Origin of the sequence: Paenibacillus periandrae (assembly GCF_022458865.1) — a bacterium.
Lineage (GTDB): Bacteria > Bacillota > Bacilli > Paenibacillales > NBRC-103111 > Paenibacillus_S > Paenibacillus_S periandrae.
Genome location: NZ_JAJNMU010000030.1, coordinates 57672 through 110047, shown reverse-complemented (window position 1 = coordinate 110047; position 52376 = coordinate 57672). Strand labels below are relative to the sequence as shown.

The following is a 52376-nucleotide window of genomic DNA, read 5'->3' as shown; positions in this document are numbered from 1 at the left end:
ACCGTATAGGTTTCCCCGTTTTGCGGGCGGGTCACCCAACATCGCCGCCACCTCTGGTTCACTGCATTCCGGGCTGGACTTTGCCTGCAGGCCCTTCGAATTCCCTCTCGCAAGGGACACCCTGCCATTCCTACCCCTCTGGAGTCGGACCTCTACTTCGGCTACGGCACTTTAAAGGGTAAAGTTACCGAGTGGATTTGAACCACTTAGATTGTGCGACTGTGAGGCGCACCGCAAAAAAGACTGCTATTATAAGCAGCCTTTGTACTTAACTGGGATTATCCTGTTCGTTATTTCCTTGCAATTATCATGAAGCGATTCGAATTCGTCCTTATTCCTTGCGCGGTTTGATTGTCAGCTATAAATTTCCGAAGGATGTTGAAATCATCATCACTTGCCCCAAAATCGGGAATAATCGGAGTGTATTTTAAAAGAAATACCAAATCTTCATACGATTCGTAATATTCCGCTGCATCGTATTCATAGAACTGAATTTCCGTAAAGCCAGCCCTTGCTAACTCTGAAAGGTATTTGTCTTTTAAAATCCCTTCATCAGCTCCAAATTGCTGTCCTCTGCCAAACGCTTGTTTTATGTTAAATTTATCGTTATTACATACTTGCTGGGTGAGAAACCAACCCTCTTGTACTAAAACTTTAGCTACCTCCTCTGAACAGAAAGGCGAATGCTGACAAGTTACCATATTAAAAAAGTTAGCAGGGAACTCCAGATTTGCTGCATCCATCTGCAGGAAGCGTACATTGGATTTCCTGGACTTGTACAAATTAGCAGCAGCCGTTTGCACCATACCATTCGAATTGTCGATGCCTACTAGCAGCAGAGCAGATTCGGAGATGGATAACAATCTTTCACCTCCACCAGTCCCGATATCCAGCAGTAAATCAGACTTCTTACATCTTCGGGCAACTTCACTGTAAAAATCCCACTGCTTTCCCTCGGATACCACCCTCAGCTGACTAAAATCCCAACCGTTTAATTTTCCAACCTTATCATAAAAGTTCTTATATTCCAAAGGGTTCATACGTTGTTTCCACCTTTTTAAATGAGATTGAGATAATAAAAGCCAAAGACCGACACCATTCAAAGTTGACGTTTTCATTAGACCAAGAGGGCAAACAATCCCCTTGGCAGCTGGTACGCGTTTTACTCCAGCCCGAAAACTAATTACTTCGAACGATACGGAAGGACATCCATTTCACCTCATATAGAAAGATATCCCAATTATAACGATGAACTTATCGACATTCAAGGGAATCAAATAACTTAAGCAGGGTTGTCCCATCCCAACAGCAAAAAACGCCTTCAATGAACATGAAGGCGGGTGGTTCGAGAATTTAGTAAAGGAACGCGCCGGTAATGATTACCAACAAAATAAACAATACAAGAATCGCACCTGTAGAAGTGCCAAAGCCATAGCCGGCACAACTTCCACCAACTCCGAGTGCACCCATTTCTATCCCTCCTTCCGACTTCCATACTGTAGGTTATGCTAGGCAAACGTCATGTGACTGGACGCTTTAAAAATGTTCAGAAAAACACATCTTATTCAGTCAAGGCTTGTGATTTTTTACGCTTTTCTTTTAATAAAAAGGTTAACGGAATAGCAACTACACAAATGATAGTAGCCGTCATAAAAACATCCTGTACCCCCAAGGTCATCCCCTGCTCTCTCACGAGCTGGGCACCTGCAGACGCTCCTTCACTCAGCTCTTTCTGGTGAGTCAACGATCTGGCCGCGAGCAAGGAACTGAAAACCCCAATGGACAATGCCCCTGTAGCTTGACGCACCCAGTTCGTCACGGACGAAGCGTGTCCTGAATTCTCCTTGCGAATAGCAGACATCCCTGCATTCATAACTGGCATAAATGCCAACGCAATCCCCACATAACGAAGCGTCATCCAGGCAGACACATACACATGAGTAGCCTGGAGCGAGATATGACTTAACTCCCAGGTCGATACGATCAGCAATACAATACCACTTAGAATCAGCCAGAAAGGACCTATCTTAGTATACAGCTTTCCGACAATAGGGGAAAAGAAAGCCATAACCATGGAACCAGGCAGCAGCACCAAAGCCGTGTTCAAAGCTGTCGATTGCTGAATATCCTGCAGAAACACTGGAATTAAAAAGGTGCCTGAATATAACGAAGCCGTAATAATGCAATTAATAATTAAGCTGTACGTAAAGCGGTTGGTATGGAACACGCGCAGGTTGAGCAACGGTTCTTTCAAGGAAAGCTCGCGGCGAATGAAATATACCAAAGTCGCTGCACCAACGATCAGAAACGATAAGGTTTTCCAGGAGGTCCAGCCCCAGCCATTCCCTTCGCTAAAAGCAAGAATAATGAAAGAGCTGCTAACAAGGACGGTAATAAAACCCGGTAAATCGAATGTATTTGACTTGCTTGCTCGTTGAAAAGGAAGGCACTTGAAAGCAACCGTAATCGCGATAAGTCCTATTGGTAAATTCAGTAGAAATAAAGATCTCCAGCCAAAGTATTCAGTTAACCAGCCTCCCAGAGTCGGTCCGAAAGCCGGTGCCAGCATGGAGGATAAGCTCCATAGGCTCATCGCAAATGCCTGTCGGTCTTTTGCAATAAATTGGTAGACCATCGTCATAGTTGTGGGAATTATTAATCCGCTGAATACCCCCTGCACTATGCGAAACAACACCAACGATTCGATATTCCAAGCGATCGTACATAAAACTGAGAATAATGTGAACCCGGTTAAGGCAAATATATATAAACGCTTATAGCTCCACCGATCGCCAAAATAGCCGACAACTGGAGCGACGACCCCTGTAGCCAGCAAAAATCCGGTAATCATCCATTGAACCATGCCGAGCTCAGCGTGAAAATCTTTCATAAATATCGGAAAGGCAACATTGATTGTTGTCGAGCTAAGCATGGACATGAAATTTCCGAAAAAAATAGCTAAAATAATGAACCAAAACGATGCATTGCCAGCTGTCTTGTTGGCCACAATATCCTCCACCTTCTAACCACCATGTTTACATGATACAGAATCGATACAACCCTGTATTCTTCAACATAGTGTTAATATAATCGGCTTTATTTGTAAGTAGTTGTATGATACAATCATCTTATGTACTTGTATTATACAACTACATATCCAAATGTCAATGCCATGTAAAGGAATGATGTATTGATGCTAGAAAAGGATCTCGAATTGATCGATTATGAATTGGTTGTGCTTATCCGCCGCACCTCGCTGGACAAGGAGCTAGGAGGGCTCGATCGATCGACCTATACGCTGCTTACACAGTTGTCCATGAATGGACCCGTAGGTGTTAAGGCGTTAGCTGACGAATTTCGTTTGGACATATCCACGATAAGCAGACAAACGACTCTTTTGGAAGCCAAAGGATATGTGCAGCGGATGCCCGATCCAACGGACGGAAGATCCAGTTACTTTCAAGTTACGGAATCAGGTATGCTGAAAGTTATGGAGGCCAAAAAAGCCCGGCTAGCCCGGCATGCTCAACTATTCAAAAACTGGACTGATGAGGAGCGCCAAAAGTTCGGGGAGCTGCTGGCAAGATTAAATCGGACGTTTGTTGAGTGAGTAATAACGTTGCACCTAACGCCATATCCTATGAATCAGATTTAGAACATGATCATTTACTTACAGAAGCGGTCAGCGGCGAAGACGGGACGGCAGAACTATACCTTGAAAACCCAAGAAAATTGGCTTGTGTCTTAGGTGAAACTTTGAAAATGCTGCTTTCCCTTCCTGCCGAGGGCTGCCCTTGCCCTGCCTCGCGGCAAGCTCCTCTTCAATCATCAGTCACCTCTGGAAAATCGCATTAAACAATCATATTATAATTTAATTGAAGCTCGTCACCCGGATAACCTCTGATCCCCCAATTCAATTTAGGAGTCTCAAAAATTGTGATTTCTAAATCCTGTGCATATACACTTTCAGCATCGTTTATTTTAAAGGGGGAAGGTGTAGAATAAATATAGTTGACAGTTCTTTTTTATGGCAGTATATTATTGTTTACTAATCCTATCGAATAGGTAGGTTATAAAGGGGTGAACGATGTGAAAAACAATTTACTTGATGCTATTCTAACCAATTGGATCAGCCTGCTGGTCTCTGTCATACTGATCGGTCTGCTTTACCTGCTAGCCAGAAAGCGGGTTAATTTCGGATACAGGGTACTGTTAGCACTTGGACTTGGGTTGATTGCTGGAATATTTTTTCATGCATTCAAAATCGATGCTACAAGTGTGGGAACCATCGGGACGATCTATGTCAATTTAGTCAAAATGCTCGTTATTCCCTTAGTATTCGTTCTAGTTATTACAAGTATCACGTCGATTTCCAGTCTTGGACAGCTTCGCAAAATCGGTATTAAAACGATCTCCTTATTTTTAATTACTACCGGTATTGCCGCGGTGATCGGTTTGCTGGTTGCTCTGGCCCTCGATCCAGGTGCAGGCATATCACAATCCATACCGTCCAGCTTTAAGCCACGGGATATTCCGACATTTTCTCAGGTTATTCTGGACCTGATTCCAACCAATCCGATCAGTGATATGGCTGGTGGTAAAGTTGTACCTGTACTCGTGTTTGCTTTTTTTGTAGCCATAGCGATTGTCCAAGTTGGAACAAAAAAGCCGGATGTCGTGAAGCCTGTCAAGCAGGTGATCGAATCGCTAGCTCAAGTTATGCATCAGGTAACCAAGTACATCATTCGCCTGACACCCTATGGCGTATATGCGCTTATAGCGACTATGGCTGCCAAATACGGTCTGGAGACGTTAGCGCCATTAGCTAAAGTGATTGCTGCAACCTATGTGGCGCTGATTATTCATTTTATTCTAACGTTCGGCGGTTTGGTTACTTTTGTCGCCAAGGTGAATCCAATTAAATTTTTCCGCAAGGCTTATCCAACGATTGCGATTGCATTCACAACACGCAGCAGCTATGTGACGCTGCCGGTCAATCTGGAGGTCATTACGAAACGGTTGCGTGTATCCCCTCGAATCGCAAGCTTCGTGGCACCGCTTGGGGCTACGATGAATATGAACGGCTGCGGCGGCGTATGGCCAGCTGTAGTTGCAGTCTTCGTTGCACGGGTGTACGATATTCCAATGGGTATTCCCGAATATGTGCTGTTGGTGTTAGTCAGCATGATTTCCTCAATCGGGGTAGCAGGAGTACCCGGTCCAGCGTCGATTTCGACAACAGTAGTGTTAACAGCGTTAGGACTGCCTATCGAAGGCTTAGGACTTGTGCTCGCCATAGACGCTGTGGTCGATATGGGCCGGACTGCGGTGAATGCAACAGGAACGACTGTTAGCGCTCTGTTAGTGGCTGATTCTGAAGGCGAATTCGACAGAGAGTCATTCAATAGGGATGAAGAGGATCAATTGGAACTTAATCATGCTTGATTGGATGATATCATGAAGGGAGGGGCTGTAATAAGCCGCCTCCTTTTTTTGGGTGTCCCCCTACAACAAGCTTTCTAACTTAACTCTTTAGTGCCGTCCAGCTTAATGGCCGTAAAGCTTGGAACCCCATTCCTCACAGCTACCCATATGATATGATGAAATTCGTCCAACCCATGTTTATGCTTGTTGGCTCCAGTTCTCCCCATTTGAATATGTTGATTTCCAGCTATCTTCTCAACCTCCAGCTTATGAAAATGTCCGGCGAGCATTGTATATGGTCTTGAATTCAAGGCTTGGACCGTTCGCTCGAATACGGTACCATCCGTTTTCCAGATCGGTCGATGTGTCATGACAAAGGTCCAATCTACATCTTGATGCTCATTAAGTACTTTTTCGATAAATGCAAACTGTTCCTCCCCAATGCACGGCTTTGGGTGATGTGCGCTTGGCTCTTGTGCCTGCTGCTTGGAAATGTTAGACAGCAGTGCCTGAATCACCTCTTCAGCTTTTTCCGGTTCACGCTTGCTAAGTATTTCTGTCTCCCTAAATGCAAGCTCAAGTTCAGGGGAAAGTGAATGCTGCGGTTCTTCCGTATTTAAAGCCAAAAATAAAACATTCCCATAACGAAAGGCATAATAATCCATTCCCTTCCGTTCCTGCCAAACCTGCTTCATAACCACACTACTATAATCATGATTGCCAGCAATCGGTAAGAACGGCAATCCTGTACTTTTAATATGGGTCTCAAGCTCGTCCCATTCACGATGAGCGCCCTCTGCGTGCTGCCAGTATCCTTCAATCAAATCGCCAACTGCAACGATAAAATCTGGGTTCATATTTTTGACCAACCCTAATGCCTCTTCAAACACTCCTTCAATTGCAAAACCGGTACGATCCCCCATAATAACAAACTGGAAATCATTGGATGAAGTCTGTGGTAATTCTCCTACCCACGGTCGCTTGTCTGTTTGAAAAAGCTGATCATCATAAAACATTTTCATTTATAAAATCTCCTCTTTAGGTTATTTTTGGGCGTCTAGTAATTGCTGTACCTGTTTCGCTGCCGACTTCACTGCATCCTCTGGTGTGATAGAAACATCCATCAGAGCCTTTTTGATTTCATCCTGAATTTTTATCGATATTTCCTTGTATCCTTTCATTGTTGGCCTTGAACGTGCAAAATCAAGCTGATCATATGCAACGCGATATTGTGGTGTTTTAGTCCATAACTGCTTAATTCGCTCACTTTCCTTTGCTTCCTTTGTCACGGGGATATACCCAGTAACTTCGCTCAATTGAGCCACATTTTCTTTTTGCGCAAGCCACTTAATAAAATCCACGGCTGCTTTCTTTTCCTGTGTTGATGACTTTGCTAGAACCGTCAGATTGGAGCCAGTTGTGCTCGCTGCATACTGCTGACCTGCCGGTAGAAAACCTACACCAAGCTCGAATTTATCCTTTGCACCCTCAAGCATAGTAGGCAATGTAGCCGATGTTGTAAAAATGATTGCGGCTTTCTGTGAGATGAAGTCGTTAATCGCGGATAAATGCGCATTTGATTCCTGACCGGACGGTATTTTCATGGAGCCGTTCTTGATCATGTCTTGATATAATCTGACTGTAGCGTAGCCCGCTTCGTTGTCGAAAGCGACTTGCTTTTCATCTGGCGAGAACATTTCACCTTTTTGCTGAAATACACCATCCTCGAAAAAGATCACGTCAATTGGCATCTCAAAACCGACAACCGATTTGTTTTTATCAGTCGTTTTTAAAGCAAATGATTTCAGCTCCTCCCAATTTTTCGGGCCTGCATCTGGAAGCCCTGCGTCACGCAGCATATTCTTGTTGTAGTACATGACAAAAGTACTTCGATAAAAAGGTATTCCGAGCAATTGATCCTTGATTAAGGCATTATTCAACATACCTGGATGAAAAGCAGCAATCTCTTCTTTTGAAAAATACGTTTTTAAATCGTCCAATGCACGGGATAAACCGAATTCCGACGTTTGCGTCGTAGCAAGCATCGCTATGGCTGGCTGATTACCCGCAAGAATGGCGGCTTGCAGCTTGGTGGCAAGTGCACTGCCATCGCCTAAGTTCACTCCAGTTACTTTGACGTCGGATTGTTCGGAATTATATTTGCTGATCATATCCTCTGTTGCTTTGCTTAGCTGAGCGGCTTGTGCATACCAATATTCAATTTTGGTCACGGAAGCAGCTGTATTTTCGGATTTGGTACCTCCCGAGCCTGCTTTATCCCCTGCTGTGTTATCTGTCTTGTTGTTTCCTGCACACCCGGCAATCGATAGTACTGTCACTAAGATAGTTAAATTTAATAAAAGCTTCTTCATAAAGTTCTCTCCTCGTATAGTTCAGTTATCTATTTGATGCCGCTGTAGGTAAAAGCGGACTTGATGTGTTTGCTCGCAAACAAATAAATCATAAATATCGGCGCCACAAGAATAACGTTACCAGCCATCAGTAATTGCCAATGCGTACCCTCGGTATTGGTCAATTTGATCATTCCAACCGTCAAGGTATGAAGCTGCTCGCTGCTCGTCATGATTAGCACCCAAAATAAATCGTTCCAGTGTGTGATAAATAGCAGCAAAGTGACGGTAACTATGATTTGCTTGATCATGGGAAGCAGCATACTCAACACAAGCCTTCCTTCTGACAGCTGCTCCAACTTTGCCGCATCGATAATGTCATCCGGTAATTGCTTAAAGGATTCGGTCAACAGAAAAATGGCAAATGGCGAAACCATATAGGGGATCGTCAATGCTGCATATGTGTTAATCCAGCCTAACTCACTGAGCAGCAGGTAGATCGGAATGATCACAACCTGCATCGGAAGCATCATACCCGCAAGTATCATGGCGTACACGATTTTAGATCCCTTAAACCGTCTTCGTGCGAACGCATAAGCAGCTGGTATTGCGACAATCAATTGGAGAGCGGTGGTTAGTATGGCAACGAGAAAGCTGTTAAACACATAACGGGGAAAAGGTCCCGTTTTCCATACGTCCAAATAGTTCTCAAACTTCAATTGCTTCGGGAAAAACGATGGTGGAAAAACCAGCGTCTCCGGCAGCGTCTTAAAAGAGGTAACAATCATCCAATAAAACGGGAACAAATAGATCAGTCCGACCGCCAGCAACAAGAGTAACCCTGCCGCTTCTGGGAGGTTTACACCAAATACGCGTTTGCTCATTTTTTGAACCGCCTTTAGTTTAATGATAATGAACACGGGAGCGTAGTATCAGGAAGTTCACAATCGTCACAATGGACACAATCACAAACAGGATCACAGCTCCAGTCGAAGCCTCACCAAATTTATAAAATTCGAATCCCGTTTGATAAATCCAATAAACAAGCACATTCGAGGAGTTGGCAGGTCCTCCGCTTGTCAAAACTTTGACGGAATCGAATACTTGTAGAGAACTGATGATATTCACAGTCAGCATAAAAAAGAGCGTTGGCGATAACAGCGGAATAATAATTCGGGTAACTATTCGGACTGGATTTGCATTATCCAAACGTGCGGCTTCTAGCACAGGTATCGGAATAGCGTGCATGCCCGCAATAATGAGCAAAATATTAAATCCGAGACTTTTCCATATGGCCACCAAAATCAATGACATCAACGAAGTGGCCGGACTATCGATCCATAGTAACGTGGGCAAGTGAAGCGATTGGAGTATCATGTTTAGTAACCCATAATCCTTATCCATCATCCACATCCATAATAAAGATATAGAAACTAATGGGATGATATGGGGCGTGAACACCGCAGTCTGAACAAATTGATGCAGCTTTCCCGGACGATTCAACAGAACAGCCAGTACAAGCGATAAAGTACAGGAAATAGAAACCGTAAAAAAAGAATAAAAGAACGAATTTCGTAAAACCTGCAAAAAATCTTGTGATTGTGCCAAACTCAAATAGTTCTGTACGTCAACAAACTTCCACGTATTGCTTAGCAGATCAACTTTGTAAAGACTTAGATAAAATAAGTAAATAACAGGATAAACCGTAAACACGAGACACCCGATCAATGCAGGCAAGATGTAAAGAAAGGGTCTGTAATCGATACGATGGCTCCGAGTCAAATGTATTCTCTCCTTTGCTGTAAGGGTTATAAGTCAAGTCGATTAAATGTCGGTGAGGAGCATATCTTGAAGCTGTACCCTATTCGAACCTGTTAAACCGACCGCTTCTTCCAAATAACGGTCAAAGTCCCCGTAACGCTTATGGATTTCATCGAACGCAGCCTGAAGGTACTCTTGTCTTGCTTGCATCACAGCCCACAGAACATCCCAATCCGCTTCTTGCGCAAGCTTCGGTTTAATGAATGCAAGAGTTTGTAGATCGACTTCTTCTCTGAACGTATTGGTGAGTAGATAGTCCTCCATAATGGTTTGCTCCGGGACACCTAAAGCCAATAGAACTATCGCCGACCCGAAGCCTGTGCGATCCTTTCCGGCGGCGCAATGCTGTACCATTGGCAGGTTGCCGGGTGTTAATAGAAGTTCGAACAAAATGGCAAATGACTTCGTAAAATCGGAAACATACCGCTGATTGGCTAAAGTCAGCATTTCGCCCGTTGGGCCCAGCAAATGAAGCTTGTCCATGGCGATCATGTCCATATAGTTCATTCGTGAACGATGCCTTGGAGATTTCACTTCAATAGGAATTCCAATTTGCTGAGCATCCCCGATTGATGGATTGGGTTTCAATTCCGCCTCGTATTCAGCTCGGTAATCGCAAATCATCTTCAATCCGCAATACTGCAGGTATAGTCGGTCGGCCTCGGTCAAACCAATCAGTTCTTCTGATCGATAGAGCATTCCCCATTTAATATAACGCCCATCAACTGTTTCATATCCGCCCATATCCCGAAAGTTTATGGAGCCTTGAAGCGGTAGTCTCCTTTCAGCTGTAATTCGTGCTCCACCGTGTTCAGACTTCAGTTTAAAATAAGATCGTCGTCCCGGATTCGGGTCGTCGAATGATAATGATGAGACACCTATAGCTGTTTCATCCAATTCTTCATTCACATCAATTGGCGACACCCCTGTAAAAACCTTCACTTTTCCCAATGCCATTTCCTTGTCCCATTGAATGTGCATTCGGTTTCCAATACGATTTACTTCTACGTTTGATATTTGAATCTCCATTACTTTTGTTGAACCCCTCTCTTATGTATCCATTAATGTATACATATAAGTGTACAATTCATTTGTTAAATGAATATCATCGTTTAATGAAGAATTTATTAATGAAATTGCCGCTCCGAGCAATCGGCTCAGATTCGTTTTTTATTGCAACATCGAGTCAAACCGTGTAGAATTCTAGTGAGATAAAGCTGAAGGGAACATTTTGACAATGCCCAAATTATCCTTAGAATCTATTGCCTATACCAATATTCGCCAAAAGATTATCTCCTGCGAATACTTGCCTGGAACAGTATTATCCGAAAACGAGCTTGCCATTGAATTTAATATGAGTCGCACTCCAATACGGTCCGCGCTCTCTCGCTTGGAATCAGAGGGATTTATCGTATCCTTCAACAAACGGGGCATCCTGGTGAAGGATATCTCTCATAAAGAACTCGTACACATCTATGAATCGATTTTGGCTCTGCAATTGTACGTGCTGGATCAAGCTGTATTGCGTCAATACACGTTCGATGAAAAGAAGTTGAAATCATATCTAGACATACAAATAGAAGCCAGCCGAAATAATGATTATAAGGTATACATTGAAAATTCTGTTTTGTTCAGACGAACTGTCATTTCTGCAGCAAACAACGATACGATGCTGAATATGATCGATTCCTACAAAGACAAGGTCATAATGAAATCATTGCTTCATTGGAAACAAACACCCCATCTGCAGCACTACTCTGCAAATCGAATCAATCAATCGGTATACGAATCAATACTTAAAGGGAATTTCGGAGAAGCCAAACAATCGCTGATCGAAGCGTTTGAAAAGATCCTATATCGGACTGCGATGGATGTTCCGGGGTTTGATAGCTAAAGCAAGTGCACCCCTTAGCATACACATTGGATTAAACTCAAAGTTTATCCGATGCGTGCTAAGGGGTGCATTTTTTGTTAGAGGTAGATTAGCCTATCTGTCATAACGCAGCTACCATTCGAGGATAACTCCCAGACTGGGCTCACTCTTGCCAACAATCAACTGCCATGCCTCGTCAGCACGATTCACGGGAAATCGATGCGTCACGAGTGCACCCGTCTGCAGCCATTGGTCACGAATCCCGTCGCGCGCTGCATCCATACGCTCCTTGGTCCAACCAGCAGGTGCATGCAATGTAATCTCTTTGTCACGAAGCTTCTGGATATCAATCTTTCCTGACAATCCATAAAAGCCTGCGGACACGAAATGAGCGTTTCGTCTAAATGGTTGAAAGCATTGCTCGACGGTAGTCAAATCACCTACGGTATCCACGAGGACAGAGATTCCGTCAGAACCAGCAAAATCACTTACAGCTTCCGTGAAAGAACATAATCTCGTATTAATACCGACAGCCTTGTCCGGCAAATACCGCAAACGCTCATCATGACGTCCCAGTACCATTACCCGCGCCCCGCGATTCAGCAATGTTTGCACTGTCCATTGGCCTACCAGGCCATCCCCGATAACAACGACACAGTCGCCATTCCTCACAGATGCTCGCATTCCACAGTTATACCCGACCTGGGTCAGAACAAGACCGCAATAATCGATGGAGTTCGCCCCTTCAGGAAGCTTCCACACCTGATCTGCAGCAGTTACAGCAGGGTTGATATGGCCACCGTAAGGGTTAAACATGCCCGTCACTCTGCTGATGGTAGCAAATACACGGTCACCAACCTGCAACCCCGACACCTCGGAACCGATCTGCCGGATTACACCTACCTTCTGATAACCAGCAACAATCGGAAATGGCCAGGCTGCATTGGAATGGTATGGCGTATCCCCGGCAATGCGCTCTCCGCGCAGAAAGGACGATTCGGTCCCATTACTGATCCAGGAAACCTCCACATCAATAACAACCTCATTATGATGCGGTTCCGGAATTTCCACCTCCTGAACAGACACCTTCAATCGATCCGTAAAAACGACTGCTTTTCCTATCATTCGACTGCTCCTTTCTGGCTGTCATCCCCTAGTCCATCGGAGATAAAGTCAGTACCCGGATAAAAATGCACTTTAATCGCGGTTTGCGATTTCAACAATTCAACCGCTTCCTGATACTGTGTAAATGGAACATGATGCGTTTGAATGCATTCCATGTTCAGGCCTTTACTGGACACAGCATCGATCAACAATTCCCGATCACGTTCATTGAAGCGACGGTATTGATAGGATTCAAGCTTCATGCCTTTGAACCACAAATGATCCTCGTACTGCACCGTACCTTTCAAAACGCCGAAAACAACGACATGGCGATCGACGATACGAAGCAGATTTTGCACAGACGGAGCCGCGCCCACACAGTCGTATCCAAGATCAAAGCGTCGGCTGCCAATCTCGTCTGGGTGCATAGCTTCTCCGATTCCAAGCTCGTTCACATAACGAATGCGTTCTATGCTTAGATCAACTCCAATGACTTCAGATGCGCCCCAGATTCGCGCCATTTGCAGAGCAAGAATACCTGCTGGCCCGAGTCCGGAGACAACAATCGATTTGCCGCGTAAATCACCGAGTTGCAAGAGTCCGATCATCACACATTTCAGCAGTTCGAACGATACCGCCTGCTTGAACGAGATCGAATCCGGCAGCTTGATCAGCTCATGCTCACGGTAACATAAATATTCGGCATAAGCACCATTTCCTGCTATATGCTCAAGCGACGCGACGCGATCACCCACTTGATAGCCAATCACACCGCTGCCTACCGCTTTTACAATGCCTGCCGCCTCATGCCCTGGCCATCCCGGAAGAAGAGGATATTCGAGAGCTTTGGAAGCATCGAACATATCCGTTCCTCCCATCATGTTTAAATCCCAACGTGGACACGTAGCTACGATTTTAATTTGCACCAGTATTTCATGATCCTTGACTTGAGGCACATCCACATTAATGATTGTATACTGACCGGGGCCAATAATTTGCAGCATTTTCATTTTCGTACTCATTGGTACAATCTCCCTCTCTCATCGCTTGGATATGAGTTTAGTTTATAGGGAAATACTGGCATTGTCTTTGCATAATGTATTTGACTACCTGTCTATTGTCATAAATTATTTCCGTTATGCGATAGGTCTTCCCTGCGAGTATTTGCACAAAATCGACTTTTTTGCTAAAACTCAGAGCAATGATTAAGGTACCTGCCTTTCAGCTAAACAGCTTCTCCGCATCTTCGAGTGCCACAGAAACTTGAATTCATTAAATCCCCAGCTAATCCTGCGACTGCTCATTGATAGCTCTGAGGGGAAATCAGATTTTTTATTAAAAAGGATGAACTAAAGTTTCAATATATATGGACGGTTTGCCTGTTAACAATGGAACAGATTCTGTCGGCCCTTTCCTCAAGATGTTGTCAAAGACTTAGTTGTTTAACCGAATTTAGAAAGCCAAAAACATCCCGAACCGACTGCAGCGCTTTGGCGCCAGCCGTTGGTCAGGGATGTTGTTGCTATTATTTGAATTTGTGTACTGAGCGAGCAAGCTGCTTAATCTCTAACCGAGAAGTGGATTAATCTCTCTCAATCAGCAATCGGATGCATCCGAACGTGTGACGCTATTCTCCACCTGAACCAACTTCGACCTCGCAAGTCGGTTGGATTCGATATAATTGCCCATTCGGGCCACAACCATGGAGATGAATACGGTAAAAACAATGAGTCCATAGAACCCGGCGCCGATTCCAATACCAACACCGCCTACAAATAAGATCATAGCTGCTGAAGTTAATCCCTTCACTTGAAAGCCGTCCTTTAGAATAACACCAGCCCCCAGAAATCCAAGGCCAGCTACAATTTGAGCCGCCAAACGCATGGGATCCATCATGGTCCGGTTCGTTTCCGAGCTATACTGCTCCACACTGTATATCGAAATAATCGTTAATAATGCGCTGGATACACAAACATACATGAATGTTTTAATACCAGCCGGTTTATTTTTGGTTTCACGATCCAATCCAATAATAAAGCCTACAAAAGCACTCATCAAGATGCGTACATACATTTCAAAATGAGTTACCGAAAATACGTTATGCCACATTTCGATCAATTCCAGTCCCATCCTTCAATCCGTAACCGCATCCCTATGAATAGCGTCTTCAGGAGGAAGCAGCCGGTCTACATAATAAATACTTGCCAATCGGTTAGGCGTAAAATTGGAGGCGAAACCAAAACTTAATTGAGCGTTCTCCGGTTGTGTGGAATTTGTAAGATGAATGCCGAGTCCTTCCGGTTCTCTGAATGAGAGCGTATCTCCTGCTGTTATGAGCTGCTTGTCAATCACATCTCCCGTGTTTAAATCTACAGCTGTGATGTACGTATTCCCGATAGGCGCAACCGAACCGGCTGAACCGTAAGAGCTGCCTTCAAGAAGGTACAAATACCCGCCGTAGGAAGCAAATCCTTGGAAGGTGCCAACCGGCGGTTGAAGAACGTCAGCCAAGGGAGTGTAGTGGTTCTTTTTAATTTCTTCCAGCTCATACACGCCAAAATGGAATACACCATTAAGACGATAACGCAGGGTCAACAAACTATTAGCCGGATCAATATTGACCGTCGTCCGATCTGCGCCATCCACAGGGCGATATTTTTCAATATCCGGCGATTCTGTGCTTAGAATCTTACCGTTCTCGAATGCGAATCTGCCAATTTGCGTTCCCCAGCCGCTGCTGCCCTCTTTTACAGAATCCGTTTCTGTCCATAAATAGACTGCTTCGCCCACTGTTTCCACACCGATCTGAACTCCATGACCGAACCCTTTCAGGTACATATAGCCAAGCTTATTACCCTGCATGTCTAGCTGCGTTAATGCCAAATCCCCGTTTGCATCTCTGTTTGCTCCGTTAACCACAGCGTTCTCTCCCGGCAGCTGCTGACCGCCTGCCATTAATTGAACCACATAAATATGCTGATTTACATTATCGAAGGCGAACGATTGCATGACCGTGCCATCCTGCAGCGCTTTTTCATGAATCCATTCAGAAGCCGGGTCCGAAAGCACAAACATCTTTGAATTTACAACGTCGTGCTCTGCTCGGGTAGTCGCAGAAAACAATGGAAGCAGGCTTAATACTGCCGCTCCAATGATAATTTTCAAAAGATATTTTCTGTTAAATGCCCGACGAATTACCTGTTTCATGGTTCCAGTAAAAGATTTCATAGGTCACCTCTCTATTCTCTTATCAGGCCCCGAATCCGCATTGCAGGCCGCGGGTTGTTGCAGGTCATCAAAAATGCACCGCAACCTAATGCATAATAAACCTGTTGATCAATATCAGGGCAGTAGCACCACGGTTTAATACCCATATTTAAAAAGTCCTTGACGATCATTGGTGTCAGTAGCTTCATACTGATACCTGCCGCCCACATCTTGGAGTAGGTGCCGTCCGGTCCATTAACAAAATTAGACATCAACTCTGCAGGAAATCCCTGGGTTTTTAATTGGTACGTATCGTGGATATAAGCAATAATCTCCGCATCGAAGCTCGTGAAGACGCAGCGTGGAAGGTAGTCATACACCTCCAGCATCGCTACCGCTTTATCCGCAACCTCTATTGCATGTGGGCTCGGCTTAATCTCTACATTTAAGAGCACATCCGGATACGCAGCAAGCAGCCTGCATAGCTCTTCAAAGGTCGGAATCTTCAGTCCCTCGAATACAGGTCCAAACCAGGCTCCCGCATCCAACTGCTTAAGCTCAGCATATGTGTAGTCGCTTACTTGACCGAAACCATTCGTGGTGCGTTCCAAGGTTTCATCGTGTATGACCATAACAACACCGTCCTTGGATAGCCGGAGGTCAAACTCCAGCATATCCACTTCAGACTCAAGTGCTTTTTGAAAGGCAAGCAGTGTATTTTCAGGATAATCGGATTTTAATCCTCTATGTGCCGCTACAATGATGTCAGTATTGTTTTCAAGACGTTCAATCATGAGCAATTTCCCATCCTTCCACCTACTTTTTAATAATCCGTTCTGTTTCTTTCTTAAAGGTATCCAGAGTCGCTTCTATATTCTTGTTGTCATACATAATGGCCTGAATGGCTTTGTTGAATTCTTGATTAACCTGCGTCCAAGCTACATTCTTATTCGTATCGATCGCATATTGAAGCTGATCATAGGCTACTTTGCGATTCGGTTGTTTGGCCCAAAGATCCTTCATCTGTTGGGATTCCACCATTTTTTTAGTGAAAGGCAGATAACCTGAATCCAAAATGAATTGTAAGCCGCCTTGAGGATCGGTCATGGTCCAACGAATAAATTCCCATGCCGCCTCTTTATTTTTGGAATCCGACATTAATGCTACGTTGGCTCCTCCAGTAGGGTTCGCATACACTTGATCCATCGGCAGGAATGCCGTTACATAATCAAACTTCACTGAATCGGTTAAACTGCCGATGACACCGGTGGATTGGAACATCATACCGATCTTACCGCTGGTGAACATCTGATTGACAATGTTGCCTGAATCCTGTGCAGGTGGATAATACAGAGCGCCGGTGCCTTGCATATCCTTCAAAAATTTAAAAGTTTTTACACCTTCCCCATTATTAAATCCGACTGAAGTATTGGCATCATTAAAAAACTTGCCCTTGGCTTGGCTGATCATGGCAATTGGATACCAGGTGTCGTAAGGCATGCTGTACCCATAGCGCTTGAATTCTCCATTTTCTTTGATGACCAGAGCGTTGGCGACTTTATTCAATTCGTCCCACGTTTTTGGTACAGCGAGCCCTTTTTCATCCAGCATCGTCTTGTTTACATGTAAAATCGGGGTAGAACGGTTCAGTGGCAAGGATACTAGTTTCTTGTCAAAAGTCGAATGTCCCATAAGGCCGGCTGTAAAGTCATCACTGCTTAATCCCGACTTTTTAAGATAAGGATTCATGTCTTCCAGCACATCAGAATCAGCAAACATCTGCACATAAGCGCGTTCCAGCATCGCTACATCCGGTCCGCTTTTGGCGGCAACCGCCTGCTGAAGCTTGGTAACGGTTTCATCATAGGACCCCTGAAAGGTTCCAACCACTTCGATTTTGTCATGGGACGCGTTAAACCGTTTGATCATAGCATCGGTGTATTCACCGTTTTTGCCGCCTAAGGAATGCCAGAAGTGCACGGTGGTTTTACCACTCGTACCCGTCGGCGCCGGTGCAGTCGTTGAGGCCTGGGGATTGGTTTTCGGTTCCATGGTTTGCTGCGGTGGACCACCACTGCAAGCTGCAAGCAGAGTTGACAGCATCATTATCGACAATAATCCGGTGGAAAGCGTTTTCTTCATAGTGGATAACCTCCATAGGGTTCATAGTTTTCATATAAAACGTGATTCGGGCATCATTTGATCCCGGAATAAACAAAAGCTTTGACAATTTGTCTGGAAGTAAACAGATATACGATAAGAATAGGAACAACCAATACGACATTACCTGCCATGATAATGTGCCAGTTGCTGATTCCTTCGGTCTCCCTCAGCATGGCGATTCCCATGGTCAAAGGTCGAACCTGCGCCGAATCTGTCATGACTAATGGCCAGAAATAATCATTCCAATGACTGACAAAGCTGAATAAAGCAATCGTTGCTAAAGCTGGCATGGACATGGGAATCATAATTTTCCATATAATTTTCAATTCGCTGGCGTTATCCAATCGTCCTGATTCTATGATTTCCTGCGGAATTTGCATAAAATATTGGCGTAGCAGAAATATCCCAAATGCGTTTGCCATGAAAGGAATAATTTGCGGTAAAAGCGAGTTAATCACTCCCCAATCCGCCAGCATCAGGTATACAGGAATGAACGTGACCTGCCCGGGAATCATAAATGCCAGCAGAACCAGGGCAAATAACAATTCCTTCCCCACAAACTTGTACTTGGCAAAGGCATACGCGGCCGGTATCATCACAACTAATTGCAGAATAATGACGGACAATGTGACAACAAGAGAGTTTCTGGCGTAGGTCAAAAACGGTCCTGACTGCATCGCTTGCACAAAATTATTCCATTGCGGCCATGCCGGAATCCACGTTGGCGGAAACGTCAAGGTTTCCTGAAAGGTTTGCAGAGAGGTTGAAATCATCCATAGAAACGGGAATACAAACACCATCAAAATGGCAGCCTTACATATAAATCCTATTGTTCCCTTGACGAATTTTATATCATATGTCACCGATTACACACCTCCTTTGTCTGGATCATCTCGGCAGCTTATTGATAATGCACCTTTTTGGACAGCAGTCGGAAGTAGATAAACGTCAATATGGCAATGATCGCCATCAATACCACGCCTGTAGCCGAAGCGTAACCGATACTGTTCGTTCTAAATTCGTAAATATAGTAAACGAGTGTTGTAGTGGCATTATTAGGACCGCCTGCGGTCATAATTTTGACGGTATCAAACACCTTAAAGGAGCCGATCGTCATAATGATTAAAATGAAAAACAGCTGCGGAGAAATTAGCGGTAATGTGATCTTGTAGAAAATTTTGAACCTGCTTGCGTTATCAAGTGCAGCGGCCTCATAAATGCTGGGCGGTACGCTTTGAAGCGCAGCAACGATGATTAACGTATAGTAGCCGATATTTTGCCAGACCGACACAATAATCACAGAAAGCATAGCGGTACTTGAGCTCTGCAGCCAGGAAGAAGGCGGCAGGCCGATAGCCTTGAGCAGGAAGTTCAATATGCCGTGACTAGGCTCCATAAGCCACATCCACACCAGAGCGACAGACACGATGGAAATGATATGGGGAGTGAAGATACCTGCTTGCACAACCGCATTGAAGCGGGTCTTTTTGTTCAGCCAAATAGCAATCAGCATCGATAAAATCATCGTAAGCGCTACGACCCCTATGGTGTAGATAACCGTATTGGTTAGAGCGCTGTAGAAATCCTCGCGAGTGAATATTTGCGTGTAATTGTCAAATCCGATAAATTTGCTTTTATCCTTGTTCATCAGGTTGTATTTATAAAAGCTGAGTTTGATCAAATAGAACACCGGATATATGACGAACAAAATAATACCTGCCATAGCGGGCAAAACCATCACGTAAGGTCGAGTTGCTTCCCATATCCGTTTTTTATCCATAGCGCTGCCCTCTCAGCATGTTCATATAGTTGCCAAAACGAACATCATCCTCATCAATACGATTCTCATCTGCCCCAAAGAAAAAGAGCTTAGCCGCATCTACGCCAACATAAACCTCTTGATCAAAAGAAAACAAATCTTCCACACATTTGATCATAAAAGCATTCTCGCCGGTTTTAACCTGATAGATCGTTTCAGAGCCCAGCATTTCTCTTGTGGCTACCACGCCCCGCATGGAAAAATGTGAGTCTCCGGGTTCGGTGGTCAGCACTGCGCTCTCCGGACGAAAGCCAAACTTCACCCCGTCTACACCCAAGTCACCTACATTCATGGGTGGAACTCCGATAAATTGTGCTGCAAAAAGGTTACTCGGCCGACGGTAGATAACCTCAGGAGGTGCCTCCTGCTGGATTCGTCCGCGATTCATTAATACAATGGTGTCCGCCATCGACATCGCCTCTACTTGATCATGAGTGACATACACAAAAGTCGTACCGAGCTTTTTATGCATTTCAATGAGTTCAATACGCATCTGCACCCTCAATTTGGCATCGAGATTGGACAGCGGCTCATCCATAAGAAATACGGATGGTTTTTTGACCATTGCGCGGGCCAAGGCTACACGTTGACGCTGTCCGCCCGATAAGGTGGACGGTTTACGATCCAGGTAGTCAGACAACCCTACCGTTGAGCTGATGCTCTCTACTAATCGGGTTCTTTCCTCCTTGGCTACCTTATTGTTCTTCAGACCAAATTCAATGTTTTCCCTTACGGACATAGTCGGGTAAATGGCATAGTTCTGAAATACCATGGCTACTCCTCTTTGACCCGGAGCTATTCGTGTCACGTCCTTGCCGTTGATAAGCACTGATCCGGAAGTATGGGGATCAAGTCCGGCAATCATTCTGAGGAGCGTTGTCTTCCCGCAGCCTGACGGACCTACCAACACCGTGAACTTGCCGTCTTCAATTTTTAAATCGAGACCTTCAATAATAATATTTTTGTCAAATGACTGCGTTACTTGTACGAATTCAATAGATGCCAAGTGCAATCCTCCTCACCAATTATTCCATGACGTTAAATGATTGCGTTTACAATATGAAAAAGGATTTCAATTACCGTTATTAACAATTATTCCGATATGTGATACAATTCTTTATACGACTTTCACTGTGTCACCAGTGAAAGTCGAGGATTGTTTTTTTCCAGTCCCTGTGAGACATGGCAGATTCCATAGCACCAGCAAGGTCTTCTGCCGTGCTCACCACTGTATATTTCTCCGGAAGCAATTTTTTTAACGTTTCCTGACAATCTGTGTTTTCCATAACCTTCAGTACTTGTTTGAAATCACTCACCGAACTTCGGCTGCTGCCGTGAAGCGTAACTCCTTTTTCCAGCACATCTCTTGTATTGATCGGTACCAGGTCTTCGCTAACCCCCATCGCTATGAGGTGCCCCCCAGGCTTTAGAATATCGATCCCCTGATTGATAGCACTTTCGCTAAATCGCCCGCCTGTGCATTCGACCACAATATCGACTTTCTCACCAGATAAGAAATCGTAGTTCTGCACCATTTCTGTCGTTGCAAAAGTAAATTGGTCCACCTTTTCTTGTATGGCTCCAAAGACGACTAATCGGTCCCTATCGATTGAATACGCATGATGCAGCATAGCTGCAGTTAAATATCCGACTGGCCCATCACCGAAAACTGCGATGCGCGCCCGATCCAACAGGTGACTAACGCTTCTTAAGGCTCTGTAGGAAACGCTGCATAATTCCGCCAAAACGGCGATTTCGTCGGGTATGGAATCGGGAATCGGAATCGCGCACTCCTCAGGAAGCACCAATCGGCTTTGCGCAATCCCATCCGTACCGCTTCCCAGAAATTCAGAGTGATAACAATAGTTATCTTCAATCTCATTCCTGCATGCCGGACAACATTCCTCAGGTTCGATCCCTCGGAGTAAATATCCCGGTAAGTTCGGAACAATGAGCACTCGCTGACCTTCGGAGAGCTTGGTTGACTTACTTTCGACTACTGTGCCGATCCCTTCATGCAGTAAGGCCATCGGTAATTTTCTGGCCAATACCTCCGGCTTTCTCTGTCCACCAAAGTAACGCAGATCAGCGTGACATATACTCGCGATGGTTGGCTCCACGGCGACTTCATTCTTGCGGATTTCCCTTTCGACTACCAGTTCTTGAATCTCACTCGGCTTAGTTAAGCGTAGAGTTCGTGAATGTACGGTGCCGGTTATTCTGCTGACCACTAACTAAAACACCTCCGTTTATTTTTATAAATTATTTATGAAATTTCGAGATTGCACGAGCAGTCTCGAAAGAATCATTGGATGTTAAACAAGAATGACATTCATTCCAGAATCCAGAAATTGCTTTCTGTCATATTCCGTAATATCCTTGCCTGTAATTAAAGAATGAATAGTGGAATTTGGCGTAACCGTATGCAGGGATAGCTTACCGATTTTGGTGTCGTCAGCAACTACAATTACTTCCTGTGCCGCGTTGATCATTCCTTGCTTAGCGAGAACAAGTTGGGCCTCCGGATGCATTAGTCCATGCTTCGGATGAATGGCCGGTGTACCGATAAAAGCTTTGGATACATGCAGCGACCGAAGCGCCTGATCCGTAAACATCCCGTTGAGCATAAAGCTTGAGGGATACAAATCGCCGCCGGTTACCGTAATCTTGATGCCTGGGGAATCACGAAGCTCTGCTGCGATATTCATATCATTGGTAACAACGGTAATGTTGGAGCGGTAGATCAAATTCTTGGCAATGTGAAGCGTAGTTGTACCTGAATCAATGATGATATGATCTCCGTCCTCCACCATGCTGGCTGCCATCTTGCCAATTCGCATCTTTTGCTCAAGCTGCACATTGGACCTCTCATTAAAGGAAGGCTCGTTATGTGTCAATTGCTCCACGATAACTCCGCCGTGAGTTCTCTTGAGCAATCCTTCCTGTTCCACCTCCGCCAAATCTCTGCGAATGGTTGCTTCATGAACATCAAATTCCAAGGCTAACGCTGCAACCGAAGCAGCTCGATGCTGTCTTACAAACTCAACAATTCTTAATTTTCTTTCCGCAGGTAACATGGTCATGCCCCTTTCAAACAAACATTAGCATGCAATTAAATGTTCATTTATGCTCTTATTTGTATTTTTAAATTAACACTGGTAAACATTTCTGTCAATACTATTTTTAACATTCCTTTCGCATTTTTTACGATATAAGCCCGATTTATTGATGAAACAGACGAATATCCCTGTCTTTTAAAAGATTATTTAAATGTTCATTTGAGCTCGATAATCTAAATTAATGATTGATAAAATGCTCTAATATGTTATTATTGGTTAAGTATTGGAGTATAAACATTTGCTTAAGGCACTCCGAATTGGAAGCGCTTGCGCATACACCATTGATTTAACGGCAAGCTTCGGTTGCACAATCCGCCAATATCTTTTTTTAGGATGCGCTTGCAGCTGGGATTTGATGGGTCTCTCCTCTTATTTGGTTGATGGAGACAACCTGTACTCATAAACAAACTCTCGCCCCATGAGACGAGAGTTTTTCTTATATATATTACCACTAGCGTTGCATTAATTTTCTCTGAATGTTCATAATCTTCTGCCTTTTTGTCATCAGGGCATAAAAAAATCCTTTACAATGAAATGGCAGGTAGTTCCTGTCCATAATCCACTGAAAAGGATTAAACGCATGGATAAGGATACCCTATTTTCTTCAGTTTGTAGCGATTCTGTTCGTCCTCTTTTAACCATGCATCAATGGTAGCTTTGTACGGATCCAGCTTTGAGGGCCTTGTCACGGCTACCGGCACCTGCGGGGAAAAATCTTCTTTGGCCATATACTTGCGGACGGTTTTCACATCCATCTTTAATTCCTTGGCGTTCTGATAGGGTCCCTGCTGCTGCATTTGTAACTCTTTAACTCGGTGAATCTGCTCCATGCTCTTCATCATCCTTTCTCCTCCTTGCATCTCTGCAAGAAGAATTGTACGCCAATTGGATGATCGAAAGGGGCTGAAATCCATCAAAAGAATTTCCAGCTCACACCAGGGATTTTTCGATGATCATACCAGGGAATTCCTGATGATCACACCAGGGATTTTCTATTGATAAAACCATCCCTTTTCATTTGATCATAAACAGACAAAGACGAAATCGGCGGACGCTATCTCGAAGATTGTGCGGTTGCGCCGATTGATGACACACCTAACCCGTTTGCAGATGGCGTAAGGTCGTATGTTCTCGACGCTGACAGAGCTGAGCGGCTTTGGGCGAAAAGCGAGGAAATGGTAGGCGCGAGAGGTACGTACCCATGACAGTAGTCGGCATCATTGGCGCGGGCGAGGTTGGCAGCCAGATCGCGCGTGCGGCGATCGCGAACGGGTATGAGGTCGTCATTGCCAATTCACGAGGACCCGTGACGTTGAAGGACCTCATTGACGAGTTCGGACCGTCAGCACGCGCCGCGACTGCGGCCGGCGCTGCCGAGGCTGGTGACTTCGTCGTCTTGGCCGTCCCCCTCAAGCTGGTCAACGACATGCCTGTGGAGCAGCTCGCGGGCAAGATCGTCCTCGACACAAACAACTACATGACTTGGCGCGATGGCCATTTCCCCATGATCAACTCTGGTGAGATGACAGTTCATGAGCTCCGCCAGAAGCAACTTCCTACCTCGAAGGTGGCGAAGGCCTTTACCCACATCCAAGCCCCCCGCCTCTTCATTTCGAGCAGACCAGCTGGCGACCCCGACCGCCATGCGTTGTCGGTCTCGAGCAACTTTCCTGAGGCCACGGAACTCGTGACGCGGCTGTACGACCAGTTCGGTTTCGATACTGTCGACAACAGTCCGCTGAGCGAGTCATTGCGGAGCGGTCCCGGCCAGCCAGCTTGGTCTGCGCACGCGCACCAGACCCGTGCTGAACTGATCGCCAATCTCGCCAGGGCGAGACGGACCATCTTGGCGTGATTGGCGTGAGTCCGTCCCTGAAGCCTTGATGCCCCCCATCACGACCCACAGGTAGTCAGGTGGTCTAGACTGGCTGCTGAGATGCCCGGAAATAGTTTCACTGATCTCCCGCACCAAACCTACTCCAGGATAAGACAGGACTGCTGCCAAGCAGGGACTTGCTTTCTGTAACCAGCTGTATTTAAAAAAGAGTAAACATAAACAGCAATAGCCCACATCTTGATTTCAAGGTGGGGGCTATTTGAGTTTACTTTTTCAGGCTTTTGTGGCTGACGCCGGTTGGTTTTGGTGCTTTTTGTATACCTCACCCCATGACATGACGGAGTCCAGGATGGGTTTAAGCTGCATGCCGATATCGCTCAATGCATATTCAACCTTTGGCGGAATTTGGGAATAAACGGTTCGCTCTACAATGCCGTAGCCCTCCAGAATTCGCAGTTGCTTAGTCAAGGTAGCATGTGTAATGTCTGGAAATAAGCGTTGAATTTCATTAAAGCGCATGGTTCTTTCACTCAAAAAGAAAATAATCAGCATTGACCACTTGCCCGATAAAATCATTTGGGCTCTTGTGAAACCGCATTCTTCCAGAATTTCATTTGTATATGGCATTATTGCCACCTCTTTTCGCTCAGTATCCAATGACATACTTACGCTCTAGTTATAGCGTAGAAACGCTGTAACGAAGCTTTTATAATACTATTATACGATATTAATTTATCATATGATATTTTTTTGAACAACAAACAAGGGAGAGTGTGGATATGGAAACCATGAGAGATATAAGCAAAGAACAGGTGCTGGCAGCATTGCAGAACAGACATGCGACAAAAGTGTTTGACTCGGCTCGGTTAATAAGCTACTTGGATGCTCAGTATATTTTGGAAGTAGGCAGATTGTCGCCAAGTTCCATCGGCCTTGAGCCGTGGAAATTTGTCGTGGTGCAAAATCGCCAACTTAGGAACAAGCTCAAGCAGTTAGCGCTTGGGGCACAAGCACAACTGGACACTGCCAGCCATTTTATCATTATTTTGGCCAGAACAAATGTTCAGTATAATTCCCCTTATGTGCTGGATCATATGAGACAAGTACAGCAAATGCCGGAGGAGGTTGTACAATATATATCCGGTGCTTTAAAGGATGTTCAACAAGTGCGCGGCTTGCTGGACGATGAGCGGCTGCTGTATGAGTGGTCCGCAAAGCAAGCATATATTGCATTAGGCAATATGATGACGGCTGCAGCGTTAATCGGCATTGATTCATGCCCGATTGAGGGATTTGATAATGCGGAAGTTGACCGCATACTGGCAGATGAAGGCCTTCTGGAGAACGGAAACTTTCAAAGTGCTGTTATGATGGCGCTAGGCTACCGGCAAGAAGAGCCGAAGCGTGCCAAAACGAGAAGTGATATGGAAAAGCTTGTAGCATGGCGCTGATAGGACGCCCTGTAAAAGCCATGCCTTGGCATAAAATGCAGATTGAGAGTTATTCCTATTAGCTAATCATCTGGATAGTGAAAAGTGTTTGTCGAAAAATAGTTGAATAGCAAAATAACCCAATCAAGCGATCGTATGATATCCTTGAGGTTCCTACGCCAGAAAGGAGATCAGATTGCGAGAAAGGGTTACTTTGCTAGTTTACCCGATTCCGTCCCTGTTTTTCCCGAACGTTTTCATCGACACCAGTTACTTCGTGTCCATTGATGCTTTTAATAGTCACAACCTCCATGATTAAATCTCTCCTTCTAATTTTTTCGATTTCCTCTCAGCGACATAAGCGTATGTCACTAGAGATCACCATCTGGTTCGCATTCATGCTCATTCAAACAATCTTCGCTACAAACGTAACCTCCGCAGTGCTTTAGGGGAAGTATTTACCTTCATAAATATAGCAGATTCGTCGATGGTAAATGTAACAACTTTAAAGGTATTGAAAATATCAATCGTCTCACTTTTCGACCACTAATTATAAAAGTGATATTCATCGAGTATTGCTTTATAATAAGAATGCTGCCCGTTAACGTAATAACGGCTGCTCCGCAGCGGCCGTTCAAGTATCGTTCCCTGTCAATGATTTGAAGAAATTGTTTCACTAAAGATATTCCTCAGAAATCTCTACGTACTATCTAACCCCAATTTGACGCCGAAATTAGGCATTCACTTTGTCTAGGGCGAATATCTTAATGGGGAAGTACATTTTAAAAAATTGAGGCGATACACTTGGGATACTTCGTTACTGTAGAAACGGGCGTAAAAGTATTTATAGAGGACATCAATCCGAAGGGAAATAAAACGATACTTTTTATTCATGGATGGCCGCTAAACCATAACCAGTTCGAATATCAGTTCAATTTCCTTCCTAAGCTCGGATATCGTTGTATCGGAATGGACTGGAGAGGATACGGCAATTCGGATAAACCATTCGACGGGTACAATTTCGATAGATTAGCAGATGATGTCCGCATGGTCATCGAGGCGCTACAGTTAAGAAACATAACACTGGCAGGACACTCTACCGGAGGCGCGATCTCGATTCGTTATATGGCTCGTTACAAAGGGTATGGGGTATCTAAACTCGTCCTGATCGACGCTGCCTCTCCATCCAGCGTTCCAAAAGAATTTACAAATAAAATCATCGAAGATACAAATCATGACCGACCGCAAATGCTGCAAGACCAAACGGGAATTTTTTTCTTTCAGTATATTTCCGAACCGAAATCCGATTGGTTCGTTTTAATGGGATTACAAGCGGCGAATTGGGCGACTTCCGCAATAATGGTCACGCTTAGAGATGAAAATGTTTACAATGATCTCGGCCAGATCGATGTACCCACATTAATTATTCACGGAATTCATGATAAAGTGGTTCCGTTTACCCAAGCTGAGGAAACAAATAAGCTGATCAAAAATTCGAGGCTAGTTCCGTTCCAATACAGTGGTCATTGCGCTTTTTTAGAGGAGCGCGATAGATTCAACCAATTATTATCTTCTTTTGCATAACGACTCGGATTAGCCGCACCATCGCTCCCCATAAATATAGTCCAATAATGCCCGATGATTGAGCAAATCTGCCCGATAGTTCAACATGCAGCCAAAAATGCCGGCCGCCTGTTCGTCATGAAGCTATCGTTCCCGTTAACAATAGTTAGAATATTGGGTTTAGTTCCAACCATTTTTTAAGCATAACAATATCTTGATTAACATTCCTTATGACTGCAGAGTCTCCCCACGTATCAGAAAGAAAAGAAACGTATAGTGTCCCAATATTAAAATTCTTCTAAACGGAATAAAGAGGGGAATAGAGTTTATTTCGTCTTCGCTCATAGTTCTAATTTTGTTATATCCTTCCAAAAACTGATTCTTCCGTTGTTCTCTCATTTTCAATTTTGTTACATCACTGCCCATGCCAAACGGGAAAGCGTACACGGAAATATCATAAGCTCTCCATCCATTCCCACAAAAATCAAAATAAAATAGGATCGGATTGTAGTCTGCATCAACCCGCATATTCCCACCATAGATGTCTCCATGGCATAACCCATATTGTGGTTTTTCGACCGATAAGCTTGCTAACTTATTTTTTACCTGTTTTGCAACATTCTCTAAAAAATCGATATCACAACCATATATCGTTGAAAATTGTCTTATCGCGTTCATAGATCTATGAATAAATAAATCTGCATCTAAATTCAAACGGTTAATTCCAAAATCATATGAATCCCAAGCATTGTGAATAGTTGCAATATAGCTACCCACGCTTTCATTTAATTCTGCGGTTTCTTCTATTTGGTTAAAATCATGTATGCCAACTGAAGTATATAACACTCCATATCTTATTCCATTTATATTACCAAAAACTATGTTCTTCTTATTCATATTTTTCTTGTCATTCTTTAATCTTGAAAGAACCCCTAATTGCTTGGACATCCCTAAACATGGTCTGGTAATCTTCCGTTGCCTTATCATCGCTGGGATCGTACTGCACATCGGATGGTGTATGAAATATGTATACATGGTCACCTTGTTCTCCAATTTTGGTCGCGCGAATTTGCCCATGGATTTCCTTTTCATGTTCTTCCCAAAATTTTGTCGACCACACAGAAATCGTGAATAGTATTCCATATTTAGTTGCTTTATTAATAAAATCAAGATTATGTCCTGCAAAGCCGGATACGTTATCCACTACTTCATATTTGCCCTCCCAGCTTGCAGGAAGGGTCATTGTGAAATTATATTGTGTGTTTGTATAGGGGATTGTTGGGACATTAGCTCCGATCATGATCCCTGTATCACCCGGATTTTTCAGATCAATACCCGAGATGGCCCAGTAGTCGGATGATTCCCGTGGTATCTTTTCCACAGTCAAGGAGGCACTCCCCGTTCCAATCGTTTCATTCATCACAACAAGCGGATAATCAAATGAAATTTGAACCTTATCTGATGTTATCTCTCTGGAGTGCAGCTGTTCAACCTTTCCCATGTGGGGGCTAGAGCCACCGGTTACCCAAATGTGGTCTTCAAATTCCTGTTTGGTGTTTTGCCGTAAAGCCGGTGATAAAACTGCATACTGCATGGCACCGCTTCTCTTTTGCACACCGCGGATCCATGTTAAAACCGCTTCTTCTGGAGATTCAGCAATCAGTGCTTTCTCCAGACTATTCACTTTCATAGTTAAAATGGACGATTCAGGCATAGTTACGTAGATGCTGTTGTCCTTATAAGTCAATTTTCCCTGGAGCTGTTCCACTATAGATCTCAAGGATACCATTGCTGTTCCTGAGTCCATGTTCAGCATCAGGGCGCTGTCGGCAAATTCCACTTTATTGATAAAAAGCCGTACATCAGGCGCTGCAGCTAAGACAGAACCCGAGATAATCATGAATCCAACACATGCAGCAGTTAAGACCTTCCAGTTCCTTTTCATCAAAATTTCCATATCTCCCCACTGTTAAGTATTGGTATTTATAATATGGACTGATCCTGATAGACGAAAGTTGCAAGATGGATCGCTTTACCGGTTTCTTTTTCTTTTTTACGTTGCTCAGAAAGAGAAAAGAAGGTACAATGGCAATAAGTTCTGTCTTTATATTGTTTTCTATTTGGTTAAGCGCTTTTCTACAATCGGAATGTACTATTAAACAAACACAAACAAAAAGGAGTAACTCTCATGCAGAATACCATCCAACATGAATTAAAGAAAGTCATCAATCAGCTGTTACATTTAAAAAGACCCGACAACGAAAGCCATTTAAAGGAATTGGCTGCCGAAGGTAAAGCCTTGGGGTACTTTCCCCGTGACTTTGGAATGGACGAATGGGACTGGCCGCAGGGCATCGGCTTGTACGGCTTAAATAAACTTACGAATCAAGAAGGCTTTGACGGGTATCAGGACTTCTTCGTGAAGTGGTCCAATGAACAGATTGAGCGTGGGCTGCCCCTCAAAAATGTTAATACAACGGCGCCTTTACTTACCCTGATGGACCTGCCCAGCGTGGAGAAGCTTGCTTTGGAATGGATGCAATGGGTTGAAAATGAGTGTCCGCGGACGAAGGAGAACGGGATTCAGCATGTAACCTCCGGCAATACTTCGAAGTTCGAATTAAACCTGCACGATCAAGAAATTTGGATCGATACTTTGTTTATGGTTGTGCTGTTCACCGCCAAAATGGGCAAAAAATATAACAATCCAGGTTGGATGAACGAGGCGACCTACCAGTTTGCAACTCATATCAAATATATCTTTAATCCCGGGAATTCCTTGTTCTTCCATGGCTACGATTTCAATCATCAAAACAATTTCAGTGCAGCGCATTGGTGCCGGGGAAATAGTTGGTTTACACTTGCCGCCCCTGAGTTTTTGGAAATTATGCAGGATTCCATAACGGAGGAGTCCCGTGACCTTATTTTCGGCACATATAAGGCCCAAGTAGATAAATTGGTTGAATTGCAGCATGCGAACGGACTTTGGCACACTCTGCTTGACGATAAGGACAGCTATACAGAGGTATCCGGCTCGGCAGCGATTACTGCAGGCATCCTGAAGGGGATCCGCCTTGGCTTATTGGATTCGAGCTACCTGGCACCATGCCGAAAAGCGGTTGCCGCGGTGCTGGAGAACATCTCCGAAGACGGTACGGTGTTAAACGTCTCAGGGGGAACTCCGGTATGTGAACATAAGGAAGACTATAAAAAGATCGTGTTCGCGCCGACTGCCTACGGACAAGCTTTAGTGATCGTGTTGTTAGCCGAAGCATTGTATCATACTGAACTATAAGAGTGAATCTTTAATAAAGCTTGAGTATTCAAGCTTTATTTTTTTGTCTCCTGAAGAGCAGTGGCGTCACGCCAGTTTCTTCCTTAACTTGAATCGTTATCCCACCTAATTCAATAGCTATTCCTCTACCAGCGTCGCGTGCTGCACCTGCCACCAAAGCCACTTTTCCCTTCAGAGGTTCATTTATACTGTCTTACTGTATAAGCCAACCGTTCGACGCTCATGTTATCACCTATAAGATCACAACTTTCAGATAGCACGAAAAAAAGGAGCCCGTGGGCTCCCTTTTAGAAAAATCAATGCATAGGACTCATCGCTGCACGGTTAACGACAACGCGGCGGATAAAGAACGCTATGGCCAGACCGATAATCGTCACGATCATTGCGAAAAAGAACACGTTCTGCGAGCCGAAAGTCATCGCTTTCGCCATCTCGGTCAGCTCATTCGGTGCAGGTGAGTTGTGCAAGTACTTTTCCATACCTTTTGTAAGGATGCTTATTGCTACCGCCGTGCCGATCGCACCTGCGACCTGCTGCAGCGTGTTCATAACCGCTGTGCCGTGCGGATACAGCTCCGGTGGCAACTGGTTCAGGCCGTTTGTCTGCGATGGCATCCAAACCATGGAAATACCGACCATGAGACCAATGTGCAAGGCGACGATCAAAGTGATCGAAGAAGCCAAGGTAATGCCTGAGAAAAACCATAACATTGCCGCGACGATGAAAAGGCCGGGAATGACGAGCCATTTGGGCCCATATTTATCGAACAAGCGACCCATTTGCGGCGACAGGATGCCATTCAGCGCGCTGCCTGGCAGCAACATGAGCCCAGCAGCGAACGCGGACAGTCTCATCCCATTCTGCAGATACATCGGCAAAATAATCATGCTCGACAAAATGATCATCATACATGACAATACCATAAGTAGGCCCACGACGAACATCGGGTACTTGAAAACACGCAAGTTCATCATTGGCTCGCGCATGAATATTTGCCGCAGCGCGAACAACGCAAGCGCGACTAGCCCGATGACAATTGATGCGACTACAATCGTGCTGGTCCAGCCTTGCTCGCCTTCGCCTGCCTTACTGAAGCCGAATACGACACCACCAAAGCCGATCGTGGACAATACGATGGATAACAGATCAATGCGAGGCTTCGCAAGTTCTGTCACATTTTCCAAATACTTTAAACCCACCAATAGCCCTATGACTAAAAACGGCAGTGAGAGCCAGAAGATATAGTGCCATGTTAAATATTCGATCAGGATACCTGCCACAGTTGGGCCGGTCGCTGGAGCGAACATGATGACAAGACCGACGAAGCCCATCGCAGCTCCCCGCTTCTCTGGAGGATAGACGATAAGGATCGTATTGAACATGAGCGGAATTAATAAGCCCATGCCAATCGCTTGCAGAACGCGAGCTACCATTAACATTTCGAAATTGAACGCTATCGCCGCGATCAATGTGCCTATGATTGAGCTCGCGAGTGAGCCGATAAACAATTGCCTTGTTGTAAACCATTGCAGCAGCAGCCCCGTCATCGGCATCAAAATACCGAGCGTCAGCAGAAAGCCCGTCGTTAACCATTGAGCAGTCGCGGCTGAAATTTGGAACACGTCCATTAAATTGCTGATTGCGATATTGAGTGCTGTCTCACTGAACATGCCGACGAAGCCACAGATAAGCAGCGACGCCATGATGGCCCGCGTATTGTATTGCTTCACTATCGATTCCACTTCCCTCTCCAAAATAATCTCTATTTGTAAGCGATTCTGTTCGCTCACTAACTGATACAATAATAGTAACAGTTGTTTATGTCAATACCTGGGCCGTATTTTATTTGTAAAGAAAAGATATAAGCGAAATTCTAATGAAGAGCACTTATCGATCGAGCAGGCGCCTAACATGCTCATCCTCCCTTTTCTAAACTATATCATGTTTTTAAGAATTTGGTTTCTTATAGATTGCTGAAATTCAATATTTATACTAACCACCATTTTCGGCAGACCGAAAGGGTACATGAATCGGTTGAGTGATATCAAACATCGATTCCGGAATGGATGCGTTGGCCTCTACAACAAGATTCCGAAACACAGCGTTCACTTGGGCTTCAGGTTCGGATAACGAGTAGACTTTCATCGTAAGCTCTTTGACGTCGGTCGTGTCCACGTTAAACGCCAAAGGCTTGTCTCCGGAGTTTAGTTTGGGACTTTGGAATAACACCGTGCCTTTATTGCTGTCTATAACCTGAAATTGGGCATCTGCGTTGATAAGCGAAGTAACGAAGAATTCACCTTGGATTTTTGTCGCAGCACCATATAAAGAGTACCCTATTTCGAAAAAAGTCGAATCGGTGTATGGACGTTTTTGCAATGGAATGGAAATCATTCCCTGATCTCTTTGAACCAGCGAAATGTCGCTTGCAACCCGAATTGTTTTGTCTGTAAGTGGGTATTTGACTTTCCTTGCGTCAATCTTATCTACCAAGGCGTGTTCCTCTTGAAATGGTGTTAGTATGATTTCATCTCCTTGCTCTACAGAGGTTACTTGTAATTTAACATCGGTATAGCCCGTTATATCTTCCGAAAGAACGGCTTCAAAAGCCCTCATGGTTCCTTTTCCCGGAAAACTTGTATCCGTAGCAAGGTCCAGCGGAGCCTTTCCTAGTACTTTTCCATTGGAATCAAGGAAGGCTAGCGACCCTTTCACCCGGTTTTGTCCCTTCTTATCCAGTTGGAATTGTCCTTGGATAACGCTATATTCTCCATCCTGCCTAATATGAATGGCACCAAGACGCAGCGCAGGTTGGCTTGGATCTGCAAGCTCCATAGGATCAGAGGTATTCAAATCGTTATGAGTTTGGCCTGATAGCATCCCGATATGAATAGTGGCGTAGGCGTATTTGGTAATATCATTGTCCACTGATAAACGGATGTTTGTCTGTTCACCATAAATAAGGCTCGTTGTCGCTCCATCTGAAATCCCGATTCGTTGCCCCAGCTCATTATAGAACCAAACACTGAATTCAACAGGGATGGATTCTTTATGTCCGCTCCAGCTTGGACCCAACTGCGTCATGACATTAATTGCTGTTTTTCGACTTGTTGGATCGAAATATCTGTACGAAAAATCGACCTCAACCTGGTTCTGCTCATCAGATGCCTCCAGTTCATGAAGTTTAAACCAGACCGTTCCCAACCAGGAATCGGTACGGTACCAATTTCGCCATACCGCATTCACCTTCACCTTCTGGGGGCTTATAGCCGATCCTGTTTCCAGGCTGTATGGATAGCGAAAAAGCTTCGTCGTACTTTTTAACAGGATTTCTTGTTGTACCTCCCTGACACCGGATAAAAACTGCTGACGCGGAGCTATCCATCTCTCGCCGTTGATCGTCTCAATCAAGTAGCGGTTATCCCATTTCGCTTTTACTTTCACCATTTGCGGTGCCAATTGAATCCCCGTTGGTTTGGTAAGACCCGGATCACTGTAAAGGGACTCTACACCGAAAAGTTCCAGATTGCTTTCAACCGGCTTTTGTTCTCCGACCAGTGCATTTTCCGGCATAATCCATGCTTTTCCTGCCCAGGTGGAGATCAAATAGATCGGTACTGAATACCCTTCTCCATGTCCAATTCTACGCTGTGATGTTTCCAATATGGATACCCGCTGAGGGGCTATGATTCCAATTGCCTTCCCGGTTTCATCCCGTAAGGTCGTATTTTCAAACAGGGTAATGGTCTTCGCCTCCGAAGTAGTAACTTCAGCTGCCATCGTTGTGGCAGTACCCCCCTCCCAAATTGATGCCCATCCGTATAATGCTATAGCCGCTGCCAGTACCAGTCTTTTGTTCATCATGGCTTGCCTCGTTAAAATGCAAAAAACCTCCTTATACGCACCTAATCTATGATTATAGACGCCATAAGTTGGAAAAAAGTTGCCATGTGTACTTACTGGATTTTTTCAGTCCCTAGCATTAATTCCTGGTTTCTCGAGGTCCGGATCAAGTATAACTGCAGGTTTTTGGATGGGATTGAAGCATGAGGCTGCTGCTCGTTTCTCTATGTCACTAGTCACGCCGATTATTGTGGGTGCTAGCCCCTGCTTAATCCATTCTTTATACGTAAATTATTTTCCTACATAAGCCTTTGCCAACTTTACCAAATCTTCCTTCGCGATATCTCCCTCCAATTCTATAGAAATAACTTTACTGTCAGCCGTTTTGTACTTTACTATCAGCAACTTCTCAGTACCGTTAGCCATAAATATAGCCAGGGTATCATCGTCCACTTCGACACTCTCCCAAGGAGAATCTTGAAAGGTCATGGACATCGTTTTCTTCGGATTCTGCACAGACTCCGTCATTTCAACGTCCATATTTTGTCTCACCATAATGTCATGTTGATTCCACTGGAAAATGTCGTAAAATCCACCCAACCACCATTCATCGGCTGACTTCACATGATAGTTTTTATCCTGCGGGACCACACCAAGCGATTTAACAAGCGAAAATTTGCTAGCTTGCGGCCTCAATAGAGTGAACGGAAATTCTTTCTCTGCTTCATCTAATGATATCGTCTTCCATATATCTGCCGATTTTGATAGCACTGTCTCAAGCTTTTCCTTATACGATGGTTCATTCGTGTTAGCAGTTTTGATCGTATCTTTGGTATTACCACCGATATAAACTTGGACTCCATTCCAAGTGGTTTTATAAAGAATAGCAGCGCTAACTGATGCAGTAGCAATAAACAACAATATGCTCATGGCAATCCATACAGGACTTTTTCTAAAAGCCCATCTTTGCTTCCTATGAAGACGATGCTTTCCATGGAAGCAGTATACTCTTTGCATCACTTTAGTGGTTACATCGACTTCAGGCAGCCTTGTCTCTTTCATTCTACGAATTAAACTATTAACATTCATATCGTTGTTCATTCCGTTTGCCCTCCGATTGGTTTCTATTTCTTTTTAATTTCATTTTAAGGCGTTCGAATCGCTTCCGTACTGTAGCTGAACTGATTCCCAAGATAGTTGAAATTTCTTCGAAAGGTCGATCTTCGATGACTCGTAACGCTATAATCTCCTTTTCCGCTGCTGTTAATCCTTCTAGCCACTGCAAATCAATATCCTCTTGATCGGAAAAGGACTGCTCAGCACTCTTTTCATTACCAACGTTTTCAAATAACGGCATGAGAAGATACCATCGCTTTTTTCTTTTGAGCAAGGTGCTGCAATGATTAGCTGCAATCTTATACAGCCATGCCAAAAATAAGTTGTCACTGTCATGACGATAGCTCGCCAAATTCCTGTATGCTTTAAAAAAAACCTCTTGCGCGGCGTCTTCCGCTTCCTGCCGATTTCCAAGCATAAAATAACAAAACGTAAATATCTTCCTCTGAAAGTGCCGAACAATAAGTTCAAATGCGTCCGGGTCACCGTCAAGAACCTGATCGATGTGTTTCTTCGTCTCCATGATTGCAAACCTCCTTTCGAAATTTCTGTTGAGTCTTCACCATATATAACTATCGAGGTGAGGTTAATGTGACCGCATCGCTGATTTCGTATGATTTTTCGTAACCAGTTTCACGCAAATAGCACATAAAAAGAGAGAACGCTCCCGTGACTTAGCTTGGGCTACATCCTCTTGTTTAACCTTTCTGTTCTGTTATACCTGTTCCCCCTGCATCAGGACAAGTAGCACGCGGTAGGTTCCAAATGCGTTAAAGGAGTTTTATGCACATACGTATAAAATTCAAACTCAACGGCTTTGTAATATCCACACGTAACCATTTTGGTGGCATGATGTCATCATAACGAATTATACGGCCATACAGGCCTATGTTCGTATCTATCAAAAAAATCAGTTCAGTAGATAGGTAATTTCATACCAATAATGGTCCCAAGTTTTTCTTTAGTATTAATTTTCAAACCATAATTTTTGCCATAAGCTAATCTAATCCTGTTATGTACATTCATAATTCCATTGCCAGACTTTTTATTCCTTAATGTAGAGCTAGTGATGCTTTCTTCCATTTCAGTGAATATATGATTTGAAATTTCTGCAGGTATTCCAAAACCATTATCTTTAATTTCAATAATTAGATTCGATTGCAAAATGCATGCCTTAATTTCTATGTAACAATTCTCATCAATTCCATTTTTGAAACCATGATAAATGCAATTTTCAACTAGCGGAAAAAGGCTTAACCTTAGGATTTGGAAATCTTTTAGTTCTTTTGGTATTTTCAATATTAAATTAATATGTTGATCTCGGTAGCTCAATAATTTCCAATACTTTTCGATATAAGTAATTTCCTCATTAATTGTAGCGAATTCACGGTCGACATAAAAAATATAACGCAGAATAAAAGAATAAGACTGTATAATGTTTGATATTTCTTCTATCCCTGCTTGAATCGCGTAGCTATCTATAGTAGTTAAAATGTTAATCATAAAATCCTCATTCATGTGCAGTTTTGGAGCTATAGCATCTGCCAAGTAATGCTCTAAGAGCTTTAAGTTAGCAATTGAGCATTTTTCAGTATTTTCACACATTCATGCTCCCCCTTTTTTAAGATTCCCACGAAAATCCCTTAAATATCCTTAACGCTACGCACCAACTCTGCTCTTGCCGGAATAGCATATAATCTCCAATGAATAGACATGCCAAAAATCTATTTCAAGTTCACTACTTTAGTATATCAAGGCTATGGTATGATAGACATGTATGAAACTAATCTCTACCCGTCCATTATTAACATTTACAGGTGAACATATGATGAATGCACAACAATCTGCTTTCTTGGCGGATCTTCTTCAAAACCTTCAGATACATGTCATTGAAGCTCATCTAACTCAGTGTACCGAATCGTGGAGACTGCATAATTTTACACCGCAGTATAATAAACTATATTGGATTCTGAACGGAGAAGGCATCATCAATGTAGGCGATCAAGAGTTGCACCCTCGTCCAGGGCATCTTTGCTTGCTGCCCGCTCATTCTATGCAGTCTTATTCCGTCACCAGCAATCTTCCTTATTTTAAATATTGGTGCCATTTCACCGCGCATATCGGTTCGTTTGATCTTTTCCAATGGCTGGACATACCGCTCTATATGAAGGTCAGCAATGCCGAGCAGATGACAACATGGTTTAATGAGCTTGTTGCGCTATACCACGATTCTGCTTTAACATCCCGCCTTCGTGAAAAGGCAATCCTGCTGCAAATTATATCCTGCTATTTAGAATCTGTTCCCGTCCATATGCTGCAGCGCACTGAAGAAATGGATAGATTAGGCCAACTGCAGAAATTCATCGAACACAATCTGCATAAAAGCTTTACCGTGGAACAAATGGCAAAGTCCGTCCACTTCCACCCCAATTACTTGATTAAATATTTCAAAAAATACTTCGGTATGCCACCCGCTAAATATATGCAGCGCAAACGGATGGATAAAGCTAAATTTTTGCTCACAACAACATCACTGAGCATGAAAGAAGTCGCTGAGCAGACCGGTTTTGAAAATACGGATCATTTTACAAAAATCTTTCGCAAAGAAACGGGGTTTCCACCGACAGAGTATCGGAAGAATGTACGGGGCAGCACTTCGCTCTCCAACACCTGAGCGGCTTACATATGTCGAACGTACGCTCTTATGTCATCAAGGAATGGCAAACTCGGCCTTTGGATCGGCGAAAACGAGTCAGCCAATTTTTGGCTCAGCGTGCTCAATGAACTGAAAAATCGGGGTGTACAGGACATCCTTATTACCTGCGTTGACAATCTGAGATGGATCGTTTCGAGGAAACCTGGGGAGAAAAATATCCCCTCATTGTATGCTTTTGGCGGCAGAACCGGGACGAACTGACTACTTTCATTAATACCCGCCGGGGCTGCGAAAACTCATCTACACCACCAACATGATTGAAAGCTACCATCAGCAGCTTCGCAAAGTAACGAAGGGAAAGAGCATCTTTCCAACCGATGAATCCCTGTTGAAAATGCTGTACCTTTTCACGATGGACGTGCTAAGAAAATAGACAGGATGGGTCCAGAACTGGGGTTAGATCCTACTGCAACTAACCGTGTATTACCCTGAACGCGTCCAAGTCCGTAAAAGCAGCTTTATTTGGAGAGTTGGGCATGTTAGGCTATCTGCCGGTGCGAGGAGGCCATAAGCCAACTCGCCCTTTCGCAAGAAACACCATGCGCACAGAGGCTCCAAATCAAGCAACGGCATTACACTTTGCTAGATTTAGGTTTTAGAGTGGTACTAACATTCTATAAAGTTCGAATAATTGATCTTTATCAGTTCTTTCAGCTTCACGAAACATATCAAATTTTTATGAGGCTGATTTCATGTAACGTAATATTCAAACCGACAATATCCACTGTGCTATGTCTTCTAAAACGGTCCTGTCCACGGTTTGCGGGATATTATATTCATCCCAAATGTCTTTCAACGTACCATACACAGCTTCCATAAACATATGGTTCAAACCGGGATAGAGCTTGAACGTGGCACCCGGGTGATCTTTTAACATTTCACGGTATCGGTTGAAATCTTTTTCGACGGAAACCTGCACATCTTTATCACCCTGTATGACGAAAATCGGTTTGTTGCTTTGCGATAAATAATCTTTGATTGGATGCTGCTTCATTTCTTTAAGATACCAAGCATAGACAGAACCGAACAAAATGGTCTGTTGCGCCATCTCATCCGTCATGTCAGATATAGCATCAAACTTGTCTTGCAGTTCTTTTACCTGCTTTAAGGCTATCTCTTGTTGAGATTTTTCAAGCTGCTTTATAGAATCTTCATTCTGGTTTATGATGACTTCTTCAAGCGTTCGAGAAGTACCGGCTAAAATAAATAATCCTGCCAAGTCGCCGCCTTCGGCATCAATTCTGGGAGCAAGCATGCCGCCTTGACTGTGTCCAATCAAGAATACGCGGTTTGCATCCACGCGCAGGTCTTTTTTTAGCATATGAACAGCCATAATCGCGTCCTGAATGATCTCTTCTTCTACTGTAAGCTTGCCGCCGAGTTCTTGAATTATCTGCTTGCCATAGGTATAAGTACGCTTATCGTACCGGAGCGATGCTATCCCTTCTTTGGAAAGTCCGTCCGCAAGGTCTCGAAACAGCTTATTTGCACCAATTGTTTCGTCTTTATCCAAGGGACCGGAGCCATGTACAAATACAACTGCCGGGACTTTTTCAGTAAGAGAATCCGGCAACGTCAAAATTCCTTCCAATGGATAGGCGGCATTTGCCATTACCGTCACTTGTTCTATCATTTTTCAACCTCCTGTACGCATGCACATTTCATTTTCTCTGTTATTTTCACTATATCCTCCCTTTTTTACACAATTGTAGATTAACACATATTGGAAGTTATGTCCCGCACTAGCCTGTTTCATGACAGTCCCTCCATTTTCCATATGCCCGGAATAACACTTACCTTTATGACAGTACCTGTACTAAAAGTACATACTTACATATTTGCATTGCAATCTTTATACTCAAAAAAGAAAATAAATAAGAACTATGCAAATTATCGTTCATTCTTTGCTTTTTATGGTACGGAAAATAAGCTGGTGAAAATGTGCCTGGAACAAAAAATGAGTCGTCTACAAGCGAATTGGAAAAAAAGTGCACTAAATTATTTAAATTTTGTTGACCACCTGTAAGAGGTAGTTTTATTAGAGCTGCTATAAAAAAGAAGTATTTCCTTGTTCAGGAGATACCTCTTTTGATATAAACAGAATAGCTGCTTCTACCGCTGTACAGCCTCCAAACCTGGCGAACTGTTTTCCTCTCCCCACTCGCACATCATATTTAACAATGGAATTAGAGAAAGACCACGTTCAGATAATGAATATTCAACTTTTGGAGGGATTTGGGGAAATTCTTTGCGTATGACAAGGCCATCTGCCTCCAGCTCTTTTAACATGATGCTTTGCGTTTTAAAGGAAATGCTACCGATACATCGCTTCAGCTCATTAAACCGCATAACCTTATTTTCAGACAGCCAATACATAATGATCATTTTATATTTACCACCTATTAAGGACAACGTGTATCCAAAGCCAGTTTCTTTTAATTTCACGCCACTCGGAACACAGGTTTCGCGCACAAGTTACACTCTCCTTTTGATAGTATATAATATAAATATGCATACTTTATAATAGATCATTAAATCAGGCTTGGCCAATATTATTGCTGCTCCTAGACTAGGTCCGTCTAAAATGAGGCGTAAACAAAATAATGCAGGCCGTTCTCCATTAAGAGACGGGCTGCATTATTTCTTTCAGAGGGCTCTCCTTACCATAGCAGGTATATTAATTCACACGTCTATCGTATGGGGAGCATATCAAAGTAGATTTCCCTATAAAGGAGCAATCATCCTCAGCAGCATGTCAACTCTCGGGCGCTGGTAGCCCCCAATCTTCTGCACATTAAGCACCATCAGGCCGGAGAGTACCGATAGGTAAGACGCAATCATTTCGTCCAAGTCTCCATCCACAAGCTCCCCAACCTCCTGTCCTTCCCGGAATAATGCCTGCAGTTGCTTGACGTATTTGTCCATTGAGTAAAGCTTCATCAACTCCACTACCTTCTCAGGCACTCCATCTGATGTTCTCGCCTGATGGATTAGCAGAAAGTAGTCCGTACCACCTTCGTCTAACATGTCTAGCGTTAACGCTCTTATTTTATCAATCGGGGAGCCCGGTAATTCATAAACACTTTGTATAGCCTCATCCGAGGCAATCATTGCTCTTTCAACAAGTGTTGTGAAAAGCTCTTCTTTAGACGCAAAGTAGTGATAAAGCAGCCCATGGCTTATCCCGGCCTCAGCAGCAATCATGCTCATTTTCGTCCCAATAATCCCCCGCCTTGCAAAAACTTTAAGCGCAGCGCTCATAATTTGTTCCCTGCGTTCATCTCGAATCTGATGCTGTTGTTCTTCATTTAACGGAGACATTATGTTTTTCACTCCTAGCTTGGAATCAATTTAGTCAATACTTCTTCTAACGGCAGCTCGTATTCCTTCAGCAGGTCTGCGAGTAGTTGCTGTCCTTCCTCCGATGCCTCAAGCACCGACTTGACCATCTGTGGATTAAACAGCTCTTGAAGTGGTAATGATAACGAGTTAACGCCCCAGTACAAACCAAATAGTTTGAAATTATGGTTCGCGCTCCCCTCTTTCAGGATCAAATTCATATACCTGCTCCCAAAAGCAATTCCCTTGAGCGGTTCTGTACCAGCCTCATATTCGACACCATCCCACTGTAAATCCGCCGCACAATTTAACCACCAGGCAGGAGTTATGGCCTCTTTCTGGATCCTGCGGAGCACTTTTTGCTCAAAATGTGGTTCAGGGTTGTTCTGCCGCTCCTGCAGCAAGGTGTTCAGCAAATCCACTTCTATGGCAGCAACCGTCATCCCTTGACCAAAAATCGGGTCATAAATGCAAAATGCGTCTCCTAACACTAATAATCCGTCCGGCCAACTTTCCATTTGCTCATAATGGTGACGGTATAGTTCGGGTACGCGAAAACCCTTAGGTGTGCCGATCGGTTCGAGCTCACACAGGATTTCTGCAATCATGGGGGTAGGAAGCTGAGCGACCTCCTGCTCGAAATCTACCGCATCCGTTGGTGGATAGTGCCCACCTGGACGATAGAGCAGCATTTCAGCCACCTGATTCTCTATAAAGGAGAATACGCCCGTAAACGTTCCCTTGATCGGTTGGCCCATGATGTTGATCACATCCCATTTCTCGGTCAGGTGCTTCAAATGTACAGGTATGTTATATCTGCGGGTACTGTATCCGATAGCTGCTTTCATTCGATCAGGGCGAGGTACATCATATCCAAACTCCTTCAACCATTGCGTCAGTTTGGAGGTGCGGCCACTGGCATCCACAACAAGATCCGCCAATAAATCGTTTTTCAAGCCTGTTCCCCGCCCACGGACTTGAACTCCTGTAACAGCCTTATGATTCAGCGTTGTGTGAAGCCCAATAACATCATGCTCCGCTAGTAACCGTACATTCGGAATCTCCTTGACACGCCCACGAATTACCCACTCCAGTACAGCACGGCTGAACTTGATATCGTTCCGTTGGTAAGGTCCGGCTACCGTTCCATATTGATTCATCATATGAACGGTTTTATTTAGTGAACTTGGTGAACCAAGAGCCACCAGTTCTTCCTCATAGCCAGGAAAAAGCTGCTCTGTAATCATTTTACCACGTTGTGTGAACCTATGGGGATGAAAGCCATGCGGAGCACCATTCCGATCTGCGGGATGATCGGGAAAATCGTCCTTGTCGATAAGGGTTACCTCTTCGTAATATGAGGAAAGGACCCTTGCCGTCATTAAACCTGTGATGCTGCCACCGATCACGATGGCCTTGCCTTCTTTTTGTATATTCATCATCTGATTCGCTCCTTATTTTATTGATTGACTAATTCAGTCAATAATAGAATAGACGTTTATTTTCCGTATGTCAATAAGCAATATTCCTATTTTTAACAGGATTGATCGCCATTTAGCCATAGAGACAAGGCTTCCTCTGCAACATGAACGGAAAAGAATACAGAAGTAAGCAAGGATAGGGAAAGAAATAAAAAGCTGATTTTTTTCATCTGCATATAAGCTCCCTCTAGTGAAATAATATTTAGCCACATGGATAAGGCTTTCTCTGCAGCATGAACGGATAAGAATATAGAAGCAAGCAAGAATAGGGAAAGAAATAAAAAGTTAATTTTTTTCATCTGCATATAAGCTCCTTCTAGTGAAATGGCAAGAAGGTTGTCTCCTTTCACAAAATTCATGAGAAGTACAGAGAAGGCTTTCCTGCCCGGGGCATAGGATACTCATTTCCTATCCTACCAGCCTCGTTGAAACGGAGCCTAAACGAATAGATGAACATCAGCTTAATTTTGCTCCTGCCGTTTAGGTTCTGTTAATATGATTAAGATACTTACTGGACAGAAATTGCGTAAATCCTGCTTGCCTCACTTTATGTTGAAACACAGGGTATGTGTAGGATATGCCCTGATCTGTATGAAGGATCGCCTCTGGTTGAACGTGGTAATTTTTATTAAACACAAAAAACCGAAAGACAGGCACTTTTTCTAAAGTGACTATCTTTCGGTGTACAGCTTTACAAGAGTAAAGACGTTTTCATTTCTACCAGCGGAGATTACTGCACAGCTTTGCCTTTATGGATGCTTCCGCCTTTGTACCACTTTTCTTGAACAATTCTTTTATTTTTTTTTCGAAATTGTCTTCGTTGCCCTTCACCGCAGACTTGCTTGGTTTGAGTAAATCGACTCGGAAAGGACCGGCTTCCGCTAATATGATGTGCCGAATCAATGACGGGACGCTCTTCCAACCGTAACCTTCTATTCGATGCTGATTTACCCCATATGTATTCCGCCGTTCACATTTGTACAAGTACCTGTTAAGAACCTGCTCTCCTCACTGGCTAGAAAGGCAATCGCACCTGATACATCATCCGGCACAGCCACCCGTTGTAGAGGTGTCATGGCAGCTATTTGTTGTTTGATCGCTTCCGGCGTATAACTTGACGCATCTGTCTGGACTAGTCCAGGTGAGACCACATTCGCCGTTACACCATATGGGGCAGCTTCCAGCGCTACATATTTTGCAAACGCATTGAGCGTCGCTTTGGCGGAACCATGTGCCGCCATATAAGGTAATGCCACATCTGCTGCATTGCTGGAAATATAGATGATTCTTCCATATTTTTGAGCAATCATGCCTGGTAAAATTGTTTGCGTTAACGTAAATGCTGCCTTCATTTCATCGTTTAACTTTTGGGTAAATTCCCCCCATTGCATCTCCATCAGCGGCTTCATCACGAAGGACATGTGTGCGTTGCTCACCAGGATATCGATGCTTCCTAATGTCGTCTGGATGTGTTTCACAACTTTCTCCACCTGTTCAGGGTCACGCACATCCGCCCTTGCCAGCTCAGCCTCCCCGCCCGCATTACGAATCCGATCCACGAGCGTCTGAGCAATATCTACATTCTGAATATAATTAACTGCAACCTTCGCACCCTGTTGAGCCAGCAGCAGCGCCGCCGCCGCCCCAATTCCTCGGGCCCCTCCCGATATAAAAGCTACTTTTCCAAGTAAATTCATCATTATTTTCCCTCCAATTTTAGTATCGCGTACTTCCTTATAAAATGGTCTTACATGTCATTCAATTTATCATGACGGTTTTCATCCAGTAATTATACGAAAGTATAGTTTTTGGCTGAGCTTTGGAATAAGCACCAACAAAGAACCCGTGAATTCTGTGGCTGCCAATATGTAGATCGATTCAGAGACAGAGCGCCTCTTACCACAGTGATCCAGGTATAGCAGCAAGCTTCTGTCCCCACGTTATGGGGGATGTCATTCGTAAATATACAAGAAAAAGCCGAGCACACAGCCGGCTTTCATTGTTTTTATTAATGATGGGGGCGTTGTAAAGCCTACTAAAAGGTTATTGTCGAGTCCTCTACGTTACCGATTTTCTGGCAATTTGTTGGAATCGCCAACTTAGACTTTGTATTGCTTCGCAAATTGGAGGAGATGGAGGGGAGATTCGTGGATAATGCTAATTTCTTTCACCTGGACGATATTTCCATCATATCCGCTGAATACTTATATGATCATTTCCGATTCAACAAAAAACTATTGATCAAAATTGGAATGGACAGGATCGCTCGGCAAAGCGTTGGGTTAAGGATTAGAATGATAGTCCAGTCCTCATTGTGATACTTCTTGACTTATCTTATCCTTTAAGCAATTGGCCATTGAACAAAATGTTCAGCGTTCGAATAAACAGAACGATGAGAACAAGACTAACCAATGCCAGAATGACCGCGGCGATAGCAATTAACAGCCAGGAATGCACGAACATCGCATACTTCAAAGCGGCATTGCTAAGCGCAGCCATCGGAAAGCTTACAGCCCACCAAGAAGCACCGAACGGTACTGACTTATTGAAGACTTTAAAGAGCAGGACGATGAATAAAAATAAGCCAATGTAAAACAAGATAGCTGCGAACTGATCAATTCGTTGCATGATATTCGTATAGCCAAGAAAGCCAACCTCAAACGGTGCAATCATGATGATCAAGGAAGGCGTTAATCCAGCAGGAAGTGGAGCCTGATGAATTAATCTGGATACGATCAAAATTCGGTGTTGGTAGACTCGGCATCGGCGTTTAAATCGCCCACATAATCGAACGTTTTTTTATTTTTGATTTCTACCACGTTTTGCTCATTCTTCATCGTATCTTCACGACCGCGAACCCGGTATCCGCCCGTCAACGCTTTACCGTAATACCGGATGACGGGTTCAGCATCATACGTATATTCGCTTGTAGCCATTGTCGGATATGTAACGCGATTTAATAAAGCGTACGGATACGTCGCATTTCTCCACGTCGGATCCTTGATTTGATAAGCATACGTCGTCTGGCGATTGTTCGCATCCTTGACGCCCGTTAAGATCTTTTTCTTCGACATGTACGATTCATCATTTTCATACACATAGCGGTTTTCCGTTGTGTATGTAACGGTTTTAGTGCCCTGTGTGAGCACAATGCTATTCTCATTGTACGTAATCACGATCTCGCTGCCTGCCGACCCGGTGGTTTTGGAAAGCAGCCCATTCCCACCATATGTAAAAGAGATCGTGTTTTGGTAAGCGTCCAAGATTTTAGTCAGTTGATGGTTGGCATTGAACAAGTACTGGGTGCCATCTAACAAATGTAACGTGAGGGTGATAAGCCCATAACTTTCGTCTCTCTCCGTAAAATAAAGAGATCCCTCACAAAAAGGCAAGGGATCTCTTTAAATCAACTAAATAGTAATCGTCAAAAAGTCCTCATGACATGCGACAGGCGCTTGTGGGACTACTTGACGCATACTTCTATTTTATAAATCCGAAGAAGTAGCTCTTGTTACATTGAAGTAAGAAGATTCAATAATTTTAATTAGGATGAGTTTGATCTTTTACTCATCTTGCATAATTAGCATCATTTGCATTACTAATCATAAGAGACACGCCGAATTTCTCAGTATAACCTGTAGAATATCTTAATCCATTTAGGATTATTGATTTATTCATTTTTTTAACATTACCATCCAATATACCCAGTTCTTCCATTAAAGCACTTATTTCTTTAGAAGACAAGGTTACATTCGTAGCTCTAATGAGTACTTGAAAGGCTGTAGCCAACGCTTTAGTTGCATCTTTGCTCCCGTCTTCCTTCCCTGCTATTGCCAGGCTTTGCAGGTTGCCGTCATCCTTGTTTATCAAGCCTATAATACCCAGTTCATCTTTCAGCATGTAAGAGAATGCATTCACGGCGTTGCCTTCTTCAACATTTATGGAGTCAATATTAAAGACGGGCTGAAACTTACCCGCGATATGATTAAAGACGACTTGGAATTGTTCAGGATACATTCCCAGTGATTCTGGTAGATTACTGTTCTTTTGCTTCGCTTTTTTCTTGGCTTCAGTTTCTGATTTCAGCTTAGCTTGGGATTTCTCGGCACTAGTACTCTTGGTGGCGGTATCCAATTCAGCTTTGCCTGAAGCAATAGCTGGGGCGACAGAAGCAACAATGTTAGAGTCTGTACTGGATTCTGGGGATTCGATTATTAATACGATGAACAATATGAATAAAGATCCCGTAAGAATAAAGTATTTTGTATGTAAACTATTCTTTTGGAAAGTTGAGACAATACTCCCTATTAAGCAAGCTAGAAATGCCATAAAGCTCATAAAAATCATAAAAGTCCACATGAATAAGCAACCCCAAATTTGATCCATCGGCTGAAGAATTTGCTCGAAATCTGTCATTTCTGATTATACCAAATATTGGTGCTGAGAACTATGCTTTACAGAAAATCAAGGTAGTGGTCCCTTCACAAATAAATCCACACCGGCGTCTCCTCCGTTTCATTCGCTTTGTAGCACGTAATAAAATAAAGCCACCTCAAAGTAAAACTAAGAGGTAGCCGCATCTTCAAGAGATTGCTATAGAAATGTGTTGTTCCCCGAACCGAACATATAAGCGTTATTAACCCGCTGACGATATAGATGCCCATCTTTCCAGCTCATTCGTGCAAATGAGTACTGACGGATAGCGGAGCATAGCCTGCATATCCTCCTCCCGGTCCACCGGATAAGGGATAAAGATTATATTTTCCTCTTCACAGCGTTGAATCAGTTCAGGGGTGACATAGTCCAAATTAATCGACAAATATCGGGCATTCAGCTCTTTTAGGAGCGGAAATAAGGCCGGACTGGCACTATGATTGATCAACCCAATTTCAGCCTTAGGCTCCAACTGTCTTAGCTTCACCATGGAATAGTGATCGAAGGATGAAAAAAACACCTGATCCAACATCCTCATCTCTTTTACCATAGTCAATGCCTTTTCTTCTAATCCAGGATACAGATTTCCCATCTGTTTTAGTTCAATGTCAATGATTAGTTGATCTCTCAGCAAAGTCAAAGCCTCTTCCAGAATAGGAATTTGCTCGGTACCCCCTATCCGCAGTTCCTTGAGCTCGGCCAAGGTCAAATCCTTTACCTGCCCTTTCCCGTTCGTCATGCGGTCCACTGATGTATCGTGATTATCACGGGGACGCCATCCTTGCTAAGCTGAACATCCAGCTCCAGATATGAATAAGAGAGCTTCACTGCCTCCTGAAAAGAAATCAACGTATTTTCAGGATAACGGCCAGGGCAGCCTCTGTGTGCGATACCTTTTACTTTCATTATGCATCCCTCCGTACAATCGTTGAATTGAATACAAATCGTTCCATTGCTTCCACTACGCCTTCACCATAGCTTTTGCTGCACACATAGGAAGCCTTCTTTTTAAGCTCGGGGTGACTGTTGGCTACAGCTACGCCAATTCCGGAGCTTTCAAGCATATCCAGATCATTCATTTGGTTGCCGATACTCATGACCTCCCGCGGTTCTAAATTCATCAAGGCCATCAGTTTTTTCAGAGTCGTACCCTTGCTTTGAAAGGGCGGTAGAATTTCAAATAAATCATCCTCAGACTGTGTAGTGACGTATTGCTTGCGAAAGCTGCTTTGTTTCGTTTGCCAGATTTCCTTTATCTGCTTCACATCTCCGACCATAACGACCTTCTGGACAGGAGTGGTAAGCCAATCGTCAGCAAACGCATGTATTAAAGAACTGCGAACTTCCTCTTTTTGTTCAAATAATTCCAATTGCGGCGAACGCCGGATCGCATGAAGTCCATCCTCTCGAAACAGCATTACAGTCGCCCCGAGCTGGTCACATTCCAATAAAAAAGATGAAGTCTCTTCCAGGGTAATCATCTCCATCTCTAATACACGATCCTGATTGGCCAGCACACCTCCATTGCATAAAATAAAAGGAATATCAATATTCAGCTGTTTGATTATACTTTCGGTGCTTGGACCGAAACGGCCGGTAGCGATTGTAAACAGCCCCCTGGCTAATCGAAATCGATTGATGGCATCTTTTAACCGTGTCAGTTAATCTGTTGTCCTCAGACAGCAGCGTTCCGTCCAAATCACTGACTATCATGCGAATTCCACTCATAGATAACTACCCTTCCTTCTAAGCCTGAACCTATATTTTTCATTGCCAGCCACACCCCTGTTCCTTCACCCTACTTCTCTTGACGAATGGACCGTACGAATAAAATGAACTGCATTCGGTTGACCATTGGTTAATAACGAGTGAGTAACCGCTCCTAATCCTGACTCTGTAGTTATCCCATTCAATAACAAGCCCGGTGTAGTTCCAGTAGCGGCAAATATACATTCGTCGGACGCAACCATATCTCTTAGTGTCAGCACTCGATTCGGATCGCTAAGTCCCATGCCGACACAACGCTCATGCTCAAAAGTTGTAGCCGGGAGCAGCCTCGCTTGCATTTCACCGCCAAGGCATTGAATAGCAACCGCGGAAATAACGCCTTCCGGTGCTCCCCCGATTCCATAGAACAAATCGATCCCGCTGCTTTCGATTGCCGCAGCAATCGCGCAGGTTACATCACCGTCGTCAAACAGCCGAACTCTCGCTCCTGTTGCACGAACCGCTTCAATCGCCTGCTGATGCCGTTCGCGATATTGGATCATTACGGTCATATGCTCCATGCGTTTTCCCAAGGCTCGGGCCGTATGGATGACATTGTCCACAAGTGGAGCTTCCAAGTCGATGAACCCGGCAGCCGTTCGGCCAGACAATAGAAGGAGAAAACGTTCTGCTAAGTAAACCGACGGACCCATGGGAAATGCAGGGTGGTATGGCGATTAACGAGGACCAACTCGTGGAGAGTATCAGTGCTACGGTTGGTTTGAATAACTACCTTGACCGTAAACCGTCCACCTTATCCGGCGGACAATGCCAGCGTGTCGCATTGGCACGTGCCATGGTCAAGAAGCCTACCGTGTTTTTGATGGATGAGCCATTGTCTAATCTGGATGCCAAGCTCAGAGGGCAGATGCGCATTGAATTGATCGAGCTGCACAAGAAATTAGGTACCACCTTCGTAAATGGTTGTTCCTATGGTTTCGGTATCATCTCCTGGGCCCCCATTAGTCAAGGTGTAGACAATATCGAACATTCTTAGGGAATCCATTATCCGAATCGAAACCACCAAAGCCAGAAAGTTTCTAATCAATGGGAGTGTTATGCCGAAGAAAGTCCTGATCCGGTTTGCTCCGTCAATGAGTGCAGATTCATACAATTCCTTTGGTACCGTTTTCAAAGCGGCTAAAAAGATAAGCATACAAAATGGAGTAGAGCCCCATAGCTCCACAAGAATAATCGCGAATCTCGCATTATCGGTATCGGCTGTCCAATTTACTTTGTTATAACCCAACATCATTAGTATGTTATTTAGAATACCATAAACTGGTGAGAACATCAGCTTCCATATCGTTGCAGAGACAACGTGTGCCAGCATCATAGGCAAAATGAAAGCGGTTTTAAATAAATTGGAAGTGCGTTCCATCAACGAACTATTCAATAGAAGTGCCAAGGACATTCCAAGGATGACATTTAAAGCTACAACCATGATCGAAAAACTCAACGTCCATGCAATAGACCCTAAGAACGTTTTATTGGTCAACATATACATGTAGTTGTTAAGCCCATTGAATTTGATTGTAGTAGCCGGCATGGATAAGTTGTAGCTCAAAAAACTTAAATACAATGAGTAAAGAATTGGGAATATAGATAAAACAATGATAAAAATCATGGATGGGCCAATAAATACGTAGGGAGCTGTTACCGCAGAAAGACTTCGCACTTTTTTAGTGGTAATCATTGTGTAATGCCTCCTTTTCTTTATACCATGTTATAGATGTGTGTTTATTATACTTAGGTTATTTTCAAATTTATATATTAAATTTAGTATATAAAACTAGACTTCTTTATTTTAATTTCGTTGATTAGGGGGAGTCTCTCTTCCGTGAAACAGTGAAAAAAACGGCTCTGTTCGCATTGTTTGCGAAAGAGCCGTTTGCGATTTTCTTCGGATTTTACGAGCTTCACGCATTACTTTTTATACTGCGCTTTGTAGCCCTCGTTATAAATTTGAAGATAACGTTTCAAATTCATACCATCCAATGTTTGTATATACTTATCCCACTCCTTATCAATGGATGCATCTCCAATGATGAAGCGGGTAGTCATTTCCTTCACGTAATCCTTGATCGTTTTTTGCAAATCACTGAGCTCTGAGGATTGTGCGTCATCGAAGAACACCGGAGGTACACTTTGCTCCTGCTTCGTTTTGTAAGGCTCGTAGTTCTTTTGTGTCTCCTCGTACAAAACACGGGGCACCTCATTCGGCCCAGCAGCAAGCCCTTCAAACATTTCCCGCGAGAAATGGTAAGATGTTGTTTGCGCCCAGTTGTTATTCTGCAGCGTACCGGAAGCCAGCAGCCGCACCCAATTGGCCGGTTTGCCATTCAGACCGAGCTCATCAGTTGTTGGCTTCCGCCAGCCAATTCCCTCCGTTCCGATATTTCCACTCATACTGATATCATAGTTATACAGCGCATCTGCCCAACGAAACGCAACCTCCGGATTTTTGGACGCATTCGTAATTAACAGATTGCCCCCATTGACAGAATAATAACGATATGGGGTCTGCTGCAAGCCGTCCGGGCCCTTAAGCGGGGGAACGGTTTTATAATCCAGCCACCGCTTGCCGGTAATATTAGAGAATACCTGCGGGATGAAGGAGGATATGACACCGACCCTTGCATCACCATTTTCCACGAGCGATTTCATTTGATCA

Annotated in this window: 53 protein-coding genes and 4 pseudogenes (1 of these 57 only partly in view); 13 read left to right on the top strand and 44 right to left on the bottom strand. The window is 43.9% G+C overall.

What is annotated here, in order from left to right:
* Positions 1–290 precede the first annotated feature (290 nt).
* The 3 genes from LRL21_RS37305 to LRL21_RS37295 all read right to left on the bottom strand — a co-directional run bounded on the left by LRL21_RS37305 (position 291) and on the right by LRL21_RS37295 (position 3007).
* Complete coding sequence (locus LRL21_RS37305; protein ID WP_240420880.1) at positions 291–1040, bottom strand: class I SAM-dependent methyltransferase; 750 nt, start codon at positions 1038–1040, stop codon at positions 291–293.
* Between the two features lie 313 nt (positions 1041–1353).
* On the bottom strand, positions 1354–1470 hold the full coding sequence (locus LRL21_RS37300) for a sporulation protein YjcZ (protein ID WP_240420872.1): 117 nt from the start codon (positions 1468–1470) through the stop codon (positions 1354–1356).
* A gap of 91 nt (positions 1471–1561) precedes the next feature.
* Positions 1562–3007 (bottom strand): MDR family MFS transporter, encoded by a 1446-nt coding sequence (locus LRL21_RS37295; RefSeq protein WP_240420871.1) that lies wholly within the window; start codon positions 3005–3007, stop codon positions 1562–1564.
* A gap of 186 nt (positions 3008–3193) precedes the next feature.
* Between LRL21_RS37295 and LRL21_RS37290 the strand changes: the two genes are divergently transcribed.
* Together LRL21_RS37290 and LRL21_RS37285 are read left to right on the top strand one after the other, a co-directional pair.
* On the top strand, positions 3194–3610 hold the full coding sequence (locus LRL21_RS37290; RefSeq protein WP_240420870.1) for a MarR family winged helix-turn-helix transcriptional regulator: 417 nt from the start codon (positions 3194–3196) through the stop codon (positions 3608–3610).
* On the top strand, positions 3607–3855 hold the full coding sequence (locus LRL21_RS37285) for a protein kinase family protein (protein WP_240420869.1): 249 nt from the start codon (positions 3607–3609) through the stop codon (positions 3853–3855). Before LRL21_RS37290 ends, LRL21_RS37285 begins: the two co-directional genes overlap by 4 nt.
* Here the strand turns inward: LRL21_RS37285 and LRL21_RS37280 are convergent.
* A pseudogene (locus LRL21_RS37280) lies at positions 3852–3953 on the bottom strand (tautomerase family protein); the annotation flags it as partial. The gene LRL21_RS37285 and the pseudogene LRL21_RS37280 overlap by 4 nt on opposite strands.
* 136 nt (positions 3954–4089) lie before the next feature.
* On the opposite strand from LRL21_RS37280, the gene LRL21_RS37275 reads away from it, so the two are divergent.
* Complete coding sequence (locus LRL21_RS37275) at positions 4090–5445, top strand: dicarboxylate/amino acid:cation symporter (RefSeq protein ID WP_240420868.1); 1356 nt, start codon at positions 4090–4092, stop codon at positions 5443–5445.
* A 74-nt stretch (positions 5446–5519) separates the two neighbouring features.
* Here the strand turns inward: LRL21_RS37275 and LRL21_RS37270 are convergent, their stop codons facing one another.
* From LRL21_RS37270 to LRL21_RS37250, 5 genes are read right to left on the bottom strand one after another with little or no spacing between them, the layout of a single operon-like run.
* Complete coding sequence (locus LRL21_RS37270; RefSeq protein ID WP_240420867.1) at positions 5520–6446, bottom strand: metallophosphoesterase family protein; 927 nt, start codon at positions 6444–6446, stop codon at positions 5520–5522.
* 21 nt (positions 6447–6467) lie between these two features.
* Entirely contained in the window at positions 6468–7796 is a 1329-nt protein-coding gene (locus LRL21_RS37265) for an ABC transporter substrate-binding protein (protein ID WP_240420866.1), read from the bottom strand.
* Positions 7797–7825: 29 nt separating this feature from the next.
* A complete protein-coding gene (locus LRL21_RS37260) occupies positions 7826–8659 on the bottom strand; it encodes a carbohydrate ABC transporter permease (protein WP_240420865.1) in 834 nt (277 codons plus the stop codon).
* A 19-nt stretch (positions 8660–8678) separates the two neighbouring features.
* Entirely contained in the window at positions 8679–9557 is an 879-nt protein-coding gene (locus LRL21_RS37255) for a carbohydrate ABC transporter permease (protein ID WP_240420864.1), read from the bottom strand.
* Positions 9558–9599: 42 nt separating this feature from the next.
* Positions 9600–10625 carry a tyrosine-protein phosphatase gene (locus LRL21_RS37250; RefSeq protein ID WP_240420863.1) on the bottom strand — a complete coding sequence of 342 codons (1026 nt, stop codon included), beginning with the start codon at positions 10623–10625 and terminating at the stop codon, positions 9600–9602.
* Positions 10626–10833: 208 nt separating this feature from the next.
* On the opposite strand from LRL21_RS37250, the gene LRL21_RS37245 reads away from it, so the two are divergent.
* The gene (locus LRL21_RS37245; RefSeq protein ID WP_240420879.1) at positions 10834–11490 is read left to right on the top strand and encodes a GntR family transcriptional regulator; all 657 of its coding nucleotides are present in this window, start codon (positions 10834–10836) and stop codon (positions 11488–11490) included.
* Between the two features lie 111 nt (positions 11491–11601).
* On the opposite strand, the gene LRL21_RS37240 is transcribed toward LRL21_RS37245, so the two are convergent.
* The 12 genes from LRL21_RS37240 to LRL21_RS37185 form a co-directional block, all read right to left on the bottom strand.
* A complete protein-coding gene (locus LRL21_RS37240; RefSeq protein WP_240420862.1) occupies positions 11602–12594 on the bottom strand; it encodes a zinc-binding dehydrogenase in 993 nt (330 codons plus the stop codon).
* Complete coding sequence (locus LRL21_RS37235; RefSeq protein ID WP_240420861.1) at positions 12591–13595, bottom strand: zinc-dependent alcohol dehydrogenase; 1005 nt, start codon at positions 13593–13595, stop codon at positions 12591–12593. The genes LRL21_RS37240 and LRL21_RS37235 overlap by 4 nt, the downstream gene beginning before the upstream one ends.
* A gap of 574 nt (positions 13596–14169) precedes the next feature.
* Positions 14170–14703, bottom strand: a complete 534-nt coding sequence (locus LRL21_RS37230; protein ID WP_240420860.1) for an MgtC/SapB family protein — start codon at positions 14701–14703, stop codon at positions 14170–14172.
* Between the two features lie 3 nt (positions 14704–14706).
* On the bottom strand, positions 14707–15738 hold the full coding sequence (locus LRL21_RS37225) for a phage baseplate protein (RefSeq protein ID WP_240420859.1): 1032 nt from the start codon (positions 15736–15738) through the stop codon (positions 14707–14709).
* A gap of 74 nt (positions 15739–15812) precedes the next feature.
* Positions 15813–16574, bottom strand: coding sequence for a glycerophosphodiester phosphodiesterase family protein (locus LRL21_RS37220; protein ID WP_240420858.1), 762 nt, complete (start codon positions 16572–16574; stop codon positions 15813–15815).
* Positions 16575–16596: 22 nt separating this feature from the next.
* On the bottom strand, positions 16597–17922 hold the full coding sequence (locus LRL21_RS37215) for an ABC transporter substrate-binding protein (RefSeq protein ID WP_240420857.1): 1326 nt from the start codon (positions 17920–17922) through the stop codon (positions 16597–16599).
* A gap of 53 nt (positions 17923–17975) precedes the next feature.
* Complete coding sequence (locus LRL21_RS37210; RefSeq protein WP_144026634.1) at positions 17976–18743, bottom strand: carbohydrate ABC transporter permease; 768 nt, start codon at positions 18741–18743, stop codon at positions 17976–17978.
* Between the two features lie 101 nt (positions 18744–18844).
* Positions 18845–19723: a carbohydrate ABC transporter permease gene (locus tag LRL21_RS37205; protein WP_240420856.1), complete on the bottom strand. Its 879-nt coding sequence runs from the start codon at positions 19721–19723 to the stop codon at positions 18845–18847.
* Entirely contained in the window at positions 19716–20768 is a 1053-nt protein-coding gene (locus tag LRL21_RS37200) for an ABC transporter ATP-binding protein (protein WP_240420855.1), read from the bottom strand. Before LRL21_RS37200 ends, LRL21_RS37205 begins: the two co-directional genes overlap by 8 nt.
* A gap of 130 nt (positions 20769–20898) precedes the next feature.
* Complete coding sequence (locus tag LRL21_RS37195) at positions 20899–21993, bottom strand: alcohol dehydrogenase catalytic domain-containing protein (protein ID WP_240420854.1); 1095 nt, start codon at positions 21991–21993, stop codon at positions 20899–20901.
* A gap of 84 nt (positions 21994–22077) precedes the next feature.
* Entirely contained in the window at positions 22078–22839 is a 762-nt protein-coding gene (locus LRL21_RS37190; protein ID WP_076236177.1) for a DeoR/GlpR family DNA-binding transcription regulator, read from the bottom strand.
* Between the two features lie 614 nt (positions 22840–23453).
* Complete coding sequence (locus LRL21_RS37185; RefSeq protein WP_240420853.1) at positions 23454–23723, bottom strand: hypothetical protein; 270 nt, start codon at positions 23721–23723, stop codon at positions 23454–23456.
* Between the two features lie 359 nt (positions 23724–24082).
* On the opposite strand from LRL21_RS37185, the gene LRL21_RS37180 reads away from it, so the two are divergent.
* Positions 24083–24736, top strand: a complete 654-nt coding sequence (locus tag LRL21_RS37180) for an NADPH-dependent F420 reductase (protein WP_240420852.1) — start codon at positions 24083–24085, stop codon at positions 24734–24736.
* A 255-nt stretch (positions 24737–24991) separates the two neighbouring features.
* Here LRL21_RS37180 and LRL21_RS37175 read toward each other — a convergent pair whose 3' ends face one another.
* Positions 24992–25345, bottom strand: a complete 354-nt coding sequence (locus LRL21_RS37175) for a winged helix-turn-helix transcriptional regulator (RefSeq protein WP_240420851.1) — start codon at positions 25343–25345, stop codon at positions 24992–24994.
* A 152-nt stretch (positions 25346–25497) separates the two neighbouring features.
* Here LRL21_RS37175 and LRL21_RS37170 point away from each other — a divergent pair, with 152 nt between their 5' ends.
* Positions 25498–26169: an NAD(P)H-dependent oxidoreductase gene (locus LRL21_RS37170; protein WP_240420850.1), complete on the top strand. Its 672-nt coding sequence runs from the start codon at positions 25498–25500 to the stop codon at positions 26167–26169.
* 783 nt (positions 26170–26952) lie between these two features.
* A complete protein-coding gene (locus LRL21_RS37165; RefSeq protein ID WP_240420849.1) occupies positions 26953–27732 on the top strand; it encodes an alpha/beta fold hydrolase in 780 nt (259 codons plus the stop codon).
* Positions 27733–27939: 207 nt separating this feature from the next.
* On the opposite strand, the gene LRL21_RS37160 is transcribed toward LRL21_RS37165, so the two are convergent.
* Together LRL21_RS37160 and LRL21_RS37155 are read right to left on the bottom strand one after the other, a co-directional pair.
* Positions 27940–28659, bottom strand: a complete 720-nt coding sequence (locus LRL21_RS37160) for a phosphotransferase (protein WP_240420848.1) — start codon at positions 28657–28659, stop codon at positions 27940–27942.
* Complete coding sequence (locus LRL21_RS37155; protein ID WP_240420847.1) at positions 28619–29659, bottom strand: hypothetical protein; 1041 nt, start codon at positions 29657–29659, stop codon at positions 28619–28621. The genes LRL21_RS37160 and LRL21_RS37155 overlap by 41 nt, the downstream gene beginning before the upstream one ends.
* Before the next feature lie 240 nt (positions 29660–29899).
* On the opposite strand from LRL21_RS37155, the gene LRL21_RS37150 reads away from it, so the two are divergent.
* Entirely contained in the window at positions 29900–31006 is a 1107-nt protein-coding gene (locus LRL21_RS37150) for a glycoside hydrolase family 88/105 protein (RefSeq protein ID WP_240420846.1), read from the top strand.
* Between the two features lie 296 nt (positions 31007–31302).
* Here the strand turns inward: LRL21_RS37150 and LRL21_RS37140 are convergent, their stop codons facing one another.
* Positions 31303–32766 carry a DHA2 family efflux MFS transporter permease subunit gene (locus LRL21_RS37140; protein ID WP_420832535.1) on the bottom strand — a complete coding sequence of 488 codons (1464 nt, stop codon included), beginning with the start codon at positions 32764–32766 and terminating at the stop codon, positions 31303–31305.
* Between the two features lie 232 nt (positions 32767–32998).
* Entirely contained in the window at positions 32999–34870 is a 1872-nt protein-coding gene (locus tag LRL21_RS37135) for a hypothetical protein (RefSeq protein ID WP_240420845.1), read from the bottom strand.
* A 79-nt stretch (positions 34871–34949) separates the two neighbouring features.
* On the opposite strand from LRL21_RS37135, the gene LRL21_RS37130 reads away from it, so the two are divergent.
* Positions 34950–35156: an undecaprenyl-diphosphate phosphatase gene (locus tag LRL21_RS37130; RefSeq protein WP_240420844.1), complete on the top strand. Its 207-nt coding sequence runs from the start codon at positions 34950–34952 to the stop codon at positions 35154–35156.
* On the opposite strand, the gene LRL21_RS37125 is transcribed toward LRL21_RS37130, so the two are convergent.
* The 3 genes from LRL21_RS37125 to LRL21_RS37115 form a co-directional block, all read right to left on the bottom strand.
* The gene (locus LRL21_RS37125) at positions 35141–35950 is read right to left on the bottom strand and encodes a hypothetical protein (RefSeq protein WP_240420843.1); all 810 of its coding nucleotides are present in this window, start codon (positions 35948–35950) and stop codon (positions 35141–35143) included. The genes LRL21_RS37130 and LRL21_RS37125 overlap by 16 nt on opposite strands.
* Positions 35928–36488: an RNA polymerase sigma factor gene (locus LRL21_RS37120; protein ID WP_240420842.1), complete on the bottom strand. Its 561-nt coding sequence runs from the start codon at positions 36486–36488 to the stop codon at positions 35928–35930. Before LRL21_RS37120 ends, LRL21_RS37125 begins: the two co-directional genes overlap by 23 nt.
* A 392-nt stretch (positions 36489–36880) precedes the next feature.
* Entirely contained in the window at positions 36881–37570 is a 690-nt protein-coding gene (locus LRL21_RS37115; RefSeq protein ID WP_240420841.1) for a sensor histidine kinase, read from the bottom strand.
* 172 nt (positions 37571–37742) lie between these two features.
* Here LRL21_RS37115 and LRL21_RS37110 point away from each other — a divergent pair, with 172 nt between their 5' ends.
* Both LRL21_RS37110 and LRL21_RS47040 read left to right on the top strand, forming a co-directional pair.
* Entirely contained in the window at positions 37743–38639 is an 897-nt protein-coding gene (locus LRL21_RS37110; RefSeq protein WP_240420840.1) for an AraC family transcriptional regulator, read from the top strand.
* Between the two features lie 51 nt (positions 38640–38690).
* A pseudogene (locus LRL21_RS47040) lies at positions 38691–39081 on the top strand (transposase); the annotation flags it as partial.
* Between the two features lie 306 nt (positions 39082–39387).
* Here LRL21_RS47040 and LRL21_RS37095 read toward each other — a convergent pair.
* The 6 genes from LRL21_RS37095 to LRL21_RS37070 all read right to left on the bottom strand — a co-directional run bounded on the left by LRL21_RS37095 (position 39388) and on the right by LRL21_RS37070 (position 45201).
* Positions 39388–40314 carry an alpha/beta hydrolase family protein gene (locus LRL21_RS37095; protein WP_240420838.1) on the bottom strand — a complete coding sequence of 309 codons (927 nt, stop codon included), beginning with the start codon at positions 40312–40314 and terminating at the stop codon, positions 39388–39390.
* Positions 40315–40793: 479 nt separating this feature from the next.
* Entirely contained in the window at positions 40794–41153 is a 360-nt protein-coding gene (locus tag LRL21_RS37090) for a winged helix-turn-helix transcriptional regulator (protein WP_240420837.1), read from the bottom strand.
* Between the two features lie 252 nt (positions 41154–41405).
* Positions 41406–42002: a TetR/AcrR family transcriptional regulator gene (locus LRL21_RS37085; protein ID WP_240420836.1), complete on the bottom strand. Its 597-nt coding sequence runs from the start codon at positions 42000–42002 to the stop codon at positions 41406–41408.
* Between the two features lie 14 nt (positions 42003–42016).
* Entirely contained in the window at positions 42017–43462 is a 1446-nt protein-coding gene (locus LRL21_RS37080; protein ID WP_240420835.1) for an FAD-dependent oxidoreductase, read from the bottom strand.
* 92 nt (positions 43463–43554) lie between these two features.
* On the bottom strand, positions 43555–43800 hold the full coding sequence (locus LRL21_RS37075; RefSeq protein WP_240420834.1) for a hypothetical protein: 246 nt from the start codon (positions 43798–43800) through the stop codon (positions 43555–43557).
* 648 nt (positions 43801–44448) lie between these two features.
* Complete coding sequence (locus LRL21_RS37070) at positions 44449–45201, bottom strand: SDR family oxidoreductase (RefSeq protein ID WP_240420833.1); 753 nt, start codon at positions 45199–45201, stop codon at positions 44449–44451.
* A gap of 345 nt (positions 45202–45546) precedes the next feature.
* On the opposite strand from LRL21_RS37070, the gene LRL21_RS37065 reads away from it, so the two are divergent.
* Positions 45547–45819, top strand: a complete 273-nt coding sequence (locus LRL21_RS37065) for a VWA domain-containing protein (protein WP_338044733.1) — start codon at positions 45547–45549, stop codon at positions 45817–45819.
* A gap of 16 nt (positions 45820–45835) precedes the next feature.
* Here the strand turns inward: LRL21_RS37065 and LRL21_RS37060 are convergent, their stop codons facing one another.
* The 7 genes and pseudogenes from LRL21_RS37060 to LRL21_RS37030 form a co-directional block, all read right to left on the bottom strand.
* A complete protein-coding gene (locus LRL21_RS37060; protein ID WP_240420832.1) occupies positions 45836–46240 on the bottom strand; it encodes an SLAC1 family transporter in 405 nt (134 codons plus the stop codon).
* Positions 46237–46818, bottom strand: coding sequence for a hypothetical protein (locus LRL21_RS37055; protein WP_240420831.1), 582 nt, complete (start codon positions 46816–46818; stop codon positions 46237–46239). The genes LRL21_RS37060 and LRL21_RS37055 overlap by 4 nt, the downstream gene beginning before the upstream one ends.
* A gap of 250 nt (positions 46819–47068) precedes the next feature.
* The gene (locus tag LRL21_RS37050) at positions 47069–47917 is read right to left on the bottom strand and encodes a hypothetical protein (protein WP_240420830.1); all 849 of its coding nucleotides are present in this window, start codon (positions 47915–47917) and stop codon (positions 47069–47071) included.
* Between the two features lie 220 nt (positions 47918–48137).
* Positions 48138–48841: pseudogene (locus LRL21_RS37045) on the bottom strand (glycerophosphodiester phosphodiesterase).
* On the bottom strand, positions 48841–49539 hold the full coding sequence (locus tag LRL21_RS37040) for an HAD hydrolase family protein (protein WP_240420876.1): 699 nt from the start codon (positions 49537–49539) through the stop codon (positions 48841–48843). The pseudogene LRL21_RS37045 and the gene LRL21_RS37040 overlap by 1 nt, the downstream one beginning before the upstream one ends.
* Positions 49481–49663: a hypothetical protein gene (locus tag LRL21_RS37035; protein WP_240420829.1), complete on the bottom strand. Its 183-nt coding sequence runs from the start codon at positions 49661–49663 to the stop codon at positions 49481–49483. The genes LRL21_RS37040 and LRL21_RS37035 overlap by 59 nt, the downstream gene beginning before the upstream one ends.
* Positions 49664–49728: 65 nt before the next feature.
* Positions 49729–50313: a fructose-bisphosphatase class II gene (locus LRL21_RS37030; protein ID WP_240420828.1), complete on the bottom strand. Its 585-nt coding sequence runs from the start codon at positions 50311–50313 to the stop codon at positions 49729–49731.
* A 47-nt stretch (positions 50314–50360) separates the two neighbouring features.
* Here LRL21_RS37030 and LRL21_RS37025 point away from each other — a divergent pair.
* Positions 50361–50621 (top strand): annotated as a pseudogene (locus LRL21_RS37025) (ATP-binding cassette domain-containing protein); the annotation flags it as partial.
* On the opposite strand, the gene LRL21_RS47035 reads toward LRL21_RS37025, so the two are convergent.
* Entirely contained in the window at positions 50604–51083 is a 480-nt protein-coding gene (locus LRL21_RS47035; RefSeq protein WP_420832534.1) for a carbohydrate ABC transporter permease, read from the bottom strand. The pseudogene LRL21_RS37025 and the gene LRL21_RS47035 overlap by 18 nt on opposite strands.
* Positions 51084–51628: 545 nt before the next feature.
* Positions 51629–52376, bottom strand: partial view of an ABC transporter substrate-binding protein gene (locus LRL21_RS37020; RefSeq protein ID WP_240420827.1) — the end only. The gene runs 893 nt beyond the window's last position; only the last 748 of its 1641 coding nucleotides appear in the window; its start codon lies off the right edge, out of view; the stop codon is at positions 51629–51631.

What these genes read in the sequence shown, in the direction of transcription:
- LRL21_RS47035 (WP_420832534.1), bottom strand. Translation starts at nt 51,083, where the DNA reads ATGGAACGCACTTCCAATTTATTTAAAACCGCTTTCATTTTGCCTATG.
- LRL21_RS37210 (WP_144026634.1), bottom strand. Translation starts at nt 18,743, where the DNA reads ATGGTGTTTGTATTCCCGTTTCTATGGATGATTTCAACCTCTCTGCAA.
- LRL21_RS37075 (WP_240420834.1), bottom strand. Translation starts at nt 43,800, where the DNA reads ATGAAAAAAATTAACTTTTTATTTCTTTCCCTATTCTTGCTTGCTTCT.
- LRL21_RS37215 (WP_240420857.1), bottom strand. Translation starts at nt 17,922, where the DNA reads ATGAAGAAAACGCTTTCCACCGGATTATTGTCGATAATGATGCTGTCA.
- LRL21_RS37250 (WP_240420863.1), bottom strand. Translation starts at nt 10,625, where the DNA reads ATGGAGATTCAAATATCAAACGTAGAAGTAAATCGTATTGGAAACCGA.
- LRL21_RS37305 (WP_240420880.1), bottom strand. Translation starts at nt 1,040, where the DNA reads ATGAACCCTTTGGAATATAAGAACTTTTATGATAAGGTTGGAAAATTA.
- LRL21_RS37270 (WP_240420867.1), bottom strand. Translation starts at nt 6,446, where the DNA reads ATGAAAATGTTTTATGATGATCAGCTTTTTCAAACAGACAAGCGACCG.
- LRL21_RS37110 (WP_240420840.1), top strand. Translation starts at nt 37,743, where the DNA reads ATGAAACTAATCTCTACCCGTCCATTATTAACATTTACAGGTGAACAT.
- LRL21_RS37085 (WP_240420836.1), bottom strand. Translation starts at nt 42,002, where the DNA reads ATGTCTCCGTTAAATGAAGAACAACAGCATCAGATTCGAGATGAACGC.
- LRL21_RS37205 (WP_240420856.1), bottom strand. Translation starts at nt 19,723, where the DNA reads ATGGATAAAAAACGGATATGGGAAGCAACTCGACCTTACGTGATGGTT.
- LRL21_RS37095 (WP_240420838.1), bottom strand. Translation starts at nt 40,314, where the DNA reads ATGATAGAACAAGTGACGGTAATGGCAAATGCCGCCTATCCATTGGAA.
- LRL21_RS37125 (WP_240420843.1), bottom strand. Translation starts at nt 35,950, where the DNA reads ATGAACAACGATATGAATGTTAATAGTTTAATTCGTAGAATGAAAGAG.
- LRL21_RS37235 (WP_240420861.1), bottom strand. Translation starts at nt 13,595, where the DNA reads ATGAGTACGAAAATGAAAATGCTGCAAATTATTGGCCCCGGTCAGTAT.
- LRL21_RS37185 (WP_240420853.1), bottom strand. Translation starts at nt 23,723, where the DNA reads ATGATGAAGAGCATGGAGCAGATTCACCGAGTTAAAGAGTTACAAATG.
- LRL21_RS37175 (WP_240420851.1), bottom strand. Translation starts at nt 25,345, where the DNA reads ATGCCATATACAAATGAAATTCTGGAAGAATGCGGTTTCACAAGAGCC.
- LRL21_RS37300 (WP_240420872.1), bottom strand. Translation starts at nt 1,470, where the DNA reads ATGGGTGCACTCGGAGTTGGTGGAAGTTGTGCCGGCTATGGCTTTGGC.
- LRL21_RS37190 (WP_076236177.1), bottom strand. Translation starts at nt 22,839, where the DNA reads ATGTTACCTGCGGAAAGAAAATTAAGAATTGTTGAGTTTGTAAGACAG.
- LRL21_RS37260 (WP_240420865.1), bottom strand. Translation starts at nt 8,659, where the DNA reads ATGAGCAAACGCGTATTTGGTGTAAACCTCCCAGAAGCGGCAGGGTTA.
- LRL21_RS37290 (WP_240420870.1), top strand. Translation starts at nt 3,194, where the DNA reads ATGCTAGAAAAGGATCTCGAATTGATCGATTATGAATTGGTTGTGCTT.
- LRL21_RS37245 (WP_240420879.1), top strand. Translation starts at nt 10,834, where the DNA reads ATGCCCAAATTATCCTTAGAATCTATTGCCTATACCAATATTCGCCAA.
- LRL21_RS37230 (WP_240420860.1), bottom strand. Translation starts at nt 14,703, where the DNA reads ATGGGACTGGAATTGATCGAAATGTGGCATAACGTATTTTCGGTAACT.
- LRL21_RS37080 (WP_240420835.1), bottom strand. Translation starts at nt 43,462, where the DNA reads ATGATGAATATACAAAAAGAAGGCAAGGCCATCGTGATCGGTGGCAGC.
- LRL21_RS37135 (WP_240420845.1), bottom strand. Translation starts at nt 34,870, where the DNA reads ATGATGAACAAAAGACTGGTACTGGCAGCGGCTATAGCATTATACGGA.
- LRL21_RS37150 (WP_240420846.1), top strand. Translation starts at nt 29,900, where the DNA reads ATGCAGAATACCATCCAACATGAATTAAAGAAAGTCATCAATCAGCTG.
- LRL21_RS37265 (WP_240420866.1), bottom strand. Translation starts at nt 7,796, where the DNA reads ATGAAGAAGCTTTTATTAAATTTAACTATCTTAGTGACAGTACTATCG.
- LRL21_RS37115 (WP_240420841.1), bottom strand. Translation starts at nt 37,570, where the DNA reads ATGTGTGAAAATACTGAAAAATGCTCAATTGCTAACTTAAAGCTCTTA.
- LRL21_RS37160 (WP_240420848.1), bottom strand. Translation starts at nt 28,659, where the DNA reads ATGTCCAAGCAATTAGGGGTTCTTTCAAGATTAAAGAATGACAAGAAA.
- LRL21_RS37035 (WP_240420829.1), bottom strand. Translation starts at nt 49,663, where the DNA reads ATGAGTGGAATTCGCATGATAGTCAGTGATTTGGACGGAACGCTGCTG.
- LRL21_RS37240 (WP_240420862.1), bottom strand. Translation starts at nt 12,594, where the DNA reads ATGATAGGAAAAGCAGTCGTTTTTACGGATCGATTGAAGGTGTCTGTT.
- LRL21_RS37220 (WP_240420858.1), bottom strand. Translation starts at nt 16,574, where the DNA reads ATGATTGAACGTCTTGAAAACAATACTGACATCATTGTAGCGGCACAT.
- LRL21_RS37170 (WP_240420850.1), top strand. Translation starts at nt 25,498, where the DNA reads ATGGAAACCATGAGAGATATAAGCAAAGAACAGGTGCTGGCAGCATTG.
- LRL21_RS37050 (WP_240420830.1), bottom strand. Translation starts at nt 47,917, where the DNA reads ATGACAGATTTCGAGCAAATTCTTCAGCCGATGGATCAAATTTGGGGT.
- LRL21_RS37120 (WP_240420842.1), bottom strand. Translation starts at nt 36,488, where the DNA reads ATGGAGACGAAGAAACACATCGATCAGGTTCTTGACGGTGACCCGGAC.
- LRL21_RS37070 (WP_240420833.1), bottom strand. Translation starts at nt 45,201, where the DNA reads ATGATGAATTTACTTGGAAAAGTAGCTTTTATATCGGGAGGGGCCCGA.
- LRL21_RS37180 (WP_240420852.1), top strand. Translation starts at nt 24,083, where the DNA reads ATGACAGTAGTCGGCATCATTGGCGCGGGCGAGGTTGGCAGCCAGATC.